This window comes from Acinetobacter sp. GQ146, from assembly GCF_059758585.1.
The window spans coordinates 517,306-574,976 of the sequence record NZ_JCAXDV010000001.1; the positions used below are offsets into that span (position 1 = coordinate 517,306).

A 57,671-nucleotide genomic window follows, 5' to 3' on the forward strand; every position below is an offset into this window, starting at 1 on the left:
CACCGCTAGTTGATTTGAATGCATCAAGTGAAAGTGTAGCTCTGGTATCAGGCAATGCAGGTACCATCTCGGTTTCATATCAAGTCACGGTAGGGACGACACAGAACCTCTATATTGGGTCTAGTGTCATGCCATCCAGTGTAACTTTTACTCTGTTTGGTAATGAGATTACCGATCAGGGGGGCTTGCTGAAAAAGGCTGATGGTACTCAGGTGGGCACGATTGACTATCAGCGTGGTCTTATTCAATGGACTCCATCAGCAGGAACTGGCTCAACTACACTCAGTATTGCTTTTAAGCCGGCAGCTGCACCAACACAGCCGTTCCATTCTTATGCCGTACCAGTGACACAGAACAATCAGTCGACGAACTGGACAGGGGTATTGGTTCCAATTCCTTCACCTGGTTCTTTGACAGTATCTTATATGTCTCAAGGTAAGTTCTATACCTTAAAGGACAATGGCTATGGACAGCTGAGGGGATCGAGTGATGCTTATGGTGCTGGTACGATCAATTACACGACAGGCTCATGGCTAATTACAGCAGGTGCATTACCGGATGTAGATACACCAATTTTGTTGCTTTGGGGTTCACCAATTACAACATTTGAACGTGCCAACCTTGCGGTTTTACCAGCCGCAATTGAGTTTGATATGCTGCAGGCGGGGATTGCCGCCAGCAGCGTAACGGTCTCATGGACGCTGGATGGTGTTGCAAAAACAGCTACATCCAATCCACAGGGCCAGTTCACTGGTGATGCCACTGGCATGATTAATTATGCAGCTGGTACAGGACGGATTGTTCCGAATAAGCTACCGCAAAAGTCTACTGTATTTACCATTAATTACAGCTATGGAACACCTTTAGCACAGGTAGTATCTGATGTACCACCTTCAAATGGTCAACTGAGTTTTAGTATTGGTACCGGCACAGCGATTCAACCGAACAGTGTTGAACTTTCTATTCCAGTGATCAATCAGGATCCTATTTCTGGAGCTAACCATAACCGGAATTTATCTGGGACAGTCGTGCTTACGGATGTTCCTGTAAATGCGAGTACAGGTAATTTAGTGGATCATTTTGGCAATGTGCAAGGCACGATTACCTACGCCACTGGTGCTGTTCAGGTTACGCCAGTATTAAATCAAACGGTTTATAACACTTTATATATTTCAGTTAATTATGTTGCGGGGTAAGCATGTCATTTTATCCACAAGCATCTAGAATTTCTTCTTCGACTGTTCAGCTTGGCGCTGTTGGGAATACCAATATCACAGTGAAATACCGAGACACATCGGGCGTCGATTCAGGTGTACATCAAGTAACAGCAGATACGCTTAAGTTTGATTTGACGAATGGTTTCGATGAAGAAATTCTTGCGGGATCAGTCCGTTTCAAATTAGGTAATGATACTTTTATTGATCGAACCAGTACGCTGTATCGCAATATTGATCCATCAACAGGAAGTGGAACCGTATCAGGTAATGTTCAATATGGTACCGGGCAGATTGAACTTAGCAGTTGGACACCAAATTCTGATAATGCCTTGGTTTTACAGTCTTTAACGACCACCACCGATTTACCTCCAATTAACCATATTAGTTTTAGAACACCGACTATTCCTATACGGCCAGGATCTTTAACTGTGGTGGTGTCTTTGCTTAATGGTGGACAATTAACTTTAGTGGCCAATGAGCAAGGTATTATTGAGACCAGCCAAGCGCATGGCAAAATCAATTACGATACTGGTTTTGTTGATCTCCATTTTTACACCAAGACAGAAATTACTTCAGCCAATCGCGCTGAAATTGAGGCTTATCCTTGGTATGACCTCGTACTTGAGTATGTTGAAGAAGGTAAGATCTTCATTGATATACCTCAGTGGGTCGTAGCCAATACGATTCGATATAACGCGATTGCTTATACCTACATTCCACTGGATTCTGACATCCTTGGTCTATCTGCAACCCGCTTACCGCTTGATGGCCGAGTTCCAGTCTTTCGTATTGGAGATATTGGAATTATCAGTGCTTCAAAGTCGCAAGAACTCCCTGGCAATATTGCTGGACAAACCTACAATCTAAATGATCAGCGTATTTCTTGGTGTGAGCTTGAAGACAGCAATGGTGCAAAGGTCCCATATGAGCTCTACACCATAGATTATGACTATGGCCGTGTGACATTGGGCGGTGACTTCGCCATCGGTGCTCTAGTTGCTCCATTGATTGCTAAATATCGCTATCAAGACATGGGACTAATCAATGACGTACAAATTAGTGGTCAAATAACATTCACCAAACCCTTGACGCATAACTACACAGCTCAAGATTCAATTGTAGGATCAGCTCTGGTGATTGGGGATATGCAAGCGCGATATACCAAGAAGTTTGCACAAACAACTTGGAATAACACTTGGGCTGATGTGGCTAGTGGGTCAGCAATTTCAGCAAATTATAATGATGCTTTGTACCCGATTGTAGTCACCAATAATGGTGCTATTCAGGAACGTTGGGCATTGGTATTCACGGACAATATCAATTTCCGCATCATTGGTGAGTATTCTGGGCAGATTGGGACAGGCAGCGTAAACGCAGACTGTACACCAGTTAACCCAGTCACTGGTGTACCGTATTTCACAGTAAAGAAAGAAGGCTGGGGTAGTGGTTGGGTTTCAGGCAACGTGATGCGCTTTAATACGATTGCAGCGAATTTCCCCATTTGGTGTATCCGGACCGTGAAACAATCTGAACCGACAATCATCTCTGATCAATTCCAGATTATGTATCGCGGTGATATTGATCGAGAGATTTAATTTATATATTCATCATGACCGCCTTCGGGCGGTTTTTTATTGAGAGATCAAAATGGCAGGATTAGTTAAGCATTATCAAAATGATATGCAGGGCATACCCCAGTTAACAAATGCTTGGGGATGTATGATCAATCTGTTAGATGCTGTTTTAATAACAGGTTTTAATTTTCGCCCAGTGCTTGAGTTGTCAAAAGCATCAACAGAGTCTTTAACAGCCACTATAAGTTTGGCAACAGGGCATGGATTTATTGCTCGTCAGGTTGTTCGCATAAAGGATTCTACGAATGGTTGGAACGGAGATTTTAAGGTTTTGTCTATTACGGCAAGTTCAATCACCGTAGAGTGTTTGTCTAGCCACCCTACAACTATCTCAGGCACGGCACAAGTATTCACATCCCCCTTAGACTGGGAGATTGTATTTTCCTCAGGAGTAGGATCGGCAGAGCCTAAACGTGCTTACCGTTCCAAAAGCCCTGATTCCTTGGGGTTAATACTACTCGTACATGACTTCTGTGTTTCGGGAGCATCTAGCACAGGGGCTAAATTTGCAAAAGTTGGATTGGTGTCCTCTATGTCTGATATTGATACCATTACAGGGAGGCAACTTCCATATGACAGCGCTAATCCTGAGCGGAATTGGGGGTGGGATGGAACGTACCACGGGTGGGCAAAGTGGTATTATGCAAATCCCGCTTACTCATACTCCTATTCAGCAGTCGCTGACTCTTCTTCACCTTCCACTTACAACCGAGCCTTTATTTGTGTCGGGGATAATACAAGCTTCGTAAACTTTATTAGCGAGTCCTACTGCCCAATGTTTACAGGTGTGTGTGAGTTCTTTGATGACGCCTATCAAGGGAAAAATGTGGCACTTCTTGCAACGCATATCAATGGTACGGCTATATCTCAAGCTGCTACTGGGTACGGGGGGATGCGTGCAGGGTATGGCTTTATTCTCGATGGTCTTAATTATGGGGTTCCAAATTACTTCATGCGAGGTATGATGTGGTTTGATGCGGATGGAAACCCTAATAATAGTGTACTAGGCGTTTATTTCTACGCGGCGGCGGCTCAACAGAACAACACAACTAACTATGATATTTATTATGCGCCTGTCGGGGTTACCCACGCCTTCATCCAAGAATATTTTATTGACTCTTCTTATAAATTTCGTGGAGTGCTTCCTTTCTTTCGTAAGGCTATCAAGGCTGAGAATGGATACTTGTTTACCTCTAGCGGTAAACATTACCAAATAAACTACGCGGACCGTGGTCGATTAAGGATGACGTTGAGCTTGGAGTACATATGACTGTGAAGGCCTTTGGAGGTAGATACGCCTCATTATCCTTGAAGCTTATTTATGGAAAGACTACCGCGCTAGGTGTGCCTGTATCCCGTGAGATTCGGGCTTACAGTCGTACTTCAGGAGTGTTGCTTGGTAGGACACATAGTGCTGAGGATGGTACGTACAAGATGTACCTCTCTTTTGAAGAAGAATACACCTTGGTAGCGATAGACAAGTACGATCAATACAACGCAGTAATACAAGATAGGGTGAAGCAAAAATGAGTGTAAGTCCGTCTCTGGCGGCAAGTCTTGCTCAGTTGCAAGCACTGGCCAACTACATCGACCAAGGTAGCTCAAATGCTACCTTTGTTTTTTATGACGATTCAAAGCCTGTAAGTACGCTTATTGAGGCAAGTGATCCAGCAAAGCTGGTTGTACTTGAATTGCCAAAACCCAGTCTTTTATCTGTTAATGCGGATAGCATTTCTCTTAAGCCGACAGAGTCAGGAACAGTCACTAAAACAGGTACTGCAGTATGGGCAAGATTATTGAATGGCAATGGTGATGTAGTCGCTGATTTCGAAGTGGGCACAGACATCACTTTGAATTCCGTGGACATGGTTCTTGGCGGTACTGTCAGCATCAGTGCGATAACTCTTACACCATCCACATAATGAGGTGGTCATGTGGCAGATTACATCCCACCATCTGGTGATAACGTTGTTTTAAATTTTAAGGATCTGGCCACTGGTAGCACGGATTTAAACTTCGGTGGTAAATCTGGAGAGATTTTTGCAAAGATCAATGTAGCTATTCGAGCCAATTTTGTTGCGGATATTCAGGCGACATACACAGGCATTAACCGTATCGATGCTGTGGTTAATACTGTATTCACAGCGAATATTCAGGCAATTTACGCGGACAATATTGCGGTCATTCATGCCGTGATCGATACTAGTTTTGTAAGTCAAATAGATGGCTTGTTTGATATCAACTTCATTCTTGGCGTGAATACATCCTATCGGTTTGGCCATCAGCAGGTAGCAACAAGACTAACAGCTACTGAGTCATCTTGGGCAAAACCCTTCTTGAAGGCGCATAACAGCGCCTTTATTTTTGAGCAGGGTTTAACACTCTCGAATGCGGCATCTGCCAGATTTGATAACAGCTTGGTAATTAGCCAAAGCATTCAGCAAGTCTTTCAGCAAAGTAAATCTTTGCTACAAAACAGCTCGGTGATTTGGCAAGACAATCAAAGAATCAGGGCTTCAACATTACTTGATTGGGATGAGTCGGCAAAATTACGCATTCAGGCCACGATCCACTATCAAGAAATGATCCGCAGACGTAAGCAGATCACGTTTAGTTATGATGTAGCAAGGCAGTTTGAGAAACACTACAGCTTTGAATGGGACAAAGGGCTTGAGCTGACGACATTCGACTCAATCAAATGGGATAACGCAAAACCTATCCACTATCGTAAACACACAGTTCAACCGTGGCCAAAACCTCAAGTTCCACAATATCTAGGGATTAGTGATCTCGATTTTAATTGCTTGTGTATTGATGTTGATCCGCACAATGTCATTTTGAATTTTGGCGTAGATGACTGCATACCCGCATTAGCTGCAAAACCATGGTGGTACATCGTGAATGAAATCAGCGTAACGCGCTTAGATAATGGGCAAAACATTAATGTATTGAGCGGAAACTACCGTACTGATCGGCAAAGTTGGTGCTGGTCATATACCTTAGTAGTTCCTGCCTCAGAATTGTCAAAATTTGATCCAGTTGCAGGGCAACCGGTCATCTTAAAAATTGTGGTCAATGGCTTTGAGCATCTGATGCTACTGGAGAGCCGCACCCGATCGCGGCAGTTTGCTCAAGAAACATATACCTTAACCGGTCGTAGTCCATCGGCTTTGCTGGATTCACCATCTTCGCCGCCTCGGGCATTCCTTCAAGAGAATGAGCGTACGTCGGTGCAACTGGTACAGGCAGAGATTGATCGATCTGCTTATCCTGATATTGGTTTGAATTGGCAATTGATAGATACATTAGGTTGGATTGTTCCGACTGAAAGTTTCAGTTATTCGGGCTTAACACCAATCAAAGCCATTCAGGAAATTGCTGCAGCTGCAGGGGGTTTTGTATATAGCGAAGCGCATAGTCAGGCGATTACGATCAAGCCACTATATAAGAAAACCTTCTGGGACTCGATGAGTCTAGATGATTACGACATTTTGTTGCCTGAGTCATTCATCACGGAACAATCGACTGATTATGAACTTTATCCAGACTATAACGGTATTAGCCTTACGAATGATAAGACAGGCACTACAGGACTAGTAAAGCGCACTGGCACCAGTGGTGATGTACTGGTAGAAACAGTGAATAATAACCTGTTTACCTCTGCATCAGTGATGGGGAGTTATGGTAAGTCAGCATTGGCCAAAGCTGGAATGGTAGAAACACATACTTTTAACATGCCTTTAACTCCAGAGGTTGGTCAGTGCAAACCTGCAGATATCCTGACATTCAATGCGGAGTGGTGGGGGATTGTAGACTCGGTCAGTTACTCTTTTACATATAGTAAAGTCACTCAAACCGTTACAGTGGAGCGAGTTAATCATGAGTAATGCATATAAGCGTTTACTGGATCTTATTCCGAAAGAGTCTGAGTTTGTGGGTACGGTCCAGACTGCTGAGCATCCCAACTACAAAGTTCTTGTTATTGATGGATCAGGATTGGTGGCCTGTACTGCAGCGACGGTATTTCAATTGGGCAGTCGAGTGTTTGTTCGGGGACAATTGATCGTAAGGGGTGCACCAACTGGTGAAGTCATGAATATTGAAGTTTAAGTGAAAAGAAGTGAGTGCCGCGTTAAGCGGTTTTTTTATGTCAAAAATTTGGGGAAATATATGGAGCCTGTCTCTACAAGTAGTTTTGGTTTAAGTGCACTTTTAAAGTTTTATGGTGCAGCAATTATGGTGACTTTGGCGGTTGCATTAGTTGCTGCAGTCGTCTTGATGACGCGTATGCCACGCTCACCGCAAGAGTGGGCCGTAGGTTTAATATGCACAGTGGTATCCAGCCTAGCTGGCGGATCATTCATCATTGTTAAATTTGCCCTGCATTCATGGGTCGCTGACATTTGGGGGATGATTACTCTTGGTGGCTTCTTCTTTGTATGCGGATTACCTGGTTGGGCGGTCGTTCGCTGGATTTTCAATTACATCGATAAGCAAGAGGGGAAAACCATTATAGAAGTCATGAAAGAGCTGAAGAAATCCAAAGACAATCTGACGAAGTAACATCAATTCAACCAACGCCGCCTTAGGGCGGCTTTTTATTGCCTAGAGGAAAATGGAATGAACATTGAACAGTTTTTAAATGAGTTGATCCAGCGTGAAGGTGGTTATGTGAATGATCCGACTGACCGTGGTGGTGCGACCAAATATGGTATTACTGAAGCAGTTGCACGAGTAAATGGCTACAAGGGCCACATGAGAGATTTACCAGTTGATGTGGCCAAGGCTATTTATAAAAAACAATACTGGACTTCACCTCGCTTCGACCAGATAAATACTATCAACTCAAAAGTAGCTGAAGAGTTGCTGGATACAGGTGTGAACTGTGGTGTTGCCTTTACTAAACCACTTTTACAACGTGCACTCAATTTGCTAAATAACCAGGCCAAGGAAGGTTGGCCAGATTTAGCGGTAGATGGCGTGTATGGTCCAGCAACTTTATCAGCTTTGAAAACCTTTTTGGCCAAGCGTGGCAAAGATGGTGAGACCGCCTTATTGCGAGTGCTTAATATCATGCAAGGCAATCGCTACATTGAAATTGCGGAACGCAATCCATCTCAAGAGAAGTACTTCTATGGATGGGTTTTAAATCGGGTGGTGATTTAAATAGCAATAGATCATTAGAAAAAGTTATATTGCTTGGGCTGACTTTGATATACATTATTCTCAATAAATCAATAAAATGGTGATTAGTGTGCCAAATGCTAAAGATTACACAGGCATGAAATTCAATTCACTCACATTTATTGAGTTTGTAAAAAACCATAAAGTTAAGTCTCGTTACCAATATGCAATATGGAGGATTAAATGTGATTGTGGTGTTGTTTTTGAGCATAGCTCTAAACCAATAGTCTCTGGACAAAAAAAATATTGTTCATCACCAATCCATATTGCTGAAAAGCGAAAAGCGAGATATGACTCTAGGTGGGGAGATTGTAATGGCACTTCAAGCCACCCTTTATATGATACTTGGTATGACATGAAAGCCAGATGTTACAGATCAAGCCATTGGGCATTTGAGGATGTTGGGGCGAAAGGGATTAAGGTTTGTGAAGAGTGGTTGGATAGTCCCAATGCGTTTATATCGGATGTTGAGTCATTAGGATGGTCAATAAATCAGACAATTGACAGAATTGATTGTAATGGTAACTACGAGCCCAGCAATATCAAACTAGTAGAGACTACAACTGAGGCTAAGATTGTACGTAGAAACAGAATGCTCACATACAAAAATGAAACTAAAACAATGGCTGAATGGGCAAGATATTTCAATATGCCGTATTGCCGATTGCAAACAAGAATTAATCGAGGATGGGATATCGAAAGAGCTTTTAATACTTAGGTCGGTTTTTCTAATTATTGATGGAATTAAAAAGACTTATTCCGTAGACCCAAAAATATAATACTGTGATTCCCTAATGACTTCTCAGGTATTTATACAAAGCCCAGACACTAGATCTGGGCTTTTTGTGGCTTCTTGTAATAGCCATATGTTACAAGTAAATAGATTTATTTAAGACTTGCTGTGAATTCTAGTATCAGATTGCAAAGTGTATTTGATTTATAGGGATTTTAGATAGCACTCTTTAATCCAGTGTTTGTACACCACCACCATTTACAAACAATGTTTGTCCAGAAATCCAAGATGAAATAGGTGCAGCAAAGAATAACACAGCTCTAGCGATATCTTCTGGTTCACCTAATCGGCACAATGGAGTATGAGAAAGCATTCGCTTCTCAATTTCAGGCGTCAGAACGGTTTCTAATGCAGCTGTACGGATTGCCCCTGGTCCTACAGCATTAATACGGATATGAGGTCCGAAATCGTGTGCAAGATTCGATACCATATGGTTTAAAGCAGCTTTTGATGATGCATATCCACTCATAGCTGGACTTTTGTTGATAGAACTCATAGAGCTGATGTTTACGATTGAACCATAACCAGCTTTATTCATATGTGGTGCCACAAGCTGGCATAATCTCCAAGCGGCAAAGACGTTGAGCTGAAAATCACGTTCGATTGTATCTACAGTAATCTGATCAGGAGATTCACGGCCACCGCCGCCGCCGCCAGCATTGTTCACTAAGATATGAATTTGACCAAAGGTTTCGATAGTTTTATTTACTGCGTTAACCAGTTGATCATCTTGCAGAATATTACAGGCAACACATTTTATGTTACCTTTAGTGAGTTTATTGATCTCTTTGGCTGTATTCTCAGCTGCTTCTAAATTTAAATCAGCAATCATCACGTTAGCACCGGATTGCGAAAGAATCAGAGCGCTAGCTTTGCCTATACCAGCTGCACCGCCTGTTACAAGAGCGGTTTTACCTGTTAATGATAGTAGACTTTCTGGCATCATTTTTATTTATCTCCGCGTCTATATTAAAAAATCGAATTATTTAATTTCTTGGTCTTCATATAAGTATTTCTTACATTTAAACTTCTGAGTCAGTAGTATTATTTTGCACTACAAGTATTTATAAATTTCCCTTCATCAACTGAATCGATAAAGTTTCCAATCAGAAATTCACTCTGTCTCAGAGAATCACGGTGATCACCATTTTTAATGGGATGAAATGCTATGGGCTTTTGCTTCGTGCATATTTGTTGGTAATAGGCATAAGTGCCACGATAATCTACAAGTTGATCTTTTTCACCTTGTACAATTAATACAGGCACAGTAGGTGTCATATTCTCAATAGACTGTTTTCTTAAATAATTTGTCAAAGGCACCAAATTTACATTAGATTTAAATATTGTATTAGGTGCAACCTTTAGGTCCGATTGTAATTCGGACAAACAACGACTGCGTGCATGATTAAGGATTTGTCTCATTTCAGGGCTAACCAGATTTTCTGGAGCTAGGTTAGGATCTGCTGCTTCTGCACCAAGAAGAACAATTGGAAAAAAAGCAGCAACATCTGTTGTAATTTGTGAATTACTTGCAACATATTCTGCAATTCCCTCGTATTGGTAGCCACCTGGCGCGAGTGCAATCGCTCCCTGAAGATTAAACTCAGGTGCGTCTTTTTGACCATCTGCTGCTACTTTTAAAGATGCAGCACCTCCTTGGCTATGACCCATGACATACCAATTTTTACTAAATTTATAAGGTTTTATATGGTGGGTTGCTCTGACAGCATCAACAACAGTATGCAACTGACTTTCAGCATTCATATATGGATGTCCACCTGGGGTGCCTAAACCTTGATAATCAGGTGCGATAACAGCATATCCACGAGCAAGCCAGGCGTTTAGTGCTTTAGCAGTAATCTGCTGATAGACATGGACTGGTCCACCTACATAATCTCCAGATGGAGCGCAAGTATCTGCTATACCAGTTGTACCATGAGCCCAAGCGAGAATAGGCCAACCTTCTTTAGGCGCCTTACCTTTAGGTAGCAAAAGATATCCTGAAGCTACAATTTGTTCAGACTGAACTCCACGGCTATGGTAAGTGATCAAGAATCGCTGTGAAGCATTTGTAAATAGATCTGTACCTTCTTCTTGTATCGATAATATTGCGCCAGGATTATTGCTCGTAATATCAGATACTTGATATTTATTGTTATTTAGAAGGATGGGGGAAGCGATCGTATATGTCGAACCTAAACATAAGCAGCTTATTGTAAATTGTAAAATAGGATATTTAATTTTCATCACTCGTGACATCTCTTTTTTATAATTTAATTTTTAATGTATCAGCTTTATCCTGTTTTCTAAACAGAATATTAAAAAGTCTGTGCGAAATTAAGTTTTTAGTGATTGGTGAATATTCATATCTTTTATCTTGTAATGCTTTCATAGTGATTAAAAAATAGCACAAGATAACTTTTAAAATTGGCAGAGTCCTATAATTAGTGAATTACGTTAGATAAAGATAATCATGTTAAATCAGCTGCTGATTTATGTAGACGGTATCTTATAAAACGTTCATTACTTAGAGTAACTTCACCATCCAATTTAAATCCTAATGAATAGATGGCCTTAAGTTTTTTCCTTGTGGGCGGTAGTAAAATAGTTATTGATTCAAGCCCCATTTCGTTAAAAGCTCTTTTTATAATTTCATTAAAAACTTGCTTACCAACTCCCCAGTATTGAGGATGTAGTACTAATGCTAAATCAGCATCTCCATCTTCATATTGTAATCCTCCCCAACCTGCAAATTTTCCACCAATAGTAAATGCCCAAGGACCATAACCATACTCGGTCCATTGTTTTTCTTTTTCATTTACCCATGCAATACATTTCTCCTCATCAAAAATAGTGCCATTAGCTAAAGGCATTTGTTTGAGGACTCGATCATTCGTATTCAATTCAATAATATCGACAATGCTCATGTTACTTAAGCGGTCAAATTGGATATCCAATATATTCTCCTAAAATTTAGATAGTTGTAGATTTAAGAAACTAAAATTAAAAGAGTATGACAAAGATCATTGGTAGAAAGAGTATTATGAAAGTGGTGTTTAAACAAACAGATACGCTTTTTTATAAAATAGAGCAGCGTGAGGTGCTTTATCTTTTCTTCTTCGGGCACTTCTTACCATTTCCACCCGGCAGGCAATCACATGCCTGACCATCGCCGTCTCGGTCTAGTTTTTTCCAACCAGTTTGTCCTGATTTTTTGCGTTGTTCATACCAATTCTGTGCTTGTTTCTGAGTGCTAAAGTCAGCGCATTTTTTTGCATAAACTTGGAAAGTAGTTAGCCCCAAAACTAAAAGAAGTAAAAATTTCATAATTTCTGTTTGATTTGATAACGGCTTTTATAAAAATTTAATTGTAGTATATTTAATGTATTGTTTATTAGAAATTTATCATAAAAAATTTAGGGTGATGATGTGAAAAAAATACTAATCTTGAGCTTAACTTTAATGGGGATTGGTCACGTAGCATATGCTGAAACACTTATACCGCGTAGTGTGGCAGGAGATAAAGGTAAATATTATCTAATTGATTCTAAACGTAGTGACAATGTTGTTACTGCAATTCATAAGCGTATAGGTGTTTACGATACTTATTACACTAAGACAGAAACTAACTGCTCTACTATGAAAATGCGTGAAATAGGTGGTAGTGATGTCTCTGTGAAAGCAATCAAGGTCAACCCGACAAAATGGTTCGATTTAGTTCCTGGTTCAAGCAAGAGCGATCTAGCAAATTTTGTATGTAAGAAACACAAATAGGTTACTTCTTTTCTTAAAAAATTATTGGTTGTCTACCTTCAATTGGTAATTAAGTCTATTAATCTGGAAAGGAGGAATAATGGGTTTTAATTTTCGAAAAAGTATAAAGATAGTACCAGGTGTACGCTTAAATATTACGAAAAAGGGTGTTTCTAGTGTTTCGCTAGGCGGTAAGGGCATGCGTGTAAACCTTGGCAAAAAGGGAACAAGAACAACTGTGGGAATGCCTGGTACTGGGCTTTCGTATAGCAGCTTTAGCCCTAAGCAGGTAAAGAAGGAAACTGTTAGATGTGAACCTGTCCGTTCAAGCATGCAAATGAATATGCCTCCAGTAAAAGGGCAAATTCCTCCACCACTACCGTTTATACCAAGATTAGAGCGAAGGGTTTCGATTCTTTTAGCTATTGGAATCTTTCTGATGCCGTATTTTTTTGCATGGTTTACTTTACGTGAAGGCTACTCTAAGTCAGCAAGATTTATAAGTTTTGGATGGCTTTTATTTTTAGTTTTTATGAGCATGCAAAAAAATTAATTTTAGATGATATGTGTCTTACGTGTTAGCAACTATAGAAGATTCGGATGAATTTACTTCTAGTAAGTGATTTTAATTTTCTATCCGCTTGGCATAAGCTTAAGTTTGCTGCGGAATATGCTCATAGTAATTGTGCGTGCCTTGTTCGCCTATCATAACATGGCCAATCATCAGCTTCACTTTTAGCTCATAACTGCATAGTTTTTGTTTAAACCCAGCGACCAGCCAGCCTCTTTATAGAATGGCTCACCATATTTGATTGTGTGTTCAATGTAGAAGTAGAGCTAGTCTTTCATTCTTATTTTTTCCAACTATCCACAATATCAGCCCAATCTTGAAGCATCTTTCTTCGATCCTCAAGCCAGCGTGCATGGTTGTATGTAGCCCTTGTCTTATTTTCTTCAACATGAGCCAATTGCTTATTTATCCAGTCAGGCTTGTATCCTTTTTCATTTAAAAGGGTAGAAGCGGTTGCTCGAAAATCGTGTGTGGTTACTTCAGGCAAACCAATGAAAACCAATGCTCTATTAAGTGTTGTTCTCGCTAGCATTTCATTATTTTTAAATGGCGCAGCAAAAACATAGGTATCGTTTTGAGATATTTCATATTGCTCTTTAAGTAATGCACACAGCTGATCAGACATAGGGACCAAATGAATATGGTTCTTTTTATTACTTCGTTCCTGCATTCTACGTCTTGAGGCCTTTGGGAACTCAATAACTTTTTCAGTAAAGTCAACGAATAACCATTGCATGCGTCTAATCTCAGATGCTCGTAACATGGAATACATCATAGCAAGGCAAGCGTTTCTTACCGTTGCTGTGCCTCCATATAGCTCTAATCTTGTTCTAAGCTTGATGCGTTCATCTTTCTCTAATGGGCGTGCATGCTCAATCTCTGGTGATTCTATGGCACTTCTTACAGCATATGTAGGGTCATTATCAGCTCTAAGAGTAACGATGGCATATTTCATCACCAAGCTGATAAATCTACGGTTCTGATTCGCTGCGGCTTCACCTGTTCCGTAATGGCTTAGTTTTTTAACTCGAGCCATTGTGTCTTTCATGATAGTCAGAACATCGGAAGAATTGACATCCTTTACTGGCTTGTGACCGATAACCTTATAGATGTCCTTTCGCATTGATCGCTTGAACTGCTCTATATATTCCTCGCTTTTATATTTCATTTGCTCTAAAGCATATTCTTCAGCCACAGCTTTAAATGTATTTGTCGTGGCTGTAATGGCTTCAATTTTCTTTTTCTTCTTTTCCTCAACTGGATTGACATCATCCTTTAGGAGCGCCTTGGATTCATCTTTCTTTTTGCGAGCTTCAGCAAGTGAAACAATGGGGTATTCACCGAAACTTATAGTCCCTTCTTTGCTGTTCAAAGTGTATTTGAATCGCCATATTTTCTTGCCAGAAGGTCTGACTTCAATGTATAACCTTTCAGCATCAAGCACTCTGTACATTTTATCTTTTGGTTTTAAAGATTTTATTTTGGTATCTGAGAGCATTAAGTTACCCGTTCAATTAAATAAGTCACCCGCCACAGTACCCGTTTTTTTGACAGATTAGTGCGAACCAATACCGACTAAAATAGATTAAAGAGTCAGATAAATAAAGGGGTGTGTAAGATTTTTCAGACTAATATAGATTTAAGTAGATTACAGTGAATATTCTGATTGCAAATGATGATGGTGTTTTTGCACCAGGGATTCAAGCTTTGGCGCATGCGTTAAAACCTTTAGGTCGTGTGGTTATTGTGGCACCTGAGAGTGAGCGCAGTGGGTTTTCCAGTGCCTTGACTTTGGATCGTCCCTTAAGACCAATTGCGATTGCACCTGATGTCTGGGCCGTAAATGGCACGCCAGCGGATTGTGTCTATTTGTCGATGAATGGCTTGTTTGATTTTGAATTTGATCTGGTTGTGAGCGGCATTAACAGCGGTGCAAACTTAGGGGACGACGTTCTGTATTCAGGTACGGTGGGGGCAGCATTTGAAGGGCGACTTATGAAACAACCGGCTATAGCCGTCTCGTTGGCTGGAAGCAATGTGCGCAGTTATGAGCAACCCGAAGATTATGCGGTAGCGGCACAATGGGTGCATGATTTTATTCAGGCTGGGTTACCTGAATTACCGCCACGGCATATTCTTAATATTAATATTCCTGATGTTACAGAATTGCAGGGACAGAAAATTACCTATCAAGGCCGTCGTCATCAATCCAAACCAATTACCAGTCATGTGGATCCGCGCGGGCGTCAAGTCTATTGGATAGGATTATCGGGGGAAGCCGTTGCAGAGCCTAAACAAGGCTTGATGGGTATAGAATCCGACTTTTTCGCAGTGGCCAACGGATTTGTCAGTATTACTCCCATCCAGATGGATGCGACCAATTATGAAATTTTGCACAGTTTGTATGAACAGTACCGCTAAAAGCCTTGTAAATGTTGTAACTTTGTGAAAAAGTCCGTGAATGCGGATTTTTTCAAAATATTTTTGCTACTCTTACGCGCATGAAAATCAATAAAGATATATAGAGAGGAAGATAAATGCCTGCGATGTCGCAAAATCGGATCTTTGCTACGCCAACAGCATTGTTGAAAACCCTAGTCATCTCAACAGCTATTGTCAGCACTGTAATTTTAAGTGGATGTGCATCTAAACCTCAGATTAATAATCCGACCCGCTACGCTGCGGCACCTGACTATTATACTGTCCGTTCAGGGGATACCTTGAGCGGAATTGCGGCTCGTTATGGATTAAGTTACATCAGTATTGCAGACATGAACGATATTGCTCCGCCATATCGAATTTATGTAGGACAATCGATTAAGTTAAAAGGCTCGGGTAACCGCCGTACCGCAACCACTCAAGCAGTTACACAAACGGCACCTATTCAGCGTCAGTCCATTACCTTGCCAACCAACCCGCCTGTTGCACCGCCTGTATCGAGCAGTGCTGCTACAACGGTTGCACCAACGCAAGCAACATCATTACGTTGGGTTAAACCTTCTAATGGCGCAGTGATTGAAAACTTTAACTTAAGCAATAATGTCAAAGGTCTTCGTTATGGCGGTAATGTAGGTGATCCAATCTATGCTGCTGCAAATGGTCAAGTGGTTTATGCTGCGGATGGCTTAAAAGAATATGGTAATTTGATTTTAATCAAGCATATTGATGGTTACATTACCGCCTATGCACACAATAGCAAGATGATTGTGAAAAGCGGTGATAATGTAACAGCCGGTCAAAAAATTGCAGAAATGGGCTCATCGGGTACAACCCGCACCATGCTTGAGTTTCAAGTACGCCTAAATGGCAAACCAATCAATCCGACTAATGTTTTACCAATAAATTGAATTAAGAACATTACAACTTTTAGATTTCACCGTATAATCCAATGAGTTGCTTTTATCGAAAGGTAGGAGCATCTCATAAGTTTAGAGGGAAATTTATGTTAGATCAACTTCGAGCAATGGGAGTGTTTGCTTGTGTTGTGGAAAAAAGTTCATTTAGCGGAGCCGCACGAGAGTTAGGAATTACTACTAGTGCTGTAAGCCAGCAGATTCGTTCTTTAGAACAAGAGATGGAAGTGATCCTTCTGCATCGTTCGACACGGAAATTGAGTTTGACTGAAGCTGGACAAGCTTTTTTTCATAGCTGCCAAGAGATGCTAGCTGCTGCAGAACGCGGGAAAATTCGTATTAACGAATTGCGCGATGACCTAGTCGGGGAGTTGCGTATTGCAACCACTCCGGAACTTGGTGCCAATCACGTTATTCCTGCATTATCACATTGGATGTCGGCCCATCGAGGTTTAGCTGTTCATTTGGAAGCGGATAATCATTATATTGATTTGATTCAAGGTCGAATTGATATTGCGTTACGCATGAGTCCGAAAATTGAAGACCAGAGTTTACATGCGGTTCCACTGGCCCGCGTTGAACAAGTGCTAGTTGCTTCACCAAGTTATTTAAATCAGACAGCACCAATTTCACGTCCTGATGATTTAAAGAATCATGATCTGATTCCCGTTAACTTAATGAAAAACTATGAAAGTTTTGCTTTTCAGCATGGTATTTCTGGAGAAACCGTTAGCATTGAAATGAGCTCGCGTTTAACCACCAATAATGTGTTGGTTGCCAAATCTTTGTGTCTACAAGGACATGGAATTTCTCGAATTTTATATCTTGATGTTCAAAAAGATTTAGTCAATGGGGCATTGGTAGAGGTATTACCTGAATGGAAACTACCTAGTTTCTACCTCTATGCAATTACGTCTAAGCGTGAACAACAGCCAATGAAAATTCACCGCTGTTTAGATGCATTGAAACAATATTTTAGCCAATTACCAGGTGGCAGAATATATCAAGAAGCTTCATAAAAAGCTGAAATAAAAAAGCCGCTATACGCGGCTTTTTTTGTGAGGCAAAATTATAAATCTCACCTTACTGTGTGCTTATGCAAGATAAGCGCGGATCATGGTGACTAAACGTTGAATCAACTGATCGGCCTGTTCTTGGGTGATATTCAGCGGTGGTAATAAACGCACAACTGAACCCGCAGTCACATTAATAATCAGTTGATGCTCATCACGTGCAATATGCACCAACTCTGCACAAGGTTTTGGTAAATCAATACCAATCATTAAACCAAAGCCACGAACTGCTACCTTTTGCTCAGAGAGTTGTTGAGCGAGTTGCTGCACAATATAACTGCCCATCTTCGCAGCATTTTCTACCAGATTTTCTTTCTGGATGACATCAATCACGGTATAGACCACACGCGAACCTAACGCTGTACCGCTATAAGTTGAACCATGGTTCCCCGCAGTCAGTACACCGACAGCACGACCTTGAGTCATGACAGCACCAATCGGGAAGCCATTCCCTAAGCCTTTTGCTGTCGTTAAGACATCAGGCACAATATTGGTGTGTTGATAGGCAAAGAATTGGCCTGTACGTCCATTCCCCGTTTGGACTTCATCGAGCATCATCAACCAGTTATGCTGGTTACAGATACGACGGATATCTTCTAAATAGCTAAAGCCTTGTGGTGCTGTATTGACGCCACCTTCACCTTGAATTGGTTCAACTAAAATTGCCACGATATCGGGATGTTGGATTGCAGCTTCTTCAATTGCCTCAACATCACCAAATGGGACACGAATAAAGCCTTCAACCAAAGGTTCAAAGCCTTCTTGGACTTTTTTATTGCCTGTCGCTGAAAGGGTCGCGAGGGTACGACCATGGAAAGAATGGTCAGCCACAATAATTTTAGGTGTGCTAATACCTTGCAAATGTGCAAATTTACGCGCAATTTTAATCGCACCCTCATTCGACTCTGCACCGCTGTTAGAGAAGAATACTTCTTCCATACCTGCAACTTGTGCGAGTTTTTGTGCAGCAGCCGTTTGCCAAGGCACTTCAAACAAATTACTGGTGTGAATTAGCGTGCCGGCCTGTTCCGCAATGGCTTGGGTAATTTCAGGGTGAGAGTGTCCCAAACCACACACAGCAATCCCGGTTAAGGCATCTAAATATTCGGTGCCATCTGCAGTGTACAAATACGTTCCTCGGCCTCGGACAAAGCTGATCGGCTGACGGCCAAATACAGGCATCAAATGTGATGGTTGATCAGTTTGTATAGGGGCTTGAGTAAAGGTATTCATAACTAACTCGTATTTGAAAAGAAAAAATTGACTTCACTAGCATCGACTTACCGAATGTAGGGAGATGATAGTGGATTGATTTGACAATTCAGGAGAGAATTGAAAAACAAACCCTATATAAGCAAAATCTCATCTAGAATTAAAGTCTGAATGTAAATAAAACTGGAATTATTGCTTTAACCATACTGTTTTGTTGTGTTTTGGGTATAATGCAAAGCAGATTAGTTGAGGATTCATCAATGACTGAACAAACACGCGATACAGAAGCGTTAATTCGTGACCAAATTGCTAAACACGCAGTTCTTCTTTATATGAAAGGCACTCCACAATTTCCACAATGTGGTTTTTCTGCACGTGCGGTAGAAGCACTCAGTCAAATTGGTCGTCCGTTTGCTTACGTTAATATTCTAGAAAATCCAGATATTCGTGCAACATTACCTCGTATTGCAAACTGGCCAACATTCCCACAATTGTGGATCAATGGCGAGTTGATTGGCGGTAGTGATATTATGCTCGACATGTTCCAAAAAGGTGAGTTAAAGCCTTTAGTTGAACAGTACAGCCCAGCACCAGAAGCATAATTGTTTTCTGCTGTATAAAAAAGCCAACATTGAGTTGGCTTTTTTTATTGGGCAATACAAGTGGCTTCAGCGATTAAGCCATTTTTAACTGTGACTCAAGCGGGGGTAAGCTTTGGTCCCGTCCCACCATATAGGTGTATTGTGCAAGGCTAAACATTTCCAAATCTTCTTCACTATTGCCATAAGCATAAATACTGGAATATTCAGCAATATTGTAGTGTGCACTTATGCGGATTTTTTTTTGCAGACGGCTACAATCCGCGCTTTGATAGCATCCCGTTAAGCGTCCATCCCGAACTTCGGTTTCAGTGCAAATTAAATTGATGTCTAATAATTGACACAAGGGTTTTAAATATAAATCGACTGAGGCTGAAACCAAGACCACATCATGGCCTAAGCTTTTATGTTGACGTAGTTGAGTTATAAACTTTGCATCAAGCTCGTGCATGAGTAGCTGCGCATACGCTTCAGCCATCTGCTGAATTTCAACATAGTCCGCATCCTTAAACATGGCGTTAAACAACTTCGGCCGCATGGCATGCGCGGGGTAAATATTGAAGTAGTAGGCTTGAATCCAAGGGAGCAGTTTCAAGCCTTGTTTCACGATATGTCTTTTAGACAGTGCATAAAAGATGAAGCCAGTAAAGCTGTCTTTTTTGCAGAGCGTACCGTCAAAGTCGAAGAGTGCTAAATTTTTATACGTTTCGCCCGTTGCATACATGTTTCATAACGTCCGTTCACGCGGCTTGCAAACCAGTTGGTATTATAGTCTCGGCTTAATTTAGGTCCTGAAATAACCACTTGTGGCATAGTGGCATAAAAGGCTTTTTTGCCTGTTTTTTCTTCATAGAGTTTGGTCACGGCACGATAGGTTGCCGTGTCTTCAAAATCTTTCTCTTTTTCTTTCTTCAAATCGCTACGAATTTGACGTGGGGTAACCAGAATATTGTTTTTCGCAAAAACATTAATTAATTCACGCTCTGATTCACTTTTGCTCGAACGAATTGACCCATCTTTATTATACAGCAGTAAATCACCATCTAAGCTCAGTTCAGCTTCAGTTAAATCATTCAACATGCTTTGAAATGCGGCATTACGGCTCGAATACATACCAGAGTTATAATCTGCAAAACGATAAATGGCTTTATCATAATTGGTTGGATACATCATTAAACGATGGATACCATAATACAGTCCGCCGTATTGGCTGTATAAGTCTGTACGCAACTCGGCAATGCTCCCACCTTGACGCTTATGTGCCTTGGCATAGCCGATATGCACTTGCATAGAACCTAAGGTGGTAATCGGGTTCATTTTTTCCCCAACATCTTGTCCTACCAGTTTGGCAGCACCTGTTAATGCACTGACATGATAGTGTTGAGACATATAGTCGAAGATTTCACGATAAAGCTCATCCAGTTGACGTTCGGTTTGAACGCGACGCATTTGACTTAAATAGTTGTCTTCTGGGCTGGGTTGAGTTTTCAGCACTTCCTCAAAATAGCCTGAAACTGTGCCGCCAAGCGTTTCACCAAGTTTATCTGTGAATTTTTCAGTGAGGCGATCTTGAACTTCCTTGACTGCTTTTTCACCTAAGCCTGGCACTTTCGGATCAGCGACAAAATTCGATTCCTGATCGACGACAGCCACAATACTGCAAACATTTTCTTTGGTTTGTGGAATACCGAGTTGTTCGGTAATGTCGAAAATATCCTTCGCCCAAGAACTACGATCATTTACGCGAGTAGGTATTACGCGCTTGATTTGATCAGCATCTAATGTTGGCTCATCATCTTTCCACCAAGAATGATCACCACAAGCAATTAGACTGAGTGAGAGTGCTAAGATGCTTAACGGTTTGAGAGATTGGGTAAGGGATGTCGAAAAAGCAGTTTTTCTCATAGTCTCGGGGGCAATAGGTAAGGGATGAGCAAATAGTGCAGATGCAGTATACTATGTCAGTGATTAAAAGTTATGAATATATATGTATATTGGTCCCTATCAACTGTCAAATAATTTAATTGTCGCTCCTATGGCTGGAGTGACCGATCGGCCGTTCCGTACCCTCTGTAAATACTTTGGTGCTGGGCATGCGGTCAGTGAAATGATGACAGCAGACAAAACCTTACGCATGAGTAAGAAAAGTTTGTACCGGGCAAATTTTGATGGGGAATTGGCACCTATCTCAGCACAAATCGCGGGCTCAGATCCCAAAGAGTTGGCAGAGGCGGCACGTTATCAAGTTGCCAATGGTGCGCAGATTGTTGATATCAACATGGGGTGTCCTGCTAAAAAGGTCTGTAATAAATTGGCAGGGTCGGCACTATTACAAGATGAAGATTTAGTCGCACGAATTTTAGATGAAGTGGTGGCCGCAGTAGATGTACCTGTTACACTCAAAACGCGCTTAGGTTTTCTCAATGGGCATGAGAACATTTTACGTGTGGCGCAGAGAGCTGAACAGGCGGGTATCGCGGCTTTGGCACTGCATGGCCGTACTCGTGAGGACATGTATTTAAATACAGCACGGTACGGCTTAATTAAAGAAGTTAAGCAGCTCCTGAAGATTCCTGTGATTGCGAATGGAGATATTGATAGTTCAGAAAAAGCCAAATATGTATTGGACTATACGGGTGCGGATGCGATTATGATTGGTCGTGCTGCACAGGGCCGTCCTTGGATTTTTAGGGAAATTGCACATTATTTACAAACGGGACAACATTTGGCTGCGCCACAAATTGCTGAAGTCAAAGAAGTGCTTTTGGAACATTTAACTGAGCTCTATCAATTTTATGGAGAGTATTCAGGCTGTCGAATTGCTCGTAAACATATTGCTTGGTACACCAAAGGCTTACGTGCAAGTAATGAGTTCCGTCAGAACATGTACAAAGTGGAAAGTACACGAGAACAGGCCCAAGTGGTTGAAAATTATTTCAACTTACTGCTAGGTGAGGGGCACACGATGCATGATGTACAAGATGAACCAGTCAATTTACTCGATGTTTAAAGCCTGATGTCTTCCGCATTAAACGACACAAGCCCGGCAATTGCTGGGCTTATTGTTACTGGGCTGAGTATTATTGAGCCTGACTCATTTCTAGGACCAGTTGATTAATCAGATCCGCAGCTTCCAGTTCACGAATCTGCGCTACATTGGTTCCTGCCCAGAAAGCGCCGTAACCATGATCACCTTGTTGACAGGCTGCTGCATATAATTGTTTGGCTAAGTCATAAGTGTAAGGATAAGCTGGGACTGCGGGGCGATTCGGTTGATCAATTTCTTTATGCCATGTATTGACCAAGCCACGCGCAGGGCGACCTGAAATGCTGTCGGTAATTTGTGTAATTGGTGCATCAAACAGGGCTTTACGATAGACAGCATTCGCACTAGAGCTTTTACACTGCACAAAAGCAGTCCCCAGTTGAACGGCTTTTGCCCCTAGCTGCATGAGCATATGCGCTTGCTGCCCAGTCATGATGCCACCCGCGGCAATAATTGGAATGTGGCAGTGTTGGCTTAATAAGCGCACTAAATCTGAGGTTTTAATTGCACTATCAATGCTTTGATTAAATATACCTCGATGGCCACCCGCTTCAATGCCTTGGGCAATAATCATATCAATTCCAGCCGCCTCAATTGCCAAGGCTTCAGGCAGATTGGTCGCGGATACCATCGTGAGAATGCCCGCATTTTTGAGTGCATCAATTTGATGGGCATGCGGAATGCCGAAATGAAAACTCACAGCTTTGGGGCGCGTTTCAAGCACAAGATTTAGAAAGTCGTCATTGTCTAAAAAACTTGGATAGATGCATTGTAATTGTTGCGGCACTGGGGTGTTAAAACGCGCAAATTGTGGGGCGAGATAGTTTAACCATTGCTGGGTAATGTTAGGATCCAAGGTCTGTGTTTGGTGACAGAAAAAATTCACTTGGAAAGGGCGGTCGGTTAATGCTTGGGTGGCTTGAATTTGTGTGCGAGCGGCATCAATCTGACTTGCACCTAATCCCAGTGAACCGAAACCACCTTGATTAGAGACTTCAGCTGCCAAAGCCGGTGTCGATACCCCTGCCATAGGTGCTAAAAATATAGGATGTTTAATTTCTAGTAATTCTAATAAAGACATGACAAAGCTCCTTAAGTTTATTTCACTCTGCCGAAGCTCAATTAAATAAGCAAATAATATTCACTATTTATTCTCAAAATAGAATCCAAAAGGTAATGGTCGCTTAAGTCCAAAGAAGTGCTTGGTACAACATTCGGCGCATATTTTAATCCGCCATAAAAAAACACCCTTACAGGAAGGGTGTTTTTAGAGTAAAAATTATTGCTGTGCTTTTTCTTTCACATCACCTGCACCTTGTTCAACGGCACCCGCAACGTGAGCTGTTGCATCTTTAGCAGCATCTTTGACATCATTTGCTGCAGCTTCTGTTTTGGCAGCAGCTTCATCCGCAGCCGCATCAATTTGGTTAGCTGCATGATCTGCCGCAGCTTCAGTTTGCGCAGCAGCTTCGCTCGCCGCATTTTGCATATCATGCCCAGCTTGTTCAGCCGCATTTTCTAAATGTTCACCAGTGGTAGCCCCTGTTTCAGGCGCTTTTTCTTTACTACATCCAACTAAAGTCACAGCAGCAGCAAGACCTAAAGCAACAAGTAATTTATTCATAAGATATTTCCTTTTCGTTGTTATATCCGCATTGGGATAGACAAAATATAAAGTAAAAATGACGAATTAATGAGCTAAAAATGTTAAGTATATGTAATTGTGGGTAAAAAAATTATATGGAAATGCAAATCAGGCTTGAGTACTAAAAATCGGGAAATATAACGTATTCCATGATAATTAAAATACAGTTCAACAATGACATTGATTAAATGCCTATCAAAAAAAGTAGGTTTTAAGTAGGTTGAGTCATAATTAAGAATAAATGAATAATATTTTTCAGTTTTTAAAATTTCTAATTAATAGTTGACTTGTTAATACAAGAATACCGATTTTAGGGGGTGAGCAAAAATGTCAATCCAAGCTAAAATTTATGGAATAAAGTGCTTAATAAATAATTATTATAAAAAATAGATTTTTACAGTAGTTTTTGATGGAATTATCTTCAATAAGTGTATCTAAAACCCTATAAAAATTATGGAAATATGTAACAAAAAATTTAAGAAAGTTTATATTTATGATGTTTTAAGCAAATTATTTCCTATATAATGTGAGATAAATCACATTTTAATGATTGGGCTGGTTCATGATTTTGCAGCAGTACAAAATTGTTTTTGGTGGGACGATGGGGGCGGGAAAATCGGCTGCAATTAAGGCGATTTCTGACGTAAATGTTATTAGTACTGAAGCTGTTAATACCGATGTTGAAGCACATTCTAAGCTATTAACGACTGTCGGCATTGATTATGGCGAAATCGGTTTAGATGATGGCACCTTAATTGGTTTGTATGGCACTCCAGGACAAGATCGATTTGATTTCATGTGGTCGATTGTCTGTAAAGGTGCAATCGGCATTGTGGTATTAATTGATCATAGTCGTGCAGAACGATTGTTAGATCTTGAATTCTATTTAAGTGCCTTTGAAAATTACGGCTCGAATATCGTGATCGGGATTACTCATATTGATGAGGCTGATGATTTAAAGCTCAAGGTATATCGAGACTGGATGCAGATTCATCAAAAAAAATATCCTGTGTTTGCTGTGGATGCACGCGAAAAAGATGATGTTTTACTTTTAATTGAGAGTTTAATTGCATTGCTTGAATGTCAAACGCTTGCGACAAATTAAAGAGAGAATATAGATGTCGGTTTTACGCGAAATACCTCAAACCCTCAAAGATCAGAGCCAACTGCAATTGCAAAATTTTCTACATGAAATTAGTGGAATTACATTTGTCATGTTGTGTTCTTCTGATGGCTTTGAATTGGCTACAGCATCGAAAAAGAATTTGGATAATCATGGCAAAATTGCAGCAGTGAGCAGTTCCATTATGGCGATGGTTGGGGCATTTATTTCTGAAATTAAGTTAGTCGGTTGCCAAGCAATTACTTTAGATGCTGAAAATGGAAAAGTGTTTCTATCTGCCGTAAATCATCCTCAGTTTCCAATGGTGTTAATTGCGGTGACGGATAAGGATTTGTTGATTGGACAAATGCGTTATCACTTTCAGAAATTAAGTGAAACATTGGTAGAATTGGATTTCACTCTGTCATCTATTTGAATCTGGTGATTGATGTACCCAGATATGGGATCAGCAGTAATGCATGGATGTTTTTTTAAATCTTAAAATTATGGTTAATTGGGAATGAACAACATCTTAAATATTGCAGTATTCGGATTAAATCTAAGTACATTAGATCAGATTAAAACTCAGGTGTTATTGGCTTTACCTTCTTCAATTCAGGTAAAATGGGTCAATTTGGCTGAAAATAAAATAGATTTATTACTGGTGAATGATGTGTTCTTTAATGCACCAGGTATTCAAAAGGTTTTAAATAATCAACGGATTGCTTATTTACGACTGGTCAAAAAAGTTGAACATGCAGGGCGTATTATTGGAGACCAACTGTTTTATCCTTTTACAGATTTAGAGCATTTGCATGAATGGTTGTCTGATAAATTGATACCTGAGAATCCAATGACTTTTGCCATGCCATCAATAGAGCCGAGAAAAGCGGTTGTGTCATCATCTTATATGCCGCAAGCCGAAGTTCCGCTTGAGCGGGTGATGACTGAAATTTTTACGCCCCGTAATGGTTTTATTCAATTATATGATACACAGGGTTTTCTGGCTTTAATTGATACCCGTACTGAACGCGTTTGGGTGGAAGCGGGTAAAATGATTCAATTTAATGCAACCCTGAATCAGACCTATGCCACAGCTCAATTTGTTCAAGAAGTCACTCAGAACAAAGAAGTACACGATTTAAGAGCTTGGTTATGGAAAGTGTTGAATCAATCAACTGCTTTGGAATTGCCTAATGTAGAGCTCAAGCAAAATTTTAAACTAGAGATTTGGCCGCAATTTGAGCGTGATTTGAAGCGTAAAGAATACCTAAAAATGGCAGTTTGTTTCTCGCATGGTGCAAAAATAAGCGATGTAAAACAGTTCTTAGATTTAAGTCATGATCGGATATTGAATTTTGTATCTTGTGCTGTTTTACTGCAAATGGGGCGTTTTGTAGATCAAAATGAAGTGAAGTTTCAGGGAGATACAAAACAATTAGAATCTGGCCAAGGTCATAAATTACGTAGCTTTATTGGAAAATTACGCAAAAAGCTTGGTCTATAAAAAATCTGCACTTGCAATAATTTTAACGGGGTAATTCCCATATCAAGAGGAAAGAAAGAATGGCACGTATTAGTCTAGAAGCTTTAACAAGTTTAGATGGTTTTGTCGCAGCAGCACTGGTAGACAGTGACAGTGGTCTTGCTTTGGCAACTCAGGGGACTGGTGTAGATTTGGAACTTGCTGCGGCAGGGAACACAGAAGTGATTCGCTCTAAACGCAAAGTGGCAAAAGCTTTACAACTTAATGATAATATTGAAGATATGCTAATTACATTAGGTAAGCAATATCACTTGATCCGCCCATTAGATACCAATGAAACATTATTCTTGTACTTGGTGTTAGACCGTTCTAAATCAAACTTGGCAATGGCGCGTTATGAATTGAAAGGTTTTGAAAAAGGTCTTGATTTTTCTTAATCAAATCAAAGTTATTGAAATGCCAATGTCTCTGACATTGGCATTTTTTTGTCTAAAATCTCAGTCTTTTGCGTAATAGATTTGATAAGCCGCTTGAAAGGTACTGACATGCAGCGGTACCAGCGCATTTAAGGCTTGGTATCCCCCAGCCAAAACAAACATTAAGGGAATGTGATGAGTGTGTGCGAGTCGGAATACCATTGCATCACGTTTTTGTATCAACTCGGTTGTAAACCATGAGGAGCCACAGGGATCATCTTGGTGACAGTCCATTCCGGCCTGATAAACCATTAAATCGGCCTGCCATTCTTGTGCTTTTGTAAATGCCTCGTGTATGGCCAGAATATATTGACTAAAATTGCCATTATGCTTGTGTACATGACGGGTTTCGGAACGTTCATACGTTGGGCAACCAAAAGCTAGACCATAGATACTAAAATTAAACAGGTTGTCATAGCGTTTGGTAAATTCAGCCGTACCGTTACCACCGTGTTGGTCGCAGTCCAAAACAAAAATGCGTTTATTGGGAAATTTCTCTGCCAGTAAGGCTAAACCATTGAAGGTGCAATATGAGCTGCCAAATTCATGCACTGCATGATGAAAACCTTGCGCAATATTGGCTGAAATTTGATGCTGCCAAGCCAACTCCGCTGCAAGGACTTGTCCAGAATTAATCTGGTACACCGCATCTCTTAATTGGCTATTCCATGGTTTAAACCCCTGAAAAGTTGCCATTTTTTCGGGAAACCCGCTGTGAAAGGCATCTACATATTCAGGCGCGTGTAATTGCTTAAACAGTTCGATAGGTTGCGTGTTGGGGATATGAAATTCTGCAATACCCAAAGGCTTCAGTGCTTCCGCTACAGCTGTTAATTTTTCCATACTGTTGGTATGCGTGCGAGCATAATAATGCGGGGAGTAGCAGACCTGTAACATGAGACTAACCTTGAATTTGCATAAGGGCAATATCGCGTAATTGTTGCAGTTGGGTGGTACCTGGACTAAATAGCCCATTTTCAACTTGTTGTGCATAGTGTGTGCTAAAGGCGCGGGCACGGTTTTGCGGCGATATGGCTAAAGTGGTGAGTCTTAAAAACCAAAAACCATTAATCGCGGAATAAGGCAGAACAAAACCCTTGAATTTTTGATTTGGTGTTTTATCAAGGATGCGGTCCCGATTATAAGCTACAGAAAATAATGAACCTGCGGGTAAGCACACACCATTCATTAAGACAGGTTTCAGGCTAATACAAGAGTGATTATCTCCCATATTGAGTTTTTCCAGTAAAACCGGTTGCTGCTGTTCATCGACAAAAATATTAATTTCACCTTGTCTCAACATGCGACCATGGGCAATCTTTAGGAAGAAGTTTTCAGCCATTGGGCAGGAGCCCACTTTCGGCTTCTCCGCTAATGCTTTTAATTCGACTAAACTGCTTTCGGTCGCCGTTTTGGGAAGAATAATATCTGCTATTAGCCCACACAGCAGCTGGCTTTCTTCGAGTTGCGCCTGAGCGGCAATCTTGCGTAATTGCGCTTGGAGTCGCACATGATACTGAACCTCTGTTTTAAATTCTTCGGGGGTAGCCTCGGGTAAGTGCTGTGCAGCCGCATTTTGGTCCAGATTGTGCCAATCGGAAATCTTAAAATGAGATTGTTCGATTAGGTTTTTCAGCACTTTGGTTTCATATTGGTCAAATAGCTTTAAATCGGCAAAGTCTTGTGCGAGTCGGCTGGTATTGATGTATTCCGCCAAGACACGTGTGGCTTGCGTGTAACCGCAACCTCTGCGTTCAGTTTGATGTGAAAAATGTTCATTTAACATTTCAGTCAGTTTGGAAGACAAAGGATGAACATGTTGTTTGAAGAGTTGAATAATTTCGTGGTCGGTCTCGCGCATCCGTGCCTCATTTTCTACGCTTTAATCTATCTTGATCTACTTGAATTGAAACTAGATGTTTACTTTATTCTCAAGTTTAAGTTGAATATTTAAAGGATATACAATAACAAAAATCTTTTAAAAAAAATAAGTTATATTCAAATTTTTCTTTGCTGCCGAATGTGGCTATGTTATGCCATAACAACAAAAAACCAGCTTTTATGGCTGGTTTTTTGTTGTGGCTCAGAAGTTTTACTAAGTACTTTGTTGGTTAGAGGCTTCAAGGATTTCTGTAGACTCTTTTAATAACTCTTCCTTGATCTCATCTGCGACCTTGGCTTTTTTCTTGTCCTTTTTGACTTTTTTCTTCTTTTTCTTTTTCGGTTGCTCCTCGAGTTCGGCACCATCTTCGATGGCCTGCCAGTATTCGAGCTGTTCCATTACCGCAGCGTAAATAGACTCTTTGCTGTAGCGGCCTTTTTTATCCAGTGTTCCTACAGGACGTGCCATCAAGATCTCTAATGCTTGATCAATGGTGTCGATGGCATGAATATGAAATTGACCTTGTTCAACGGCTTCGCGTACATCTAAGCGAAGCATTAAGTGCTGCATATTTTGGCGAGGAATGATTACCCCTTGTTTGCCTGTTAAGCCTTGTAATTTACAAGCATCAAAGAAGCCTTCAATTTTTGCATTGACCCCGCCAATGGGTTGGACTTGCCCCAGTTGGTTCATGGAACCCGTAATTGCCCAAGACTGATCAATTGGTAATTGGCTAATCGCTGAAATCAGCGCCGAAAGTTCTGCCACTGTGGCACTGTCACCATCCACTTGACCATAGCTTTGTTCAAAAGCCAATGCCGCAGAGAAGTGTAGAATTTGTTCACGACCAAAATGTGCTTTTAAGAAACTAGACATGAGCAGGACGCCTTTGGCGTGTAATGAGCCACCGAGTTCTACACTGCGTTCAATATCCAAAATATCGCCACCACCTTGATAGACTGAAGCAGTGAGGCGTGAAGGTAAACCAAACTCCACATCGGCATAGTGAATAACCGACAGGGCATTGATTTGTCCCAGTCGGTGCCCACGAGTTTCGATTAATTGCGTACCACGGGATAAATCTTGCCAATACAACTCACGTAAATAGCCTAACCGGTATTGGCGATGTTGTAGCGCAGTATTAATGTGCTTGTCGGCCACTATTTTATCACCTGCCTGAGCCGCATGATGATGAGCTTCACGAATCAAATCTCCCAGCGTTAAGGCATGCAGGGAGAGTGAACTTTGGTCTTCGGCTTGACGACTTGAATCAGTCAATAAGGCTGCCAAGGCAGAGCGATCAAAAGGCAGCAACTTATCCGCTTGCACATAGTCAGCGATTAACTGCATATAGGCTTGTTCATTGTCATCATTACGTTGTAGCGTATCGGTAAAGTCTGCACGAATTTTGAATACACTGCCGAGTTCTGGCTCTAGCTCCAAAATCTCATAATAAATCTCTGGTTCAGCCAATAAGATGACTTTGATATTGAGTGGAATAGATTCAGGTTCAATCGAAATACTGCCCGTCAAGGTCAGCATGTGCTCCAAAGAAGACAGTTTTAGTTTTCCTGATTTCAATGCACGTTTTAGCCCTTGCCAAGCATAAGGTTGTTCTAACAACTGTTCCGCTTCTAACATCAAGAAGCCACCATTGGCTTTGTGCAAAGATCCGGGACGAATTAAGGTGAAATCTGTGGTAATGGTGCCATTTTGTGTTAGTTGTTCGACATGACCCAATAAATTGTAGTGGGTTGGAAAGTCCTCAAAAATCACAGGGGCACCACTATTCGGTTTATAGGTCACAATCACATTGGCTTGATAGCGCGCTGGTACTCGGCTGAATAAGCCCGGTGTAAAATCATCTTCTTCTTGTTCAAGCACAATTTCGACATTATTGATAATGTCTTCAGCATAATATTTAAGATATTCCGCTAAACCTTCTACCTTGGGAAATTTATTTAGCAGCAAGTCGATACGTGGCATGACCACTTGATTGGCAATTTCGCGGTTTAACTCTTGTACTTTGTCACGCGCATCATCTTCCAAGTCGCCTAGATGTAGTCCCAAACGTTCCAGTTTTTTATCCATATAGCGCATATTGGAGACGATTTCTGCACGTTGCTTGCTGCTGAGTGCATCAATATCCTGTTGGGACATTTCATGCAATTCGTCATCTTTGAAATGTACTGGAATAAAACAGTGCTCATCATTGCGTGTCACCAGCTTTAAATCGAGTTCTTCACCTTCTTTGGTTAATTCGACCAAAGCTTGTTGTTGCTCATCACCAGTTTGTTGGCGAATCAACTCGATCCGGTTGTGATAGGTTTCTGCAGTAAAGCGTCGTTCGAGCTGTTTTAAAATGGTTTGCCATGTCTGATGCAACATGCTTTGAAATTTTGGAGCTTGTCCCGCAGGGAGTTGTAGGGCAATCGGTTGGCGAGGGGATTTAAAGTTATTGACATAAATCCAGTCATTTGGTGTAGGCATGGTTTTGGCATGCTGTTGCAGCAAACGTTTTACCATGGTGCGTTTGCCTAGACCTGCAGTGCCGACAGCAAAAATGTTATAGCCTGAATAGGGCAAGGCAATGCCCGCTTCAACAGAGGCGCGCGCGCGGTCTTGCCCCAAAAAATTATTGAGTGGCTTAATCCGTTTGGTTGACGATGGGATATTTGTCAGGTTTGGAATGTGGCTCAGCTGTTCTGGTTTTAAACGTGTCTGGTTAAGCGTATTTTGAATTTCTGCTTGCTCGAAAGCGGTGATCAGGTGGCTGTGTGAATCTCGTGAATTATTATTTGTAAGGTTACTAGATAAAGAAGAATTCATCTGTTCAAGTTTTTGGGTCACTGTGAAATCCAAAACAAAATATTGCGGTAGAGATTTAAGGTATACAGGTTTAGTGGAAAAATTCAAGCAATGCCGCTGCTTTTCTCGTCAAAATACTGCAATGATTTCATAAATACTGTTGAAACCCGAATACTTAAACGGTTGAATAGCAGTCATGATTTTTTTGTAGAAAATAATAACCTAATGACAACGCAAGCAAATGGATGGAAAGCTGCTTTTCAGGCTTTTCTCGACCGTCGAGCAGCGATTATGCTGTTTCTCGGTTTTTCCGCGGGTATTCCAATTTTACTTATATTTTCCAGTCTTTCACTGTGGCTTGGTGAGGCAGGAATTGATAAAAGTGCCGTGACTTTTTTTAGTTGGGCTGCACTGGGCTATTCCTTTAAATTTGTTTGGGCGCCTTTAATTGACGAGCTGCCAGTACCTTTTCTGACCAAGCGTTTGGGGCGGCGTCGGGCATGGTTACTCATAGCGCAATGTCTAATTATCTGTGCCATTTGTATCATGGCATTTTCAGATCCCGCTCTAGGGCAGAGCTATTTATATCAAATGGCAGCGGGGGCGGTGCTGTTGGGCTTTTCCGCAGCGACGCAAGACATTGTGATTGATGCTTACCGTATTGAGTTGGCGGAAACGGAAATGCAGACGGTGTTGGCATCGACCTATAATGCAGGCTATCGTATCGGGATGATTGTGGCAGGTGCGGGGGCTTTATTCCTTGCCGCGTCACTGGGGACTGCAAAAGGCAACTATATTTACAGCGCATGGAAAATAACCTATCTGGCGATGGCAGCAGTCATGTTGGTCGGAATAATGACCACACTGTTGATTCGAGAGCCAAAAGTCGATCGTATTTATAAAGAATATCGCCGTTCGGATTACTATCGCTTAGTGGCAGTATTCTTTGTGGCAGTCATCAGCTTCGTCGTGTCTTATATATATTCAGGGGTATTGATTGATGCTTTAACGGCATCCTTGGCGATTAATGACTCATTTTTGCTGTTTTGCATGGAAGCTTTACGTTTTATTGCTTCAGGTGCAGCGGCATTAGCGATAGGTACGCTCTTGGTTAAACTAGGGGCAGTCAACAAGCAGATGGCATTTGAAACTTGGGTCAACCCGATTGCAGATTTCTTCAAGCGTTATGGGGTGAAATTGGCTCTAGTACTGTTGTTGTTGATTGGTTTTTACCGCATTTCGGACATCATTGCCGGGGTCATTTCCAATGTGTTCTATCAAGATCTGAACTTTACCAAAGAGCAAATTGCTGAAGCCGTGAAAATCTACGGGGTGATTTTTAGTTTATTGGGTGGCTTTCTGGGTGGATTACTGGCTCAGCGCATGAACATTATGAAATTGATGTTTGTCGGCGCGGTGCTCGCCAGTTCAACCAATCTTATTTTTATTGGCTTGGTGAAATCGGGTCAGCCATTACAGTCCGTAGAAGTTTTGATTGGATCACAGCAATATCAAGTTCAGGCAGATGAAGTAGGCTATTGGAAGTTGCATGTGCCTGCACAAGTTTTGGAGCAGTCTCATCAAATCCAAGCTTCTGTTGCATATGCCGACACACCACAAGAAAAGTCATCAGTTTTGATGCCTTATTTAACGGGTTCTACTTCTAAGTCGATGATCTTATTTCCTTTGACTGCCGATAATGCCTTGAGTCCGAAAGAAGCTCAGCAATCGGTTGTAGTTAAAGGTCAAGTTCAGGGTGTCGATGTTGCTCAATTACAGGCGGATCAACCTGTCAGTGTATGGTTAGATGGTCAATCCTATTCAGCTAAAATCGACGCACAGGGCATTTTTAGTGCTGCAATTGATGGTCAATTATTGCAAAATGCTCGCCATAAACAGCTCACAGCTCAATTGAATGAACTGCATTCAGATACCTTGCTCAAGGTGAGTCATGAGTATCAGGTGTCAAGCCAACAATCTACTTTAGAGCTCATGGTTGATCCAATAGCTACAACACCTGATGCTCAGCAGGACGTATTGATTACAGGTAAAGTCATTAAGCCTTATAGCTCATTGTGGTTATATTTTGCGATTATTGTCGATAATTTGGCATCAGGTTTGGCGGGCGCGGCATTTATTGCCTTTCTTTCCAGCTTAACCAGCGTGTCATTTACTGCGGTACAATATGCGATCTTTAGTTCATTGATGACTTTAACGCCTAAAATTCTAGGTGGATATTCAGGTACCATCGTCACCAATATTGGTTATCCAAACTTTTTCCTCATGACCACATTAATTGGAATTCCAATTCTGATTTTAGTGGTTTGGGTTGCGAAACTACTTCGTGAACATCAACATAGACAACTTCAACAGAAGGATGAATAACATGCGAATGCTCCATACCATGCTACGTGTAGGCAATTTAGAACAATCTTTGAAGTTCTATACTGAAGTGCTGGGTATGACTTTGCTTCGTAAACGTGATTATGAAGAAGGTCGTTTTACTCTGGCTTTTGTCGGCTATGGTGATGAAGACAGTACAACGGTACTTGAACTCACCCACAATTGGGATACCGATCATTACGACTTGGGTAATGCCTATGGCCATATTGCGATTGGGGTAGAAGATGCCTATAAGGCATGTGAAGAGATTAAAGCACGTGGCGGCAAAGTTGTGCGTGAAGCGGGACCAATGAAAGGTGGTGTGACGGTCATTGCGTTTGTTGAAGACCCAGATGGCTATAAAGTTGAATTGATTCAACAAGATTCAAATGCTCGCAATAACTAAGGCAATCGGTTATTGATTTACTAAATATTGAATATAGCACTCGAAACGCTAGCAAAATTTGAACAGCCCAGTAAGATGAACTTGACCTACGGGTAAAATTTGTCTACTGGGTTTTATTTCATCTTCACTTTTTAAAATATATATAACAGGATGTTAAGCAATGAACATGCTCAAGCTTCTTGCCTTGGACCGCTTTACTTTATTCTTAGTTGCCATGGTTGTCTTGGCTTCTTTTCTCCCTGTTTCTGGTTCCGCTGCCCATTTCTTTAACGTTATTACCACGGTTGCGATTGCGATATTATTTTTCTTGCATGGCGCTAAGCTTTCTCGTGAAGCCATCGTGCAGGGAATTATGCACTGGAAATTTCATGTCGTCGTCTTTCTCTTTACCTTTGCCGTTTTTCCGATCTTAGGTTTGCTGGCTAAACCGTTGTTATTACCCTTATTGGGGCAAGAGCTCTATTGGGGCTTCTTGTTTATGTGTTTCTTGCCTTCAACCGTACAGTCTTCGATTGCCTTTACCTCGGTAGCCAAGGGGAATGTTGCGAGTGCGGTATGTAGTGCATCTTTTTCCAATATTATTGGCATGTTTATTACGCCAGTATTGGTCAGTGTGTTTATTTTGGGCAAATCGCAACATGCGTTTGATCCAACATCGTCGATTATTCAAATTACCTTATTGCTGTTACTACCATTTGTATTGGGACAGCTATTACGCCCACTGGTTTATCCGCATATGCTGAAAGTACCTCGTTTAGTCAAAAGTTTTGACCAAGGCACCATTTTAATGGTGGTGTATGGGGCATTTAGTAGTGCGGTAGTGGCTGGATTGTGGCATGAGGTGAGTGCTAGTACTTTGCTGATTTTAGTTGTGGCGTGCTCAGTGTTCTTAACTTTGATTATGCTGCTTGCGTATTATGTACCCAAAATGCTGGGCTTTGAACGTAAAGATCAAATTGCGATTTTTTTCTGTAGTTCTAAGAAGACCCTTGCAAGTGGTGTACCAATGGCACAAATTCTGTTTATTGGGCAGCCTTTAGGAATGATCGTATTGCCGATTATGATCTTCCATCAAATTCAATTGATGGTCTGCGGTATTATTGCGAACCGTTGGTCCAAACAAAACACGGATGAGTGATGAGAATTATTCGCTATCTCGGTATTTTTAACGTATAATGTAGCCCACTTGTTGTGCTTAGCTCTGACGGTATCCGTCTCGGTGGGCCAAGAGAATGGTCTGTTGTGGTGTTGACCTGCTTTTTAGCTTTCCTTGCGATTTGCAAGAGTGGTCAATTGCGATGACAGCATAAGCCTTTCTTACACTTAGGAGTAATCGACGATGCGCGCCGATATTCACCCAAAATATGAAAAATTAGTAGCAACTTGTTCTTGCGGTAACGTAATTGAAACTCGTTCAGCAGTTGGTAAAGAAACTCTTTACCTAGACGTATGTTCTGCATGCCACCCATTCTACACTGGTAAGCAAAAGAACGTTGACACTGGCGGTCGTATCGACAAGTTCAAACAACGTTTTGCTGGTATGTCACGTTCTATCAAACGCGACTAATACCTCAGTTGTAAAAAAACGAGCCATTGGCTCGTTTTTTTATGCTTAAAATTTATCTATTAACAGGTCGGCTAATCTTTCATGTTCAAGACCTATTGGTCTTGAACATCAATTAAGTGATCTAGTTTTTTCTGGAAGTAGTCACCCTGTAAATAACGGGCTTCTACATTCCAAGCATTGGCAAACATGGTCATATTATTCAGTTCACGTAAAAGCATCTGCGTTGGCTTGATTTCATGGAAGCGAATAATGCGCTCTTGTAGTTCTTCCGTCGATTTATCAGCGTCTAACATCTTCGTGAGTTGCGGATGTAGGGTGACCTGATAAATATTCATTTGATTTAAAATGGATTCGCTGTAAATAGAATGTCCGAAATCGCGTAAAGAAACCTCCGCACCACTTTGTATTAATTGCGCCGTGTATTTCTGTGCATCTGTGAGATTCTTTGCAATGTCTTCTTCAGAGAACTGTAAAACCAAAGGATGAGCTTGTTTACTGCCGACAATAGTAATTAATTTGCCGATGAATTCAGGGAAAGTACGGTCAGCAAACAGGACTTCTTTGTTTAAATTGACAATGATTTTGGCATCAGGATATTGAGTAATGAAATTATGTAATTGTTTACTGGCCTCAACTAAAATCCAGCGATCCAGTTTTACTGACAATTCAGGATCTTCCGCCAACTCACGCATTCCCGCAATGTCATACCAGGCATTATTATAAATAAAGCCGCTAGTGACCTCGTAGGTATACAAATTGGTGTCTTGTTTGTCATAAAGCTGTTGGTATTTAAGATGAATCTCACCTCGTTCTAAACATTTTTGTAGGGCTGTTAATACGCTAGGCTGTTCTTGCGTGTTTAGATCGAGGCTATGATCAATTAGCTCAATACTTGAAGTGGCCACAGAAGTTAGAGCCGCTTCATTTTCTGGCTGTCCTGAAGGTAATGGGGTGTTGTAAGCACGTTCCGTATATTGCTCAAACTGCTGTTCGTCGGCAATTTCGTTCTGGATTAAAGTGTAGCCGATTCTAAGATTCAAAGGATAGCTTTGCTGCTGAACACCCAGTAACTGCGGTTTGGTTAATGGGCTTAATCCAATTAATTTAGATTCAAGTACGCTTTCACTCGAGGCTTGGAATAGACCGGCATATAAAGCATGATTGATTTTAAATAAAGGCACATTGGTTTGTTCTTTTAAGAATTGATGCATATTGGCAAAATAGGCATTTGAAGTGGCCCAATCTTGCTGAAATACAGACTCTGGGCAGTTCGCCAATGAAAACAGGACCAAGGCATTATAATCAGATGGTTGTTTGGTCAGCGTACGGTTGATTTGCTGATACACATTCGGTTTTTGCGCAAAGCTTTCAGTTGGAATTGTATTTATTTGAGGTGCAACAGAACTCTGATCTGCTGTAAGTTCAATGGTAATTTGAAGGGCATCATCTTCCGCAGCAGCTAAGAATTCAATTTTTAAAGGATTGCACTTCACATGTTGATTCAGTGTTGTAAGCTCGAATCGACCTTGATCAAACTGTCCCTGCGAGATTTTTTTGAAGCGGAGTTTAAAATCATTGAGGTCTTTAGGTTGTAATACATCGAGCAAAGGTAAGCCAATAATGTCATCTTCGCTGTTCAGCCCAAACAGACTCAGGTATTCCTGATTGGCTTCAATATGAATGCCTTCTTGGATAATCGCAACAGCTTTATTGCTTTCTGCAACCAATGCCTGTGCTTGAGTTTGTACATTTTCCAGTTCTTGCATCAAGTGTTGCTGACCTTGATTAAGTCGGCTGAAAGAAAGGGCACGAAGTACACTTAAATAGAAGCGATCTGGATCATCTAGATTTGCAACATCATATACACCTTTACGAATGTAATTGACGTATTGAGAGGATTCGTAATCTTCAGGCTTGAGTAGAATCAGGGGTAATTCAGGCTGTTTAGAAACGCGGATCAAGCTCAGTGCTTGTTCGTATTTTAAGTCGTAAGCACAGCCAAAAATGACAATATCCCAGTTTAAATGGAGTTGTTTTTCAAATGTTTGTAAGTCATCAAGTAAAAAAGCATGAACTTGGTGCTCACTTGCTGTTAATAATTCACAAATTTTGTTAAAACGAATTTGGTTATCATCGATAATGAGTAAACGAGTTTCCGTACGTTTTAACTTTTTGGACAATAGTGGATTTCTCACTTCAATGCTTCCCATAAATCGTGATTCTTAATTTTAATGCTTTGTTTCTGAATAAAATTCTTAATCAGATGCTCTTGCTGATCGTTTAGTAATTCAAAATCAAATCGCATAAAACTTTGTGTAATTAAATGTGCTTTTAATAAATAGACCTTAAGTTCGTCTTGACCTAAACGTAAATGAATCGTTTGTTTTTCTCTAAATAGATGTGAGCCAGGTAATATCAGTGTCGTTGAAACCTCATTCAGTTCGGAAGTTTGTACCAATAAGGCTGGATAATAGTTTCCAGTATTACGATCATTTTTAACATATACGGCACAAGGAAAAAGATCTTGAGCCAGCATTTCTAAACCAAGTTCAAGGCTTTTTTCCGTGGATTGTTTGATCCAACGAATCACACCGCCACGCCATTCACTTTGCGCATTTTCCTGAACCAGAATAAATTCCCCAGTTTTTAAATTTTTTGGGGTATTGCCTGACCATTTAATTCGGTAGCCATTGACACTAATATCCAGAACTTCAGCTGGATAAATCTGTTTAGCCTCACGGTCTAGCTTTTTAATATTATTGGTATTTAAAAGACTTTGTTCGCCCATAGAGCTAAAGATGTTATTTTCAGATTGCAAACCATAATGGGCATCTAGTTCAAGTGTTTCATTAAAATTTCGCCCTTGAGATAAATAAAAATGTGCAACACTTAAGCCAAAACAAATATGTAATTGCGCTGAATATTCATAACGTTCATGACGTCGCTCGGCATTACTGGTCAGTAAACTGTGAATATGGAAGTGCAAAGCAGGGGTCAGGAAGATCTTTTCATTTCTAGACAAATACTCACCGTGTTTACCTTGGGCTTCGGTTAAATGGTCGAGTAAATTTTGTGTTGAAATATAAATGCTAGGTTTAAAACTACTGTTTTGATGCGCATTAAAGACAGGTGGATGGTCTAACTGGGTATCCACGATATAGCGCGATAATGTTGTTTCCTTTGGTAAAACTTGAATTAACTTTGCCCAATCATAACTACACAGAAACAAGCCCTGAATTTCAGATGGGCGAATTTGGTGTGGATTTAAAATATCCAATAAAATGATTTGAGCATACACTTGAGTGATGCTTTGCAGTTGGTGCTGTGTACCTTGTAACTGGTTAATATTGGTCTGATTAAAATTATGCTTGATGGCATTTTCCATCAATTGATGCGTCACCAACCATTGTCCAGATAATGGATTGGTATAAAGCACTTGCTGTTGATAGAGTAATTGTCCCAACTGCTGTAAAGCATAGTAACTCGCCAAAATACGTGCAGTTTGCAGATTTTTCTTTTGATTAAAGGCAAAAATCGAAAATTTCTGTTGATCGAGTAAATGATCACAACGTTTGGCAATATCGATATAAGTCTTGGCAAAACAACTGCGGAGTAACATCGCCAATTCAATAATATGATCATTGCGATCGGTGGTAATTAACCCTTGATTGAAAAAGTGTTTTTCTAAGCTTGCCAATACATTTTCAATGGTGGGGTGAATCGCATGGATTAAATCAAAACGGAGTGTTTCACTGCACTGCAGTTCAGAAATTTCCAGTAGTGCATTAAAGAGCGCCCGAGAAGAGTCACCTAATTGTAGAATAGACAAATTAGACACCCAATCTTGGATGTCCGTCACCGTGCTTTGACTAAAACTCAATTTATCCAACTTCAATTCAGTTGGGGTCTGAAACATTTCAGCGGTGCTCATATTCATAATTGTTATTTAACTCAAAAAGTTGAAACTCCAAAAAGCGGTGTTTTATTTTTTTCGCCCGCAATTTCCCTCACAAGTTTAGGAACTAAATATCCTGGCAAGTTGGCTAAAACCTCTTTGTAAATCTCATCGATTTCATTTGCCATTAAATCAAAATGCTGCGCACCTTTCACTTTATCTAATACATGTAAATAATAAGGCATAACTCCAGCTTCAAATAGCCGATAACTTAAGTCGACTAAAATTTGTGCGGAATCATTCACTCCTTTTAACAAGACCGACTGATTTAAAACAGTAATTTGATGTTCTACCAACGATGCCAGTTGGCTGCAGGTGAAATCATCGAGCTCTGCTGCATGATTGGAGTGTACCACCAGAATAATGCGTAGCCTACTGTTTTTTAATAAAGAAACAAGCTCTTCATCGACGCGGTTGGGGATTACAATAGGAACCCGTGAATGAATTCTCAAAAATTTAATTTGACTGAGAGACTCTAAACGTTCAATCCATAATTTTAATTTACGATTGCTGAGGGTGAGGGGGTCACCGCCACTTAAAATCACTTCATTAATATCAGGTTGGCTTTGTATATAGCTCTGAATATTTAGCCAATCTTCATTTTTTGGCAGGTTTTCTTGGTAGGGAAAATGTCGACGAAAACAGTAACGACAATGAACCGCGCAAGCACCTGTCAGCGTCAGTAAAAATCTGGTTTTGTATTTATGCAGAACACCGGGTTGTTGATTGGCTTGTTCTTCGCCTAAAGGGTCGGTGACAAATTCTGGATGTTCGACCAGTTCCAAGTGATGGGGTAAAACTTGTAATAAAAGCGGATCTAAAACATCCCCAGTGTTCATTTTTCCGACGAACGCGCGTGGAACACGTAATTTGAACTGTTCAGAAGCTAAGATTGCCCCTGATAATAATTGGTCTGGAGATAACTGGAGCGTCCGAAGCAACTCTAAAGGGTCTGTTATTAAGTCACTCAGTTGAGATTGCCAGTTTTGCTCTTGATACAAATAGTTTATCATGCCACGTGTTAAAAATAGTGCTAGTCTAGCATTAATCGACTATTCTAGCATTAATAGATTTTAAGTTAGCAAGTTTGGAGTGTGCCAGTCATGGCCAATTATTCTACAAATGATTTCAAGCAAGGCCTTAAGGTAATGCTTGACGGTAACCCATGCTCAATCATGGAAAACGAATACGTTAAACCTGGTAAAGGTCAGGCGTTTAACCGTGTTAAATTACGTAACCTTAAAACAGGTAAAGTTCTAGAAAAAACATTCAAGTCAGGTGACTCACTTGAAGGTGCAGACATCGTAGAAGTAGAAATGAACTACTTATACAATGATGGCGAATTATGGAACTTTATGGATCCTGTAACTTTTGAGCAAATCTCTGCAGATAAAACTGCAATGGGTGATGCGGCAAAATGGTTAAAAGACGATTCTAACGAACTTTGCACCATCATGTTGTTTAATGGCGTGCCGTTAAACGTGAATGCACCAAACTTCGTTGTGTTAAAGATTGTTGAAACTGATCCAGGTGTACGTGGTGATACTTCTGGCGGTGGTGGTAAACCAGCGAAATTGGAAACTGGCGCAGTAGTGCGTGTTCCATTATTCGTACAGCAAGAAGAAAGCGTTCGTGTAGATACTCGTACTGGTGAGTATTTGGAACGCGCATAATAGTTTAAGCATAGACTATTATCAAAGGGATGATTTTGATCATCCCTTTTTTTATCTTTCATTTTTCCGATTTAAATATTTTCTCTCTCATTATTATTTTAAGTGTTATTGAATAAATTTTTTATCAGTACTTGTTCCTAAATAAAGGTTTTGAGCTTCTCAGGCTTAATAGACGAGTCTATGGGGAAATTCTAGTCGTTTAATAGGTTGTATGAAGGCAGGTGCTAACAATTTATCCATCTACATATGAATCTTTATCAATCAATTGCAGATTCAGCTTAATGTCTGACAATTCAGAGGATTAATTAGCATTAGCAGACAAACAGCGATCTGAAGATATACTAAAAAAGTAAATTAGCCCTGAAGATGATTTTTCATCGTAGTTGTTTTATTCCATCCCGTATTTTTTGTATTTCTGAATATGACAGGATGTCTTCTTTTGAATACATCGGAATGGATCAACGGCTAAAATGCTGGACTAACGATGATGAATCTACTTTGATAGGTCATGCAAGATAGTATCTAAGTGTTGTATGAAAAGAAAATATCTTTATGCAAGATTGTTTATTTAAAATTCAGATACATTCATTTTTTTTATTATTTAATTCAATGATTTTATTTATTAAATAAAATGATGAATTGGGAATGTAGGCGTATACTCTTGATCACATTAGTTTTGGGGATGTCCAAATGCTGTTCAAATTTGCTTTAAAATTTTTAGCTATCTTCCTATCAGTGCTGGTTCTAGGTGCAATTTTAATTAGTGTATTCTTTAATAAACCACCTGTTGAATTCTGGATTCTGCTCGTGCCAGTGTGCTTTGGGCTACCTGTCATTCTTTCTGTTTTGATTGCGGAAGATAAAACTTTAGAGATCCAATAAATCATACTGTTGCGGGATATGTAAGCAAATGGCTGTATCATATTCCGACTTTAGATACTTTGTGCGGCCCATCTGGAAAACAGGTGGGTTTTTAATTTTCGAATATTCTAGTTTTAGTCATCGTAATCAGGTACAAATATTTAAGTCTTAAAAAAGCCTGAGGGGAAAACTACATGAGTGACTTAAATTTAGATTTGATAGACCAGACCATTGATAAATATGCCAAGAAGAATAAGAAAATAAAAAAAATGCGCATCGGTTATAAGTTATATGACAAATTTATGGGTGATCCAAAATTTGCCGAAGAGGTTGTGAACTCTGCTTTAGATCCAGACAAGCGTTGTTATCGTGGTGTAAGAATTAAAATTACTCATGATGAATATGAGCTTACTTTTTTAATGAAAGACTAAGCTTAGACCATGCTATAAATATTTAGAAAATAATGAAAAATCACTTGATTGGTTATTCATTTTTATGCAAAATTGCGACAAATTTATCACGCTGGTCGTTTTCCAGAGTTCGGTCTGTATCTAATACTAGAACAGACCTTTTTTTATTACTGCTGCATTGTTCTGCATCAAAAAGATGCCATCTTGCGGCTTTAATACCCTTATTTTGATGATTTATTGATTGGGTTTTTTACATGGTTTCATTTTCAACTTTATGATGGTTCGGTATACAGAGCCAACCGCACTACTATAATAGAAGAGATGTACATATCTGGTCGAAAACAACGAAAGCGTCGTTTGAGTCAAGATGAAAAGAGCATGGTACAGCACGATAAGCGTAAAAATGCTATAAAGCATGTTGCAATGTAAAGCACTGCAAACCTATATAAAAATGCCCTCACTTGAGGGCATTTTTATTCAATTAGTGCGGCTTAGCATCTTCGCCAGCGGGATCTGCTGGGTTAGATTCTGTAGAGCTTTGTACTGGGGCTGTAGTGGGTTGCGTGGCAACTTTAGGTTCACGATTTGGCATATATTCTGGATCGCTCGACATTGCCAAATATAAAAAAGTAAAAAAGATCGCCGTGATAATTCCGACAATTGCAATAAATTTCCAACCTAAAACGGTTGATTCAGTGTCATTAGAAGAAGATGTGTTTTTCATAAAAAGCCCAAGTGGCCAAAAAGTAAAAAAAGCACCTCCTTATAGCATAAAATTGAATCAATTGAAAAATGACAGTACTACGGACTACTCATGAGGCTTCGGATTTATTTGAAGTAATGGGTTTTGTTTTGCATCATCTATGCAAGCTTTGAGTTGGTCGATACTGGCTAATTTTACACTGGCATCTGCATTGGAAAATTTGTTATCTAAAATATGATCCACGTAATCCAGTAAAATTTGGTCGAGATCATAACCATCTAATTTTAATAAATTTACAAGAGCAGCTAAGGTTGTTTCTGCAAGTTCTTGTTTGGAATAGGTCTCTACTGACATGATGTTCTCGTTGTAATTATATAAGGGTTTATATTAACAATTTTATTCATCAAAAACCTCAGCTTCCCGCCAAAATTCCCCATGTTTTCTTGCCAAGTAGCCTTGAGCACTGACTCGATCAATAAATGTCATTGCATGATCATGATCTTTCACTCATGTATAACTTGTCGTAAATTGAGTATCAATCTCTGAAGGCTCCCAATGATTATCATGTTAGACAATGTTTTGACTTAATAAATATAAGCTTTCTTCTTGATATACCACATAAAAAAATTTATCAATGAATAGATTGGATTGCTAAAGGAGGTTTAGGAGAGGGCATCAGAATGAAAAAATAGTGTTGAGTTTTTTATGCGTATTCTTATTTAAATGCATTCTAATTAAACTGTATTTGTTTACACTTTTAATGCTTAAAAGCTTAGACACTTCCGAGATTGTCCTGTTCAACGGCCTGATAGATTTCTTCAAAGATATTTGGGAATGCGGACTGTACTCTATTCCAACTTGGAATGAAGGGTTGATCATTGGGTCTGTCTATAAATGCCTGACCAGCTTCTAAAATGGATTGGGTAAATAACTCAACCGCAATCTCTTCAACATTCTGATCGAATGTCAGCCCATTCATTACGGCATCATGATGATAAATTTCTATCATATCTAAGGCACTCCGATAATAGGTTGCTTTCAAGACTCGAAATGAGTCGCTGGTCACATTCACACCCAATATCGCCAATTTACGTAATAACGATAAAATTATGTCCTGACTCATGCGTTTTAAGCCGCCAGTGCCATCCTCCTGTGTTAATAGCTGGTGCTTATGTTCATAGTTATCCAGAATTTCGATTTGGCAGCTGCGCTTCGGGCTGTAATTTCGATAAATTTCCGACAATATTCCAATCTCAAGCCCCCAGTCTGAAGGGATTTTAATGTTGTTCAGGACTCGGGTACGCATTGCAAACTCACCAGATAATGCATAGCGAAAATGGGACAAATACGTAAGGAAATCATGATGACCATATACCAGCTGTAATGAGTGTAATAGGGGACCCACAAGTAATCGGCAAACACGCCCATTAAGTTTATCTTGCGCTATACGAGAATAATAACCTTTGCAAAAAATGTACTGGAAAGAAGGGTTGGCAACAGGGTAAATCAGCCGTGCTAGTAAAGAGCGGTCGTAGGTTAAAATGTCACAATCATGCAAAGCTACGCAGTCGGTTCGATCAGATGCTAGGTTATAGCCCATACAAAACCAGACATTGCGCCCTTTACCAGCTTCTAGGGGAGCAAGTCCTTTCTCCTTTAATTTTTCATCAATTGCTTTTAAACGAGGACCATCATTCCATAAAATACGAAGGCGTTGCGGTAGTCGTCCAAAAAACGCTTTTGCATATAAAAATTGCTCCCGATCCGCCCGATCTAGCCCAATAACAATTTCTTCTAAATAAGGCACTTTGGTGAGTTCATTGATAATGTGATTTAAGGCGGGTCCGTCAAGTTCACTAAATAAGGAGGGTAAAATTAAGCCCATTTTTCGGCGTTTTGAAAAAGTCAGTAATTCTTGTTCTAGGTCTTCTACAGGACGACGGGTAAGATTGTGAAAGTTGCTAAACATTCCATTTTGATGAAAATCAGACATATAGCCCTCCTTTTTAAAAGTACATTGCTATAGTAAAAAATGTCGAATACCTTCACACCATCCTTGGGGACCTTGATATTGACTATGATAAATATTGTGCGTGTCTTTACGGTTTAACCGCATCGTTTTGTCTAAGGCAGAACAAATAATGACTGCATAATCAGTTAGCTCTAAAAAAGATAAGTCATTCGGACTGTCACCCAGACCAATTGTTTTCCACGCTCTCTGTTGTTGCAGCTCGTGTTGTATAAATGCGTTGAATGCTGCACCTTTATGACTGCCAGCATTCATCACATGCCAAAAGCGACCACCTTGAATCAAATCCAGTTGCTTTGAAGCCAATAATTGCTGAAAGAGCGCAAAATTCTCAGCGGTGTCTTTCCACAAAATAGGTTCAGATGCGATACGTTCTTGCGAAAATCGTGCCTGTTCAAGGCTTAACCCTGTTAACTGTATAATTTGATTAGTGTTAACATCATGAAATCCAAGGAATTGAAAACCATAAGTTGTTCTCATCTGAGTTAATATTTCTGTAATTTGAGGATAACTTAGACCAGTCGCAGCATTCGAAATAATCTGGATCTCATGATTGATGGACAATATTGCACCATTTTCCGCAATATAGGGCTGACCCAGTAAGCCCATTTGCTTGTGCAAGGTCTCTATCTCGGATTGGGTCTTGCTGGTACAAAACACAATCGGAATGGCTTTATTTTTTAACTGGCACAGACAGGGTTCTGCTGCGACCCAATCATAATGACGATGATCGAGTAATGAACCATCTAGATCAGTGATGATCATCAATGCTGTTTCATGTCGATTGGTCGTTTTTATAATGAAAATCCTCTGTTAGGTTATTTTTGTGGATCGAATCGTATTAACATTTTTATTCATAGAATGCCTGATCCAATTTCTAAAAAGTACGCCCTTTAAGTAACTAAATTCTTGCTGATGAGTTTTGTAGAAATCATCTGGGCTATCAAACAATCCAAAATCTTGATTAATCCCTTTGTCTTGAATGTAGGTATTGCTGAGATTCCAATCTATAGGTGGATGATCAAAATGCTCTGTGAACACACCAAAACCACAAAATAGGTTTGAAGTACTTTTATTCATTTTTTGAAGTTGTGCTAAGTATGGTTTATCTAGAATGACACCTTCCAGAATGTACCAGTTGTCATGCACAAAGACTTCGACCCAGCTATGCAGAATATTATCTGGTGAAAGTGCGTACCAGAGTCCATCAAGTGCACCTTTCTGTAATTTCTTATCGATAGTGAAGCCGTGTAGACGATTAGGAATGCCTACAGCTCTTAATAGTGCCATCAATAAGGTGGCTTTGGTATTACATTGTCCATAGCCATCGGTTAATACTTGCGATGCTTTGATTGCGTCACTGGTGTTATAGCCGAACTTAATATCATCCCGCACAAAGTTATAAATTTGTTTTACTTTTTCCACCTCATTCAGTTGATTCCATTTTTTCTGATGAATAAGCTCTTTTATTCGCGGATGCTGAAAGTCTAAAAGGGGAGTTACTTTCCGGTATTTTTCCAAAGTGATTTCTCATTCTAAAGTCAGTCCTTAGATTAAAAACTATGGACTAAGACTTAGGTCAACATGAAAAGTAGAATAAGAATTTATGTGAGACTATTTGTAGTCTGAATCTTTTTATGCAGGGCTATGGTTTTAAGCAGTTACATTGGAAATTAAGGGAAGAGAATTTTATGGCAAAGGCTCTCAATGAGAGCCTTAAAGCTTTCATGACTCGCAAAGTTCTGTGCATGCACAGCCTATCGCATCGACAAAATGCCAGAAACATATATCTGCCGTAAGGTTTTGTGGCTTGTTCACAATGGTGATATCAAATAATCGGGCGGAATTAATTTCTATTCCATTGTCATCACCACCTAGAAATTTAACTTTACCTTCGGTAGCGACATCGATGGAAACAACGGATGGAGAACCATAACCTAAGTCATTGAGTGCAGCAAAGGGTTCAAAGATATGTATTATTTTTTTATTGCGATCTACTTGAACCGATATAGAGTCATTACTACTACTGTCGATTAATCCATTAATTACATGCTTTAAGTATAAAAAATCATTCTCTTCAAATGATTTTGCCCATGTAATTGAGTTTAAGGCCGTTATTCTGTCTTGATCTATAATTTCAGGCATTGTAATTCCTTATACCATTCTGAAAGCGATGAAGTAATTATTTAGGGAAGGGAATTGTTCTACAGTTCTTATTCATGGCACTGATCTATGTCCACTTTTTATATTTGTGATTCTTGTAATCATCTCATCATCATTTAACTCCTTTACTTACGGCTTTAGCGTTAAGCAAAACTCTCCATTTTTGCTCAGTCGCTTAGATGCTTACAGTCCAGTAAAAACGGGATTTTCCAAAGTCAGGAGTTCAACCATAACGGGTTGCTGGCTGAGCGTCAATTTCAAAGATGCTCAAATAAGCATCTATATGGGATGGCCCAATCAGCCATAATTTTTGATTTTTACAAATGTGAAACTATCTATACAATGATGTTTTTTAGCCGATTTATTGGCTTTTTATTTTATCTCAGGGATAGTTTCATGAAAGGCTTAATCAAAAATACCTTGGCAATTTTGCCAGCTTTATTCATTTCAACGCATTTGTTTGCGCAAGAAAAGTGTCAAATTGCCTACATTACCAATCAAGAACTGGACAATATGATTATGGATAGAGGGCTTGAACTAGAAGATTACGACAAGACGTGTGCATTGTTGAAAGCAGCCAATGCCACGATTGATATTCAGTATGCTTATCAAATTACACCACATCAAACTTCTGCCTCAGCATCTATTCGTTTGCTGGCGAATGAGTATTTGGAGCAAGATGTCGCTGTATATTCAACAGCGGATAACTGGATGACTTATGATACTGAGCGTACCTCTAAAGCTCAAAAAGATGTTTTATATGATGTTGCCATGATTGGGATTGATGATATTAAACAAGATGCGGTAGATAGTTTGAATGAGCAACGCGCTAAATTTAAGGCTTACAAAGTAAAGAAATAAATCACATTTCAGCCGAAGAAGATTAAGCTTCGGCTATCATCAGTACTTAAATAATTAGTAGATTATTGGGGAGAGCTAGCCATTAAACCTCAAATATATATGATCATGCTGCTGAGTTTTAGCATTATTGCACTTGCGCTGTATTTTACATTTAAGCCCCTGAGCAGAAAAATTTATATTAAGGACTTGGCGCCTGCTGAAATGACAATGCTACATCGTCCAGATGAAAGACCTCACAATCTACAGGGAGATGAGAGAATTGTGATGCTACTTGATAGTTTTATGCGCCAGTGTCATGCAGCAACTTATTTAGAGACAAAGGCGCAGCCAGATTTTCACTTTGTCTTTGAAAATGACGAGCGGATAGTCTCGTATATGATTTATCAGATTGATGAAGACAATTTTCAGCTGCTGACTAACCAGCAAGTGAAAGATTCAATCTGGGGTGGGGTTAGGGCTCTTTCTTATGAGTGTGATCAAAAACCCTTATCTATTTGATAGATTTCAATATTTTTAACGCCTGCGGAATGTCTAGATTAGAGATACGATTTACTCTATAAATGCATCTAGTGGACAGTGTGCTACTAACCAATACATAAATATGGTGAGGTGATCTGTAAACTAAGCCTCTAAGATTGCTTTTGCTGTCCATGACCATTGTATAACTGGTGCTATCGCCATAGAGTGGTTTATAGCGGAATTAGAGAAGCTTTTTTAAGAAAGCAGTCCGAAGTTTATCAATAGCAAAGCAAGAATAAACGATAGGGGTCAACCTATATTTCATAACTTAGCACGCCTTATGGAATATCGAAGATTTATTCAATTCAACTAGAATCTCTATAAGTTCAGATGATTAATTATGAGTCAACTTCATATACTAAAACCAAGTAATACAACGGTAATCAAGGCAATCAAACCGCATAGCATCCATAAGCCAATAGCAAGAAATAAAGATATAAAAAATTTCCTAAAAATTGAAAGCTTATAGTGTTCTAAGCTCCATGCTACCGATATACAAACTGCAATAAAACACACTAGTCCGATCAATCTTGAATATGTGAAACTAAGATCTTTAATTTTATTTAGATCAGTAGTGATATAAGCAATATTGGAAATTATCCAGCCAATAGAAAGAATAATAAATACAAGTAAAAATCTGAACCATTTTTTGTGAATTAAGCTCATTCTAAGCTTCTCTTTTCTCTAATTATTGTGTTCTAGCAAACATGTGGTTAGCTTTAATTCTAGACAGAGAATCCATAAATCATCTGTGGTATTACCTGTAAAAAAGAGCAGACTAAAACGACTAATAAGAGAAGTCTATCTTTTTTCATTAAGGTGTGATGTATGGTTTTGAATACGTCTGATGATGTAACTGCTTTTACATCTTTATCGCCTATAAGCTTGTAAATGTCGTACATGCAACTTGTCTATAATTACACAATACCGGTGAGATTTGTTAGCCTTTTTCATCTTGGCAGACTCCTGAATAATCCGCTTAAAAGTATTTGTACGAGTATTTTCAGCACCTACTTTTTTTTCTGCACAATGAGTGATAGGGTTAATGTTATCAACAAGCAAAGCCTTTGCTTCATCACACTTTTTAGGCTACAGCTCATCCAATGAGGGGGATAATGATCAAATCAAAGGATTTGGGGTCACAGTCTCGGAAAGTAGAGCGCTAGGGTTTGTCCAGCGTTGAATGGGCGTTTAAATGCTATCGATCTAAATCAGAAAGACCTATATCTGGGGGGCTTTAAAGAGCGAAGTTTAGCATCACTCAGTTTGATGAAATGAGTATAAGAATATCTAATCATCCATTGGGGGCTTGACGGAAATGCCAGCAACTTGCTAATGCGGTTTATAAGACATGTAGCTCAAAATATTTTTAAAGCTTGGTCAAGATTTACTTTAAAAATAATATGATTAATCAATCTTTTTTATGCCAAAGTCGTAGAGGAATACCAAAGTATAAGGAGTAGAGTAAATAAGGAATTCGGCAGACAACGCGAATAAGAATACAAACTGCTTAACGAATCTGAATGAGGTTATGAATGGATACGATTCAACAAAAATCTACGCTCCCCTCAAAACTTGTCTGGAGTTTAGTCGCGATTATAGGCGCGGTGTCTTTTGGAATATTAGCGGTTAGTCGTGGAGAGCATGTCAATGCAGTTTGGCTGGTCTTGGCTGCCATCTGTGTATATAGCATTGCTTATCGCTTTTATAGTCTTTTTATTGCAACCAAAATTTTTGAACTGAATCCGAAGCGATTAACACCAGCACATCGCTTGGCGGATGGTTTAGATTATGTCCCGACCAATAAATATGTATTGTTCGGACACCATTTTGCAGCAATTGCAGGTGCGGGACCCTTAGTTGGCCCTATTCTGGCTGCACAGATGGGTTATCTGCCGGGTACGCTCTGGTTATTGATCGGGGTGGTGTTTGCAGGTGCAGTGCAAGACTTCTTGGTGTTGTTTATTTCTACCCGTAGGGATGGACGTTCACTGGGTGAAATGGCAAAACAGGAACTGGGTGCTTTCGCTGGGATCGTCGTTATGCTTGGGGCACTGGGCGTGATGATCATTATCTTGGCCGTCCTTGCACTGGTTGTTGTGAAAGCATTAGCGCATAGCCCTTGGGGTGTTTTCAGTATTGCTGCCACCATTCCAATCGCCCTGTTTATGGGGGTGTATATGCGTTATCTGCGCCCTGGAAAAATTGCAGAAGTTTCGATCATTGGTTTTGTACTGATGATGATGGCAATTGTCTATGGGGGCAATGTTGCAGCAGATCCTTATTGGGGGCCTTTCTTTACCCTAACAGGGACTCAGCTCACATGGTGTTTAATCATTTACGGTTTTATTGCTTCTGTACTGCCAGTATGGTTGTTACTTGCGCCACGTGATTATCTGTCTACCTTCCTTAAAATTGGGGTAATTGCAGGCTTGGCTGTCGGTATTATGATTGCAATGCCAATGTTGAAAATGCCATCTGTAACACATTTTATTGATGGGACAGGTCCAGTATTTTCAGGCAGTTTATTTCCCTTCTTATTCATTACCATTGCCTGTGGTGCTATTTCAGGTTTCCATGCCTTAGTATCGAGTGGGACATCACCGAAACTGGTCGAGAATGAAGTCGATATTCGTATGATTGGTTATGGTGGTATGTTGATGGAATCTTTCGTTGCCATCATGGCAATGATTTGTGCCACTGTGCTTGATCCAGGGATTTATTTCGCCATTAATGCGCCATCGGCAGTCTTAGGTACTACGGTTGAGTCTGCAGCAGAAGCCGTTCGAAATTTGGGTTTCGTGGTGACACCTGAAACTTTAAGCTTATTGGCACAGGAAGTTGGCGAATCGACAATTCTATCCCGTACAGGTGGTGCACCAACTTTTGCGATTGGTATGGCACACATCATTTCGGAAATTTTCAATAACCGCTCCATGATGGCATTCTGGTATCACTTTGCCATTTTATTTGAAGCCTTATTTATTTTAACAGCAGTTGATGCGGGTACACGTGCTTGTCGCTTTATGGTGCAAGACACCGTAGGGATTGTCATTCCAGCAATCAAACACTCAGGTTCTTTCTTCGGAAACGTCTTGGGAACAGTTGTTGCTGTTGGTGGCTGGGGCTTCTTCGTCTATCAAGGTGTGGTCGATCCATTGGGCGGGGTGAACTCCTTATGGCCACTGTTTGGTGTGGGTAACCAGATGTTGGCTGCCATGGCACTCATTTTGGGTACGGTTATCTTATTTAAGATGAAGAAAGAAAAGTATGTCTGGGTCACGATTATCCCGACGATTTTCTTACTGATTACCTGTATGGTTGCGGGTTGGCAAAAGATTTTCCACGAAAATCCAAAAATCGGATTCTTGGCACAAGCCAATCGTTTCTCTGATTCAATGGCGCGTGGTGAGATTTTGGCACCAGCGAAAACTGTGTCGGAAATGCAAACCGTAATTATGTCGAATCAGATTAATGCAGCGTTATGTGGCTTCTTTATGATTGTGGCAGTGGTGATGGTGATCGCTTCAATTGGCATAGTCCGTCGTGCTTTAGCCAGCAAAGTGCCAACCGTGAACGAAGCACCAGCAGTCTATGCAGATGAAAATGCCTCTACAGCAACATCAAGAGGTGAATAATCATGGAATTGAAAATCGCTAAAAATGGTAAAGCCATGATTGTTAAAATCATCAAGATGACCATCATGTCACAGAAAGATCTTATTCTTAATCCTAAGAACTGGTCACGTATTGCCACTTTATGGCAGCGTTTGCAGCAGAGCTTTCGTTTGATGGTGGGTGTACCTGATTACAATCATTATCTGGAACACATGAAAAAGCATCATCCTGATTTGACCCCTATGGATGCCAAGACGTTTTATCGTTATTGTGTAGATGCACGTTATCCGAGTGCGGGCGGTAATTTAAAGAAATGCCCATGTTAAGCAAGTGTTAGAAAATTATTGATTCCTTTGGGAAAAATTGAAAAACGGTGTATGTTAATCATGTGCCGTTTTTTATTTAGGGAAATATTTGTGATTTGGGCAAAGCAAAAAGCTGAACAGCAATTACCACAAGATACACATAAAATTGATGCCAATATTCAAGCCTATGCCAGTAAAATTCAGCAGTTTTTAACGCAAATCAATCGAATTATTTTAGATAAAGAACACCAAACACAATTGGCGCTTTGCTGCCTATTCGCTGGCGGGCATGTGTTATTTGAAGATTTGCCAGGTTTAGGCAAAACCACATTATCCAGTGCGCTCGCCCATCTAGCAGGACTACAATTTCAACGGATTCAATTTACCAATGATATGTTAGCCAGCGACATTATTGGGGTGAATATGTTTAATCAAAAAGAACATGTTTTTGAGTTCAAGCAAGGCCCCATTTTTACGCAAATTTTACTGGCAGATGAAATCAATCGCTGTAGCCCAAAAACGCAAAGTGCCTTACTGGAGGCGATGGAGGAGGGTGCGGTGACCGTTGATGGTTATCGTTATACTTTACCTCAACCCTTCTGGGTGATTGCGACACAAAACCCGCTTTTTCAAAGTGGGACTTATGCCTTGCCTGAATCGCAGCTAGATCGGTTTTTAATGCGGCTCTCTCTCGGTTATCCGTCGCGTTCAGCAGAAAAATTGTTATTACAACAAGATTCGCGGCAGGTTTTGATTTCATCTTTAGCGCAAGTTTTCGAACCACACGAAATTATAGAATTGCAGCATTTAGTGCAACAGGTATTTGTGGGTGAGGTCGTGATGGATTATCTGTTGGATTTAGCCCAAGAAAGTCGTAAAGGGCGACATGGCTTATCGACGCGAGGGCTGTTGGCGCTAAAGAAAGCCGCCCAAGCTCACGCTTTAATTGAGCAAAGAAGTTTTGTGACTGCTGATGATGTCCAAGCGGTTTTTGTCGCCGTTACCGCGCATCGGATTGGGTTAAGTGACGCTGAAACTGCGCAAATGATGCGTAACATTCGTGTCAGCTAAGCTGAAGGATAGAAATTGTGATTCAGTCCGTATGGCAAAAATGGGCCAAGAAAAGGTTTAGTCTGGAGACAGCAAAAACTTTAAGCCAAAAGGATGTGTTGGTTTTTATCTACCAACAAGGTTTTTTATATCTGGTGTTGATTTTAATTACCTTTATTGCTGGGGTGAACTACGCCAATAACTTAATTTTAGGTTTTTGCTTTTTAATCAGCGCTATTTTATGTATTAGTTTTTACATTACATTTAAGCAGTTGCATGGTTTACAAATCGAATTGCGTTTTGCAGAAGTTGGACAAGTGGGTCAACCGCTGCTGTTACAGTTATATTTTAAACAACCTCAAGCCCAAGCCCGTTATCTTTGGATTAAAACCGATCAACATCTTGAGCAAGTCTTATTTAACGAGCTACAACATTGCTATACCCTTGAATTTGTCCCCTCTAAGCGGGGAATGTTTCACTATCCGCGCATTCAGCTGTTTTCTGTTTATCCCTTTGGTTTAGTTAGGGCGTGGAGTTATTTGTATTTACAAAAATATTCGTGGGTTGCACCGCAGGCGCAGGATTTACGAACAGAACAGCAGCAGACCAAGCACAGTCAGCAGTTAGATTGGGATGAATTTCGTGAACTGCGTGATTTTAAAACAGGTGATTCCCTCCAGTCGATTTCATGGAAGCAAGTGGCGAGAGGACAAGGGCTCTACGTTAAAGTTTTTGAACAGCATGATGAGCAACAGCATGTACAGATCAATTATCAACAAATGCCGAGCCCTGAACATGAAGAAAAACTTCGCATGATGATGGGGTTGATTGAGCAATGTGAACAACAGCAATGTGCTTTTAGTTTAGTGTTGCCCTATGCCGAGCTGGAAACTGGAGTAGGAACGCAGCAGATGTTAAAAGCAAAATTATTATTGGCGCAGGCGTAGCCCATGAAAACCAGTATGACACATGGAGTTAAAACTGCCATTTTACTCAGCCTGTGCTTAATTTTATTGGCACAAGCTCTATATTTACCGATTGCTCTAACTGGGCTACTTTTTGTAGCACTGGTCACGCTGTATGTGCATTTCAGAAAAACGGCCGTACAGCCTTTTGCAAAATTATGGATTGGTTTGGGAGTGGTGGCTGCACTGGCCAGTATTTATTTGCAGTATCAGACTTTTTTAGGTGTAGAAGCGGGTGTTGCCGTTTTAACGACTTTTTTATTTGCCAAAGCCTTAGAAATAAAAAATAGCCGTGATGTGATTATTGTTTTTAATTTTGCTTTATTTGTCAGTGCCAGTTCGTTTTTATTTAGCCAGTCGGTTTGGATGGCTCTGCTAATATTTTTCTGTTTAACCAGTAGTTTAATTGGATTATACCGTCTTCAAATTGCAGGATTTATGCATTCTTCGGTTGAAAAAACCAGTTTTCGACATGATGTGCAACATGTTGTGAAATTTATTGGCTATGCATTGCCATTTTTTATTCTGCTTTTTTTATTCTTCCCACGCTTACCTCCATTATGGCACATTCCTGTACCTGAAAATAAAGCGGTCACGGGGATGAGTGATCGCATGTCACCCGGTGATATTGCACAGCTTTCACAATCAAGTGCTTTGGCATTTCGTATCTTAGGCGATATGTCCAAACTGCCACCACGCTCACAACTTTATTGGCGCGCCATGGTGCTTGATCAATATGATGGTCAGACATGGACCAGCAGTCCTCGTAATCAACTCTCGATGCCCATTGCACATCAAGCGGTATGGGCTCAGCAACCGAAGTTTGCTTATCAATATTTAGCGGCCAATCCGCAACAAAGCTGGATTACAGGGTTGGAACAATCCGTTGTTACGGATCCACAATATGCACTGAAATACGATGGAAGTATTCGACCTGTTCGGGCGATTCAATCTAACCAGCCGATTCGTTTGCAGTGGGTGGGGGCAGGACATTTGAATGACAATGTTCAGGAACATCCCTTGAGTGTAAAACGATGGACTGAATACCCAGCGCAACTCGATCTTCAAGCTCAAAGCTTTGCTCGAAAATTGTTTGAGCAGTCTAATCGAGATCCCGAACGCTATATGCAGAATCTGATTGGTTGGTATCAAGCTCAGCATTTTGCTTATACCTTGCAGCCTGGTGTATTGGGGCAAAATCGAATTGATGAGTTTCTATTTCAATCCAAACAGGGTTTTTGTGAACATTATGCTTCCAGTTTTGCCTTGTTAATGCGTTATGTGGGGATTCCTGCGCGGGTGGTAGTCGGCTATCAGGGGGGCGAATTGGCACCCGATGCCAAAAGTTGGGAAGTACGACAACTTGATGCACATGCTTGGACAGAGGTGAAATTAAAGCAACAATGGATTCGGGTTGATCCGACAGCAATAATTGCGCCTAATCGAATTGATACGGGCATGCAAAATTTAATGGATACTGATCAAGATATCTGGGGTGAGCAACGTTCGAATTTGAATCATCAGCAATATGCTTTACTCAAAAAAATAAGAGTTTGGAGTGATTACGCGAGTTATCAATGGCAAAGTAAAGTGGTTGGTTATAATGCTGAATCACAGCAAAGTTGGTTGAATAAAATAGGCATTCACTCAACTTATACGATGGTTCTTGTTTTAATAATAAGTATCTCTTTAGTTCTTGCTGCATATTTTGTCTTTATTTTTTATCGTAAATGGCAAACTACGTCTGATGTTGAACGTTTAATTGAACGGTTTTCTAAAGGATTACAACTGGAATGGCGTAAACAAGAGACAGAAACGGTTGCAGTTTGGATGCTACGGCTTGCCGAGAACATGGAAAAGCATGAAGCTGATTTCTTTGAAAAGGTTGCTGAGTTACATCAGAAGATTGTTTATGCCCCTCAATATGATATGAAAGATATGATGCAATTCAAGAAAATGCTTAAAACTTGTACATCTGTGTTGAGGGAAAACAGAAAGCACTTGTCGAAGTAAAAAAAAATGAATATTATGCGTGGCATATAGGCGTATAGCTCAGTTGGTTAGAGCGCTACGTTGACATCGTAGAGGTCTCCAGTTCGAGTCTGGATATGCCTACCAAATATAGCTGTTAATTCAGCAACTTAAAGCCCACTTCAAAAGTGGGCTTTTTGTTTTCGGGGAACTTTCGCGGTATTTTCGGGGAATGAAATATTTTCCTACTGTTAATAACTCGCCCATTTAAATTTAAAAACGATGACTAACGGTAGCTAAATAAAAAATTAAATTACGTATAACGTGTATTATATTAATTTTAGAATAAGTTAAAGACTTTCTAATAACTATGGATTTACAAAGTTTAAACAATTTCATA

General features: G+C 40.2%; 55 protein-coding genes and 1 tRNA gene (1 of these 56 running past the window's edge). 34 read left to right on the forward strand and 22 right to left on the reverse strand.

All coding sequences use genetic code 11. From position 1 onward, the window contains the following. The 9 genes from AC6CHI_RS02490 to AC6CHI_RS02530 form a co-directional block, all read left to right on the forward strand. On the forward strand, window positions 1-1,196 hold the 3' portion of the coding sequence (locus tag AC6CHI_RS02490; protein ID WP_498119287.1) for a hypothetical protein. It extends 790 nt beyond the left edge of the window; 1,196 of the gene's 1,986 nt are visible here — the last part of the coding sequence; its start codon lies beyond the left edge, outside the window; its stop codon occupies window positions 1,194-1,196. Window positions 1,197-1,198: 2 nt separating this feature from the next. Next, window positions 1,199-2,812 carry a hypothetical protein gene (locus AC6CHI_RS02495; protein WP_498119288.1) on the forward strand — a complete coding sequence of 538 codons (1,614 nt, stop codon included), beginning with the start codon at window positions 1,199-1,201 and terminating at the stop codon, window positions 2,810-2,812. Window positions 2,813-2,864: 52 nt separating this feature from the next. Beyond that, entirely contained in the window at window positions 2,865-4,121 is a 1,257-nt protein-coding gene (locus tag AC6CHI_RS02500) for a hypothetical protein (RefSeq protein WP_498119289.1), read from the forward strand. Between the two features lie 256 nt (window positions 4,122-4,377). Next, window positions 4,378-4,773, forward strand: a complete 396-nt coding sequence (locus AC6CHI_RS02505; RefSeq protein ID WP_498119290.1) for a hypothetical protein — start codon at window positions 4,378-4,380, stop codon at window positions 4,771-4,773. 12 nt (window positions 4,774-4,785) lie between these two features. Further along, window positions 4,786-6,738 carry a hypothetical protein gene (locus tag AC6CHI_RS02510; protein WP_498119291.1) on the forward strand — a complete coding sequence of 651 codons (1,953 nt, stop codon included), beginning with the start codon at window positions 4,786-4,788 and terminating at the stop codon, window positions 6,736-6,738. After that, window positions 6,731-6,961, forward strand: coding sequence for a hypothetical protein (locus AC6CHI_RS02515; protein WP_498119292.1), 231 nt, complete (start codon window positions 6,731-6,733; stop codon window positions 6,959-6,961). The genes AC6CHI_RS02510 and AC6CHI_RS02515 overlap by 8 nt, the downstream gene beginning before the upstream one ends. Before the next feature lie 60 nt (window positions 6,962-7,021). After that, window positions 7,022-7,414 carry a hypothetical protein gene (locus AC6CHI_RS02520; protein WP_498119293.1) on the forward strand — a complete coding sequence of 131 codons (393 nt, stop codon included), beginning with the start codon at window positions 7,022-7,024 and terminating at the stop codon, window positions 7,412-7,414. Between the two features lie 57 nt (window positions 7,415-7,471). Next, a complete protein-coding gene (locus tag AC6CHI_RS02525) occupies window positions 7,472-8,017 on the forward strand; it encodes a glycoside hydrolase family 108 protein (RefSeq protein WP_498119294.1) in 546 nt (181 codons plus the stop codon). An 88-nt stretch (window positions 8,018-8,105) separates the two neighbouring features. After that, window positions 8,106-8,753, forward strand: a complete 648-nt coding sequence (locus AC6CHI_RS02530; protein ID WP_498119295.1) for a hypothetical protein — start codon at window positions 8,106-8,108, stop codon at window positions 8,751-8,753. Between the two features lie 244 nt (window positions 8,754-8,997). Here the strand turns inward: AC6CHI_RS02530 and AC6CHI_RS02535 are convergent, their stop codons facing one another. The 4 genes from AC6CHI_RS02535 to AC6CHI_RS02550 form a co-directional block, all read right to left on the reverse strand. Beyond that, complete coding sequence (locus AC6CHI_RS02535; protein ID WP_498119410.1) at window positions 8,998-9,771, reverse strand: glucose 1-dehydrogenase; 774 nt, start codon at window positions 9,769-9,771, stop codon at window positions 8,998-9,000. A gap of 101 nt (window positions 9,772-9,872) precedes the next feature. Continuing rightward, entirely contained in the window at window positions 9,873-11,087 is a 1,215-nt protein-coding gene (locus tag AC6CHI_RS02540; RefSeq protein ID WP_498119296.1) for an alpha/beta hydrolase family protein, read from the reverse strand. Between the two features lie 212 nt (window positions 11,088-11,299). After that, on the reverse strand, window positions 11,300-11,785 hold the full coding sequence (locus AC6CHI_RS02545; protein WP_498119297.1) for a GNAT family N-acetyltransferase: 486 nt from the start codon (window positions 11,783-11,785) through the stop codon (window positions 11,300-11,302). 148 nt (window positions 11,786-11,933) lie between these two features. Further along, a complete protein-coding gene (locus AC6CHI_RS02550) occupies window positions 11,934-12,155 on the reverse strand; it encodes an excalibur calcium-binding domain-containing protein (RefSeq protein WP_498119298.1) in 222 nt (73 codons plus the stop codon). 102 nt (window positions 12,156-12,257) lie between these two features. Between AC6CHI_RS02550 and AC6CHI_RS02555 the strand changes: the two genes are divergently transcribed. Together AC6CHI_RS02555 and AC6CHI_RS02560 are read left to right on the forward strand one after the other, a co-directional pair. Further along, window positions 12,258-12,602 carry a hypothetical protein gene (locus AC6CHI_RS02555; protein ID WP_498119299.1) on the forward strand — a complete coding sequence of 115 codons (345 nt, stop codon included), beginning with the start codon at window positions 12,258-12,260 and terminating at the stop codon, window positions 12,600-12,602. 79 nt (window positions 12,603-12,681) lie between these two features. Beyond that, window positions 12,682-13,134, forward strand: a complete 453-nt coding sequence (locus tag AC6CHI_RS02560) for a DUF4236 domain-containing protein (RefSeq protein WP_498119300.1) — start codon at window positions 12,682-12,684, stop codon at window positions 13,132-13,134. Window positions 13,135-13,432: 298 nt separating this feature from the next. On the opposite strand, the gene AC6CHI_RS02565 is transcribed toward AC6CHI_RS02560, so the two are convergent. Continuing rightward, window positions 13,433-14,650 carry a tyrosine-type recombinase/integrase gene (locus tag AC6CHI_RS02565; RefSeq protein ID WP_498119301.1) on the reverse strand — a complete coding sequence of 406 codons (1,218 nt, stop codon included), beginning with the start codon at window positions 14,648-14,650 and terminating at the stop codon, window positions 13,433-13,435. A gap of 155 nt (window positions 14,651-14,805) precedes the next feature. On the opposite strand from AC6CHI_RS02565, the gene surE reads away from it, so the two are divergent. The 3 genes from surE to AC6CHI_RS02580 all read left to right on the forward strand — a co-directional run bounded on the left by surE (window position 14,806) and on the right by AC6CHI_RS02580 (window position 17,524). Next, on the forward strand, window positions 14,806-15,573 hold the full coding sequence (gene surE, locus AC6CHI_RS02570) for a 5'/3'-nucleotidase SurE (RefSeq protein ID WP_498119302.1): 768 nt from the start codon (window positions 14,806-14,808) through the stop codon (window positions 15,571-15,573). Between the two features lie 116 nt (window positions 15,574-15,689). Then, window positions 15,690-16,499, forward strand: a complete 810-nt coding sequence (locus tag AC6CHI_RS02575) for a peptidoglycan DD-metalloendopeptidase family protein (protein WP_498119303.1) — start codon at window positions 15,690-15,692, stop codon at window positions 16,497-16,499. 95 nt (window positions 16,500-16,594) lie between these two features. Then, the gene (locus AC6CHI_RS02580) at window positions 16,595-17,524 is read left to right on the forward strand and encodes a LysR family transcriptional regulator (RefSeq protein ID WP_498119304.1); all 930 of its coding nucleotides are present in this window, start codon (window positions 16,595-16,597) and stop codon (window positions 17,522-17,524) included. 75 nt (window positions 17,525-17,599) lie between these two features. Here AC6CHI_RS02580 and AC6CHI_RS02585 read toward each other — a convergent pair whose 3' ends face one another. Next, window positions 17,600-18,811: an aspartate aminotransferase family protein gene (locus AC6CHI_RS02585; RefSeq protein ID WP_458890669.1), complete on the reverse strand. Its 1,212-nt coding sequence runs from the start codon at window positions 18,809-18,811 to the stop codon at window positions 17,600-17,602. 239 nt (window positions 18,812-19,050) lie between these two features. Between AC6CHI_RS02585 and grxD the strand changes: the two genes are divergently transcribed. Continuing rightward, window positions 19,051-19,392, forward strand: coding sequence for a Grx4 family monothiol glutaredoxin (gene grxD / locus AC6CHI_RS02590; RefSeq protein ID WP_016166729.1), 342 nt, complete (start codon window positions 19,051-19,053; stop codon window positions 19,390-19,392). A 73-nt stretch (window positions 19,393-19,465) separates the two neighbouring features. Here grxD and AC6CHI_RS02595 read toward each other — a convergent pair whose 3' ends face one another. Both AC6CHI_RS02595 and AC6CHI_RS02600 read right to left on the reverse strand, forming a co-directional pair. Then, window positions 19,466-20,113, reverse strand: a complete 648-nt coding sequence (locus AC6CHI_RS02595; RefSeq protein ID WP_498119305.1) for an HAD family hydrolase — start codon at window positions 20,111-20,113, stop codon at window positions 19,466-19,468. After that, window positions 20,080-21,294, reverse strand: a complete 1,215-nt coding sequence (locus AC6CHI_RS02600) for a DUF1615 domain-containing protein (protein ID WP_498119306.1) — start codon at window positions 21,292-21,294, stop codon at window positions 20,080-20,082. Before AC6CHI_RS02600 ends, AC6CHI_RS02595 begins: the two co-directional genes overlap by 34 nt. Before the next feature lie 82 nt (window positions 21,295-21,376). On the opposite strand from AC6CHI_RS02600, the gene dusB reads away from it, so the two are divergent. Further along, on the forward strand, window positions 21,377-22,399 hold the full coding sequence (gene dusB / locus AC6CHI_RS02605) for a tRNA dihydrouridine synthase DusB (protein WP_498119307.1): 1,023 nt from the start codon (window positions 21,377-21,379) through the stop codon (window positions 22,397-22,399). A gap of 70 nt (window positions 22,400-22,469) precedes the next feature. On the opposite strand, the gene AC6CHI_RS02610 is transcribed toward dusB, so the two are convergent. Together AC6CHI_RS02610 and AC6CHI_RS02615 are read right to left on the reverse strand one after the other, a co-directional pair. Beyond that, the gene (locus AC6CHI_RS02610; RefSeq protein ID WP_498119308.1) at window positions 22,470-23,516 is read right to left on the reverse strand and encodes an NAD(P)H-dependent flavin oxidoreductase; all 1,047 of its coding nucleotides are present in this window, start codon (window positions 23,514-23,516) and stop codon (window positions 22,470-22,472) included. 198 nt (window positions 23,517-23,714) lie between these two features. Beyond that, a complete protein-coding gene (locus AC6CHI_RS02615; RefSeq protein ID WP_498119309.1) occupies window positions 23,715-24,059 on the reverse strand; it encodes a hypothetical protein in 345 nt (114 codons plus the stop codon). A gap of 583 nt (window positions 24,060-24,642) precedes the next feature. Here AC6CHI_RS02615 and AC6CHI_RS02620 point away from each other — a divergent pair. The 4 genes from AC6CHI_RS02620 to AC6CHI_RS02635 all read left to right on the forward strand — a co-directional run bounded on the left by AC6CHI_RS02620 (window position 24,643) and on the right by AC6CHI_RS02635 (window position 27,105). Further along, on the forward strand, window positions 24,643-25,185 hold the full coding sequence (locus tag AC6CHI_RS02620) for a GTP-binding protein (protein ID WP_498119310.1): 543 nt from the start codon (window positions 24,643-24,645) through the stop codon (window positions 25,183-25,185). A gap of 13 nt (window positions 25,186-25,198) precedes the next feature. Beyond that, window positions 25,199-25,618, forward strand: coding sequence for a roadblock/LC7 domain-containing protein (locus tag AC6CHI_RS02625; RefSeq protein ID WP_498119311.1), 420 nt, complete (start codon window positions 25,199-25,201; stop codon window positions 25,616-25,618). An 84-nt stretch (window positions 25,619-25,702) separates the two neighbouring features. Beyond that, window positions 25,703-26,689, forward strand: a complete 987-nt coding sequence (locus AC6CHI_RS02630; protein WP_498119312.1) for a hypothetical protein — start codon at window positions 25,703-25,705, stop codon at window positions 26,687-26,689. 59 nt (window positions 26,690-26,748) lie between these two features. Then, the gene (locus AC6CHI_RS02635; protein ID WP_498119313.1) at window positions 26,749-27,105 is read left to right on the forward strand and encodes a roadblock/LC7 domain-containing protein; all 357 of its coding nucleotides are present in this window, start codon (window positions 26,749-26,751) and stop codon (window positions 27,103-27,105) included. A 60-nt stretch (window positions 27,106-27,165) separates the two neighbouring features. On the opposite strand, the gene AC6CHI_RS02640 is transcribed toward AC6CHI_RS02635, so the two are convergent. The 3 genes from AC6CHI_RS02640 to AC6CHI_RS02650 form a co-directional block, all read right to left on the reverse strand. Further along, window positions 27,166-28,041: an arginase family protein gene (locus AC6CHI_RS02640; RefSeq protein WP_498119314.1), complete on the reverse strand. Its 876-nt coding sequence runs from the start codon at window positions 28,039-28,041 to the stop codon at window positions 27,166-27,168. Window positions 28,042-28,045: 4 nt separating this feature from the next. Then, on the reverse strand, window positions 28,046-29,005 hold the full coding sequence (locus AC6CHI_RS02645; protein WP_498119315.1) for a hypothetical protein: 960 nt from the start codon (window positions 29,003-29,005) through the stop codon (window positions 28,046-28,048). 234 nt (window positions 29,006-29,239) lie between these two features. After that, a complete protein-coding gene (locus AC6CHI_RS02650) occupies window positions 29,240-31,876 on the reverse strand; it encodes a Lon protease family protein (protein WP_498119316.1) in 2,637 nt (878 codons plus the stop codon). A gap of 183 nt (window positions 31,877-32,059) precedes the next feature. Here AC6CHI_RS02650 and AC6CHI_RS02655 point away from each other — a divergent pair, with 183 nt between their 5' ends. The 4 genes from AC6CHI_RS02655 to rpmE all read left to right on the forward strand — a co-directional run bounded on the left by AC6CHI_RS02655 (window position 32,060) and on the right by rpmE (window position 36,189). Further along, the gene (locus AC6CHI_RS02655; RefSeq protein ID WP_498119317.1) at window positions 32,060-34,219 is read left to right on the forward strand and encodes an AmpG family muropeptide MFS transporter; all 2,160 of its coding nucleotides are present in this window, start codon (window positions 32,060-32,062) and stop codon (window positions 34,217-34,219) included. 1 nt (window position 34,220) lies between these two features. Further along, window positions 34,221-34,622 (forward strand): lactoylglutathione lyase, encoded by a 402-nt coding sequence (gene gloA / locus AC6CHI_RS02660; RefSeq protein WP_458890656.1) that lies wholly within the window; start codon window positions 34,221-34,223, stop codon window positions 34,620-34,622. 160 nt (window positions 34,623-34,782) lie between these two features. Beyond that, window positions 34,783-35,760 (forward strand): bile acid:sodium symporter family protein, encoded by a 978-nt coding sequence (locus AC6CHI_RS02665; protein ID WP_458890655.1) that lies wholly within the window; start codon window positions 34,783-34,785, stop codon window positions 35,758-35,760. Between the two features lie 201 nt (window positions 35,761-35,961). Then, complete coding sequence (gene rpmE / locus AC6CHI_RS02670; protein ID WP_004752972.1) at window positions 35,962-36,189, forward strand: 50S ribosomal protein L31; 228 nt, start codon at window positions 35,962-35,964, stop codon at window positions 36,187-36,189. Between the two features lie 92 nt (window positions 36,190-36,281). Here rpmE and AC6CHI_RS02675 read toward each other — a convergent pair whose 3' ends face one another. Genes AC6CHI_RS02675 through epmB form a run of 3 tightly spaced genes read right to left on the reverse strand, consistent with a single transcriptional unit; the run spans window position 36,282 to window position 41,157 of the window. After that, the gene (locus AC6CHI_RS02675) at window positions 36,282-38,399 is read right to left on the reverse strand and encodes an EAL domain-containing protein (protein ID WP_498119318.1); all 2,118 of its coding nucleotides are present in this window, start codon (window positions 38,397-38,399) and stop codon (window positions 36,282-36,284) included. Next, window positions 38,381-40,126, reverse strand: a complete 1,746-nt coding sequence (locus tag AC6CHI_RS02680; protein WP_498119319.1) for a cyclic-di-GMP receptor FimW-related protein — start codon at window positions 40,124-40,126, stop codon at window positions 38,381-38,383. The genes AC6CHI_RS02675 and AC6CHI_RS02680 overlap by 19 nt, the downstream gene beginning before the upstream one ends. 14 nt (window positions 40,127-40,140) lie before the next feature. Beyond that, complete coding sequence (gene epmB, locus AC6CHI_RS02685; protein WP_498119320.1) at window positions 40,141-41,157, reverse strand: EF-P beta-lysylation protein EpmB; 1,017 nt, start codon at window positions 41,155-41,157, stop codon at window positions 40,141-40,143. A gap of 90 nt (window positions 41,158-41,247) precedes the next feature. On the opposite strand from epmB, the gene efp reads away from it, so the two are divergent. Together efp and AC6CHI_RS02695 are read left to right on the forward strand one after the other, a co-directional pair. Then, a complete protein-coding gene (gene efp / locus AC6CHI_RS02690) occupies window positions 41,248-41,817 on the forward strand; it encodes an elongation factor P (RefSeq protein ID WP_458890651.1) in 570 nt (189 codons plus the stop codon). 1,055 nt (window positions 41,818-42,872) lie between these two features. Next, complete coding sequence (locus AC6CHI_RS02695; protein WP_458890650.1) at window positions 42,873-43,109, forward strand: hypothetical protein; 237 nt, start codon at window positions 42,873-42,875, stop codon at window positions 43,107-43,109. Window positions 43,110-43,569: 460 nt separating this feature from the next. Here the strand turns inward: AC6CHI_RS02695 and AC6CHI_RS02700 are convergent, their stop codons facing one another. The 6 genes from AC6CHI_RS02700 to AC6CHI_RS02725 all read right to left on the reverse strand — a co-directional run bounded on the left by AC6CHI_RS02700 (window position 43,570) and on the right by AC6CHI_RS02725 (window position 47,965). Next, window positions 43,570-43,812: a hypothetical protein gene (locus tag AC6CHI_RS02700; RefSeq protein WP_498119321.1), complete on the reverse strand. Its 243-nt coding sequence runs from the start codon at window positions 43,810-43,812 to the stop codon at window positions 43,570-43,572. 84 nt (window positions 43,813-43,896) lie between these two features. After that, a complete protein-coding gene (locus tag AC6CHI_RS02705) occupies window positions 43,897-44,145 on the reverse strand; it encodes a hypothetical protein (protein ID WP_498119322.1) in 249 nt (82 codons plus the stop codon). A gap of 418 nt (window positions 44,146-44,563) precedes the next feature. Then, the gene (locus tag AC6CHI_RS02710) at window positions 44,564-45,784 is read right to left on the reverse strand and encodes a glycosyltransferase family protein (protein WP_498119323.1); all 1,221 of its coding nucleotides are present in this window, start codon (window positions 45,782-45,784) and stop codon (window positions 44,564-44,566) included. A gap of 27 nt (window positions 45,785-45,811) precedes the next feature. Then, window positions 45,812-46,585, reverse strand: a complete 774-nt coding sequence (locus AC6CHI_RS02715) for an HAD-IIB family hydrolase (protein ID WP_498119324.1) — start codon at window positions 46,583-46,585, stop codon at window positions 45,812-45,814. A 48-nt stretch (window positions 46,586-46,633) separates the two neighbouring features. Further along, a complete protein-coding gene (locus tag AC6CHI_RS02720) occupies window positions 46,634-47,341 on the reverse strand; it encodes a transglutaminase-like domain-containing protein (protein ID WP_498119325.1) in 708 nt (235 codons plus the stop codon). A 204-nt stretch (window positions 47,342-47,545) separates the two neighbouring features. Then, window positions 47,546-47,965, reverse strand: a complete 420-nt coding sequence (locus AC6CHI_RS02725) for a hypothetical protein (protein WP_142768280.1) — start codon at window positions 47,963-47,965, stop codon at window positions 47,546-47,548. Between the two features lie 414 nt (window positions 47,966-48,379). Here AC6CHI_RS02725 and AC6CHI_RS02730 point away from each other — a divergent pair, with 414 nt between their 5' ends. The 8 genes from AC6CHI_RS02730 to AC6CHI_RS02765 all read left to right on the forward strand — a co-directional run bounded on the left by AC6CHI_RS02730 (window position 48,380) and on the right by AC6CHI_RS02765 (window position 57,418). Further along, window positions 48,380-48,844, forward strand: coding sequence for a hypothetical protein (locus AC6CHI_RS02730; protein WP_498119326.1), 465 nt, complete (start codon window positions 48,380-48,382; stop codon window positions 48,842-48,844). A 105-nt stretch (window positions 48,845-48,949) separates the two neighbouring features. Beyond that, window positions 48,950-49,342 (forward strand): hypothetical protein, encoded by a 393-nt coding sequence (locus AC6CHI_RS02735; protein WP_498119327.1) that lies wholly within the window; start codon window positions 48,950-48,952, stop codon window positions 49,340-49,342. A 1,556-nt stretch (window positions 49,343-50,898) separates the two neighbouring features. Further along, entirely contained in the window at window positions 50,899-53,001 is a 2,103-nt protein-coding gene (locus AC6CHI_RS02740) for a carbon starvation CstA family protein (RefSeq protein WP_498119328.1), read from the forward strand. Beyond that, entirely contained in the window at window positions 53,001-53,306 is a 306-nt protein-coding gene (locus tag AC6CHI_RS02745) for a YbdD/YjiX family protein (RefSeq protein WP_498119411.1), read from the forward strand. Before AC6CHI_RS02740 ends, AC6CHI_RS02745 begins: the two co-directional genes overlap by 1 nt. A gap of 90 nt (window positions 53,307-53,396) precedes the next feature. Next, a complete protein-coding gene (locus AC6CHI_RS02750) occupies window positions 53,397-54,356 on the forward strand; it encodes an AAA family ATPase (RefSeq protein WP_498119329.1) in 960 nt (319 codons plus the stop codon). A 20-nt stretch (window positions 54,357-54,376) separates the two neighbouring features. Further along, window positions 54,377-55,282: a DUF58 domain-containing protein gene (locus tag AC6CHI_RS02755; RefSeq protein ID WP_498119412.1), complete on the forward strand. Its 906-nt coding sequence runs from the start codon at window positions 54,377-54,379 to the stop codon at window positions 55,280-55,282. Between the two features lie 15 nt (window positions 55,283-55,297). Then, window positions 55,298-57,313, forward strand: a complete 2,016-nt coding sequence (locus AC6CHI_RS02760) for a transglutaminase TgpA family protein (RefSeq protein WP_498119413.1) — start codon at window positions 55,298-55,300, stop codon at window positions 57,311-57,313. Between the two features lie 28 nt (window positions 57,314-57,341). Continuing rightward, window positions 57,342-57,418 (forward strand) — tRNA-Val (locus AC6CHI_RS02765). The last annotated feature ends 253 nt before the right edge of the window (window positions 57,419-57,671 follow it).

Bases quoted from the DNA above. Each gene is read 5' to 3' on its own strand.
- AC6CHI_RS02735 (WP_498119327.1), top strand. From the start codon at position 48,950: ATGCTGCTGAGTTTTAGCATTATTGCACTTGCGCTGTATTTTACATTT.
- AC6CHI_RS02620 (WP_498119310.1), top strand. From the start codon at position 24,643: ATGATTTTGCAGCAGTACAAAATTGTTTTTGGTGGGACGATGGGGGCG.
- AC6CHI_RS02715 (WP_498119324.1), bottom strand. From the start codon at position 46,585: ATGATCATCACTGATCTAGATGGTTCATTACTCGATCATCGTCATTAT.
- AC6CHI_RS02675 (WP_498119318.1), bottom strand. From the start codon at position 38,399: ATGGGAAGCATTGAAGTGAGAAATCCACTATTGTCCAAAAAGTTAAAA.
- AC6CHI_RS02515 (WP_498119292.1), top strand. From the start codon at position 6,731: ATGAGTAATGCATATAAGCGTTTACTGGATCTTATTCCGAAAGAGTCT.
- AC6CHI_RS02710 (WP_498119323.1), bottom strand. From the start codon at position 45,784: ATGTCTGATTTTCATCAAAATGGAATGTTTAGCAACTTTCACAATCTT.
- AC6CHI_RS02495 (WP_498119288.1), top strand. From the start codon at position 1,199: ATGTCATTTTATCCACAAGCATCTAGAATTTCTTCTTCGACTGTTCAG.
- AC6CHI_RS02665 (WP_458890655.1), top strand. From the start codon at position 34,783: ATGAACATGCTCAAGCTTCTTGCCTTGGACCGCTTTACTTTATTCTTA.
- AC6CHI_RS02610 (WP_498119308.1), bottom strand. From the start codon at position 23,516: ATGTCTTTATTAGAATTACTAGAAATTAAACATCCTATATTTTTAGCA.
- AC6CHI_RS02565 (WP_498119301.1), bottom strand. From the start codon at position 14,650: ATGCTCTCAGATACCAAAATAAAATCTTTAAAACCAAAAGATAAAATG.
- AC6CHI_RS02725 (WP_142768280.1), bottom strand. From the start codon at position 47,965: ATGCCTGAAATTATAGATCAAGACAGAATAACGGCCTTAAACTCAATT.
- gloA (WP_458890656.1), top strand. From the start codon at position 34,221: ATGCGAATGCTCCATACCATGCTACGTGTAGGCAATTTAGAACAATCT.
- AC6CHI_RS02680 (WP_498119319.1), bottom strand. From the start codon at position 40,126: ATGAATATGAGCACCGCTGAAATGTTTCAGACCCCAACTGAATTGAAG.
- AC6CHI_RS02730 (WP_498119326.1), top strand. From the start codon at position 48,380: ATGAAAGGCTTAATCAAAAATACCTTGGCAATTTTGCCAGCTTTATTC.
- AC6CHI_RS02535 (WP_498119410.1), bottom strand. From the start codon at position 9,771: ATGCCAGAAAGTCTACTATCATTAACAGGTAAAACCGCTCTTGTAACA.
- AC6CHI_RS02500 (WP_498119289.1), top strand. From the start codon at position 2,865: ATGGCAGGATTAGTTAAGCATTATCAAAATGATATGCAGGGCATACCC.
- AC6CHI_RS02505 (WP_498119290.1), top strand. From the start codon at position 4,378: ATGAGTGTAAGTCCGTCTCTGGCGGCAAGTCTTGCTCAGTTGCAAGCA.
- AC6CHI_RS02655 (WP_498119317.1), top strand. From the start codon at position 32,060: ATGACAACGCAAGCAAATGGATGGAAAGCTGCTTTTCAGGCTTTTCTC.
- AC6CHI_RS02540 (WP_498119296.1), bottom strand. From the start codon at position 11,087: ATGTCACGAGTGATGAAAATTAAATATCCTATTTTACAATTTACAATA.
- AC6CHI_RS02640 (WP_498119314.1), bottom strand. From the start codon at position 28,041: ATGTTACAGGTCTGCTACTCCCCGCATTATTATGCTCGCACGCATACC.
- AC6CHI_RS02595 (WP_498119305.1), bottom strand. From the start codon at position 20,113: ATGTATGCAACGGGCGAAACGTATAAAAATTTAGCACTCTTCGACTTT.
- grxD (WP_016166729.1), top strand. From the start codon at position 19,051: ATGACTGAACAAACACGCGATACAGAAGCGTTAATTCGTGACCAAATT.
- efp (WP_458890651.1), top strand. From the start codon at position 41,248: ATGGCCAATTATTCTACAAATGATTTCAAGCAAGGCCTTAAGGTAATG.
- dusB (WP_498119307.1), top strand. From the start codon at position 21,377: ATGTATATTGGTCCCTATCAACTGTCAAATAATTTAATTGTCGCTCCT.
- AC6CHI_RS02585 (WP_458890669.1), bottom strand. From the start codon at position 18,811: ATGAATACCTTTACTCAAGCCCCTATACAAACTGATCAACCATCACAT.
- AC6CHI_RS02695 (WP_458890650.1), top strand. From the start codon at position 42,873: ATGAGTGACTTAAATTTAGATTTGATAGACCAGACCATTGATAAATAT.
- AC6CHI_RS02520 (WP_498119293.1), top strand. From the start codon at position 7,022: ATGGAGCCTGTCTCTACAAGTAGTTTTGGTTTAAGTGCACTTTTAAAG.
- AC6CHI_RS02550 (WP_498119298.1), bottom strand. From the start codon at position 12,155: ATGAAATTTTTACTTCTTTTAGTTTTGGGGCTAACTACTTTCCAAGTT.
- AC6CHI_RS02740 (WP_498119328.1), top strand. From the start codon at position 50,899: ATGGATACGATTCAACAAAAATCTACGCTCCCCTCAAAACTTGTCTGG.
- epmB (WP_498119320.1), bottom strand. From the start codon at position 41,157: ATGATAAACTATTTGTATCAAGAGCAAAACTGGCAATCTCAACTGAGT.
- AC6CHI_RS02600 (WP_498119306.1), bottom strand. From the start codon at position 21,294: ATGAGAAAAACTGCTTTTTCGACATCCCTTACCCAATCTCTCAAACCG.
- AC6CHI_RS02630 (WP_498119312.1), top strand. From the start codon at position 25,703: ATGAACAACATCTTAAATATTGCAGTATTCGGATTAAATCTAAGTACA.
- AC6CHI_RS02580 (WP_498119304.1), top strand. From the start codon at position 16,595: ATGTTAGATCAACTTCGAGCAATGGGAGTGTTTGCTTGTGTTGTGGAA.
- AC6CHI_RS02615 (WP_498119309.1), bottom strand. From the start codon at position 24,059: ATGAATAAATTACTTGTTGCTTTAGGTCTTGCTGCTGCTGTGACTTTA.
- AC6CHI_RS02635 (WP_498119313.1), top strand. From the start codon at position 26,749: ATGGCACGTATTAGTCTAGAAGCTTTAACAAGTTTAGATGGTTTTGTC.
- AC6CHI_RS02625 (WP_498119311.1), top strand. From the start codon at position 25,199: ATGTCGGTTTTACGCGAAATACCTCAAACCCTCAAAGATCAGAGCCAA.
- AC6CHI_RS02645 (WP_498119315.1), bottom strand. From the start codon at position 29,005: ATGCGCGAGACCGACCACGAAATTATTCAACTCTTCAAACAACATGTT.
- AC6CHI_RS02560 (WP_498119300.1), top strand. From the start codon at position 12,682: ATGGGTTTTAATTTTCGAAAAAGTATAAAGATAGTACCAGGTGTACGC.
- AC6CHI_RS02760 (WP_498119413.1), top strand. From the start codon at position 55,298: ATGACACATGGAGTTAAAACTGCCATTTTACTCAGCCTGTGCTTAATT.
- AC6CHI_RS02575 (WP_498119303.1), top strand. From the start codon at position 15,690: ATGCCTGCGATGTCGCAAAATCGGATCTTTGCTACGCCAACAGCATTG.
- rpmE (WP_004752972.1), top strand. From the start codon at position 35,962: ATGCGCGCCGATATTCACCCAAAATATGAAAAATTAGTAGCAACTTGT.
- AC6CHI_RS02700 (WP_498119321.1), bottom strand. From the start codon at position 43,812: ATGAAAAACACATCTTCTTCTAATGACACTGAATCAACCGTTTTAGGT.
- AC6CHI_RS02705 (WP_498119322.1), bottom strand. From the start codon at position 44,145: ATGTCAGTAGAGACCTATTCCAAACAAGAACTTGCAGAAACAACCTTA.
- AC6CHI_RS02525 (WP_498119294.1), top strand. From the start codon at position 7,472: ATGAACATTGAACAGTTTTTAAATGAGTTGATCCAGCGTGAAGGTGGT.